This is a genomic window from Pseudanabaena sp. SR411 (assembly GCF_002251945.1).
Lineage (GTDB): Bacteria > Cyanobacteriota > Cyanobacteriia > Pseudanabaenales > Pseudanabaenaceae > Pseudanabaena.
The window spans coordinates 1-57,671 of the sequence record NZ_NDHW01000037.1; the positions used below are offsets into that span (position 1 = coordinate 1).

The following is a 57,671-nucleotide window of genomic DNA, read 5'->3' on the forward strand; positions in this document are numbered from 1 at the left end:
GCCCACATTCCGCTCGTAATGGAAGCCTAAAAATATTTACAACGAGACAATGAGGGTTTCAGCGATTTCCTGAGAAATTAATGATAGTAATTCCTATTAGTGAATCATTATTTAAATTGTTAAAATAGTGATTCTTTTGGGATTAAAGCCCAAAATACTTGCTGTATAAGGATTTGCTTTCTAAATATTTTTTTCAGTAAAATAAGAGCGGAATGTGGGATCAGGACTAGCGGCAGCTTGTTGGAGTTTGGACTGAACAAGTCCTAAAACATCTGGAAGTTGATTAGCTCCAAAGATAGAAGTGTTGCCCCCATAATTGCCAAAACCAAAGGTTAAGCCTGCATTCTGGCTATCAGACATAATATTTTCCCTGCTGGTGTAATTGTTTAGCCCCGTACTTCTTAGCTAACAAAATCCAGATTAGCGCTCTCCCCCAGAGCATAACGGCATAACGGCAATTTCGTTATTGCTATGCGATCGCTTACCTTTAAAGTTGTAACTAGACCAAGAATATACTAAAAATTCATTATGTAAACAGGGAAAAGTTATTCAAAAGTTATACAACCTTCATTTAGCGGACAAATTTAAGTTTTTCAGTATTTGTGACAAAGAAATCTGTGAATAAACTCATGACCGTGCGATCGCGGATTTTGATATTTGCCGTTAGAGACATGCCTGACTGCAAATTAATTTTGCGTCCATTAGTCTCTAGGGCTTGTTTGTCAAGCTTCACTTTCGCAGGAAATCGATAGGTAGGATTCACTTGATCAGGGGGTAAGGCATCGGAACCGATCCAAGTTAATTTGCCCTTGACATCCCCAAACTCAGTAAAAGGAAAGGAATCAATACGAACATCCACATCTTTACCCTCAGTCACAAAGCCGATATCTTGATTACTGATAAACACTTTGGCAACCAGCAAATCATCAGGCACAATTTTTAGCACCACTTCACTCGCATTGTTATTCGCCACGTAGCCCAGCCCTGCTTTCAGTTCAAATACTGTGCCAGATGCAGGAGCGCGGAGTTCTTGGTTTTTGAGGATCACTTCTGCTTGCTGGATCTGACCTTCAACTTCCGTAAGTCTCTTGGTATTGTCCACTAGGGCTTTGGTAAATTGACTATCAATTTCGGCAATACGTTTTGTATTGTCGGCAATTTGGCTAGTCAACTCTTTGCGGGTAATGTCAAAGGTATTATTCAGTCGCGCTTGTCCTTCAGCGATCGCCGACTGAATTCGCTGCTCCTCCCGCGCCAACTGCCGAATTTCTGACTCCGTAGCGATTACCTGTTGTTGTTGTTTGAGGTATTGGACACGGGAAATCGCTCCTTCTTTAACAGCAATTTCTAGATCATCAAGAATTTTGGCATCGATCGCCAAGGCGTTTGCTTTGCTAGCACGGTTAATCCGAGTTTGATTTAATTGTTCCAGCGACTGGGCAATATTCGCTTCGGCAGCTTGAGATCGCGAGTCTAGTTCTGCTCTTGAAGCGTTGAGCCGATCCTGTTGATCGCCTGTCAAATTTGCACCACTGCCATTAACCTGCATCCGATATAGTTGCATTTCTGTCATTAATGCTTCGCGATTTCGAGCTAGGGCAAAAAATTCCACAGGGACAGCACTCACTTTTGCGCCATCAATTTCTGAGGCTTTGCCATTAAGGACTTCTCGATAAAACTGATTTTCTTGCTGGAGATTTTTGCGTAGTTTTTGCAATGATTCAAGCTGAGACTTTGCCACAGTTTCATCAATCCGCAATAACACTTCGCCTTCTTTGACTTTCTGTCCATCTTTGATCAAAACTTCCTTGAGTACACCATTGGCAGGAATACGGACTTCCTTAACTGCTCCCTGTGGTTCTAATTTGCCCTGAGCAGGAATTGATTCTTCAATCTTGGCGACTGAAGCCCAAATGATTGCCACCGTAACCGAACCAACTAATGTCCATAAAATTGCAGGAATCCATTTAGGTGACTGGCTCAAGGCTAAGGGCTGATCGAAATTGCTTTTTTTGGCGATCGCACTAGCAGGTTGCTCCAATCCATGACTAGAGGCTAAATCTTCAGAGGCGATCGCTGTTAATTTTGAGGTTGGTTGATTACCGTTATCACTTGTCATACTTTTTCCATCTTGTTTTTAGGACTTCTATCTTTATAAAATCAAACTCTAAGAATCACCTGCCGCCTCCTGTTGACGATATAAGCAGAAATAGCGATCCTGCAAAGCCATAAGTTCTGAATGAGTTCCCTGCTCGGCAATCCTTCCTTTATCCATTAGCAAAATTAAGTCAGCAGTGCGAATTGTAGCAAGGCGATGGGTGATAAAGAAAACCGTGCGTCCGCGAAATTCTTCAGCAAGATTTAAACAGACCTGACGCTCGGTATTGTAGTCAAGAGCGCTAGTCGCCTCGTCAAGAATCAGTAATTGCGGTTTTTGTAAAATAGTCCGCGCGATCGCAATTCTTTGTCTTTGTCCACCAGATAAAGAAGCGCCGCGTTCACCTACCCGTGACTCGTATCCCTGAGGCAGTTGCATAATGAAATCATGGGCGCAAGCAGTTCGCGCTGCTGCCACAATTTCATCGGGCGTAGCATCAGGATTGGTCAAAGCAATATTTTGCTGCACCGTGCCATCAAATAGCAATGTATCTTGCAAAACGACACCTATCTGTCGCCGCAACGAATAAAGCTCTACTTTGCCAATGTCATAATCATCGATAAAAATTCTGCCTGCCTCAGGTTCATAGAGCCGCGACATTAACTTTGTTAGCGTACTTTTGCCCGCACCACTAGTTCCGACAACGCCGACAAATTGACCATTAGGAACATCTAAATTTACATTATTTAGCTGCAAAGGTCCATTGGGATTAAAACGGAAATTGACATTCTCATAGCGGACTGCTCCGCTAATTGCTGGCATAGGGATATTGCGGCGACCTGCTTCCTCTTGTTCTTGAGGATGATTAATAATATCGCTGAGCCGTTCTAATGAGAGGGCTGTTTCTTGAAAATTTTGCCAAAGCTGAATCAGCCGTAAAAGTGGCGATGTCGTATAACCCGCAATAATCCGAAACGCGATTAGCTGTCCTAGAGATAGCTTGCCATCCAGCACCAAGAAAGCGCCAACCCATAGCAGCAATAGGTTAGAGAACTGATTTAAAAACTGACTCATGGAACCCGCAGTTGTGGAAGTTACTACGGTCTTAAATCCATCGGAAACATAGCGAGCATAACGACGTTGCCATTCCCAACGTGACTGCAACTCAATACTTTGCGCCTTAACGGTCTGAATACCTGAAACAACTTCCACTAAATAGGACTGAGTTGCGGCATTGCGTTCGGCTTTACTGCGAAGCTGCGTCCTGACAATCGGGGCAACGATAAAGGTCAGCAATCCAAACAATGGCACGGTTCCCAAGGCGACAAGAGTCAGCAGCCAGCTATAGCAGATCATCACCACGATATAGACGACTGAAAATACTGCATCAAGGACAACCGTGAGAGCTGTACCTGTCAAAAATTGGCGAATATTTTCTAGTTCACCGATACGGCTGGATAGTTCTCCAACCGATCGCTTCTCAAAATAGCGCAGGGGCAATCTGACCAGATGATCAATTGTTTCTGAACCGAGGGTTAAGTCAATGCGATTAGTGGTGTTTACAAATAAATAGGTTCGCAGTGCTGTAATTAAGGCTTCAAAAAAGGAGATCGTTAGTAAGAGTATGCCCAAGATATTTAAGGTCGAGGGTGAATTTTGAATAATTACTTTGTCAATAATTACCTGCGTAATCAGGGGATTTGCCAAGCCCAATAACTGCACAAAGAAAGAGGCTACCAAAACTGTTATTAAGGGATTGCGGTAGCGCTTGAGGGATGGTAGAAACCAAGACAGACCAAATTTTTGTTGGGGAGTGTCTTTCGTTGGTTGAATTAGTAAAATCTGTCCTGATTCGCCCCAAAGGTCGGCAAATTGAGCAGTCTTCTTAATTACTATTCCCTGTTCAGGAATACCTAACACCTGTTCGCGATCGCTAGTTTTGTAAAGCACCGCAAAAGTATCTTGCCAAGGTAATAAAGCAGGAGTAGGAACCTGACCAATGGCACTAGCAGGAATCGTTACCAACTGCCCATTTAGCCCCATCAGTTCGGAGATCGTGCCGCATAGCTGCAAAGAGATACTTTGAGAGCGATCATATTGATTGGCGATCGCCCGTTTGATCACATGGCGATTAAAGGGCATACTCCAATATTTAGCCAGCATCTCAAAACACGCCACTGATGCATCAAGGGGGCCACGCCCATAGATATAAGGATAGTCTTGAGATTTGCGATCGCTGCGATCGCTAACATTCGGCAAATCAGGCGCATAGGGAATATCGAAGGCGGTGGGATGGGGTGCTAATTCAGTCACTACTTCAGTAGCCACCGCAAAATCATCGCGCAAGCCAATCAAACGGAGATAACTGACTTCTGGAATTTCAAAGACAGTGCGATTTGGCTCAACTCTTGTACCAAAGGGAATCTGTATATTTTGTCCACCACTAACTAGCCAGACAAAATCAGGATCAAGAGGCGCGATCACATTTTTTCCCGCAGGTAAAGTCAAAACCCGTGCATCTTGACAAGCATTGCGAACCAGTTGCATAAAATTTTGAGGAGATTGAGCGCGGCGATCCATCTCGATCGCAAATAAATCAAACACTTCTGCTGGTGAGATTTGATTTATAAAAGCATTCTTAAAAGTGGGATAGAGATCGCAAAGTTGTAAAAAATCTGTTGCTTCTAAGGATAAAAAAGTACTTTCAACAGAAGCGATCGCAGTTTCGCAGGGTTGATCACGAATCAAACTTACCCATCCAATTACTGCACCCGACTTGAGAATTTCTAAGGTCGTAGGGGTGATCATTTTTGGTATTTGCGCTAAGAGTCTTGCTTGACCTTCCCATAAAAACAATACTTGAGATGGCATTGTTTCCCGACGCAAAATTACTTGCCCCATCCGATAACGCAATGGCTTCAGGCGATCGCTCACTTCTTGCAAAATTGAGCGATCGAGCGTTTGAAATACGGGAATGCGCTCAAGAAGGTCTTGAGTAGCATGGGTGTGGGTGAGCATGAAAATTAACGCTATAAAAACGCTACAAATAGGAAATCAAATCAGGAATCAAGAGAATCAGTAAGTAGCTGAGCATAATTAAAAATAAGCTCCAAAACCTGTAGCGCACGCACAGCGTTTCCTAGAGGTTTGAGCGCAAAGCTTTGTACATTTAATTGTGCCTAACTACTTATTATCTTATTATCAGTTTAAACGCACTAATACCATATATTTGGTAATCGGAAACACCTTAGGAATCGACTTTGGCTGTCACATTCTGCTCTTGTAAAAACTCCTCAAATAGTTGACTTAATAAAACTTGAGTAGTCGTATCGTCAAACTGAGCAGGCATAAATTTTTCTAACCGCAAAAGTACAAACCAATCCTCTAACAGAAAAGGGGGATGCATCTGTTGGGGCAAACTATGACGCAATTTGTCCGCGATCGCAGGAGGAAGCCTAATAAGAGGCACAGGACCAATCATGCCGCCAGTTTGTGATTCGGCTCCTTGAGAATATTGGGTAGCTAGCTCGGCAAAGGTCTGTTCACCCTCATCTATCCGAAAGAATAGTTCTTGTAAAAGCTCAAGATTTTTATGACGAATCACAGAATAAATAGCACGATCTAAACTAGCTCTACGATTTAAAAATGCTGATTCGAGACGATTTCCCCAAGTTTGCCGCTTAAATTTTTCGATTTTGAACTCGCGTAGAGCGATCATCTGTAGTTGTTCATTAGTAAGACTATAAACTTGGCAATAATTCTGGAGCGCTTCTTGGGTAGTTAACTTGTAACGTTGCTGAAATTCTTGTAATGCTAGATTAATTTCTTCTGAAGTAATCGTAACGTCGGCGATCGCGCGATCGATAGCCAGTTCACGTTTAAAATTTGGCAACAAGCGATAGATCGCTAATAGTGACTCCACAGATGCTTCTTCAGTTCTAATACTATCTATTGTCAAGTGACTCACCATAGATTTTGTAGAGCAAATTATAACAATCCTAAGCAGTTAGGGCTTCGTCGTAAAATAAGAATTAGATTTTTGATGGCGCAGCAAAGCTGCGCCATCAAAAATCTAATTCTTAAATCGCAGACCTCAAACCATTTTTGAAGCTTAACTAATATGACTACTCCCTTCCCAGTAAATAATTGGTGGTGCGCGGTGAAGCCTCGCACCACCAATTATTTGCTTTATAGCACCTATTCTTATAGTAGGAAAGGAGTATATAAGCAGAAAAAATCTCTGTTAAATTTGGAGAACTTAAGGTAATCTATTCAACCAATCATCAATTTTGGTTAGCTAGTGATTTTATACATGAACTGCCATTAGCATAGTTTATACATAAAATCTTTAGCCCCTTTTTACAGTGATTCGATAGTGATAGGTGTTATTGAATGAGATTTCCAGAGACTGCAAAATCTAGTGTAAGTTTAGCGTTTAGTCTGGGACTAATTGCTTCAATAGTGACGGTTGGCTGGTATTACATCATTTTACCCTATAGAAAAAGTCCGCAAAGACCTGTTTTTACTAATGATCTTAAAGCTGTACCTGCACCAAAATCACCGATCGCTGCTATTAAGGTGCAGCCAATAATACCTAAGCCAACGGTTAAAGCCAAGCCCAAAGAGAATGATGCAAAATATCAAGGTAAAGTCAATGCTAGTATTGGTCTAGTATTTCGTTCTGATCCCAATCAGTCTGCGCGTAATGTTGGTGGTGCAGACTTTAATACCAAAGTTGCTGTAATTAAAGAAACCCCAGATCGTGAATGGATATATGTCAGAAATGAAAACACCAAGGAAGAGGGATGGGTAAGAACTGGCAACATCAACAAAGAATAAAGAAAAGCCTCGCAATGCGAGGCTTTTTTTTGGCTAGAAGATTAAAGTAAGCGATCGCAGTAAACCTTAGGGATGCAGAGAAAGCTCAAAATGGTTGATTTATATGGATCTCATAATGAGACAGGGAAGGGTTTGTCTAGCGACTTAGTACGAATAGACTTGGCACAATTAAGTATTATGGTAATCGCGCATTCTTGATATGACATCAGATCCATGACACAAACAATTTCTTTCAAACTCTCCGAACTCGCAGCCGAGTTTGTCGCCTTACTACCCGATTGTCGATTTGAATCCGATGGTGACGATCCCATCATTACGGGAGTCGCTGCGATCGATAAGGCGCAGACTGGAGAAATTACCTTTGTGTCATCAGCAAAATTTGTCGCTCGGCTTAAGGATACCCAAGCCAGCGCTGTCATCCTCGATCTAAAAACTCCATCACCTTTGCCCTGTATCCGCACTGCCCATCCCCGCATTCTTTTTGCGAAGGTTCTCGAAAAGTTTTATCAACCACCCACGCCGCCACAGGGTATTCATCCCACCGCAATTTTGGGTGAAGGCGTGCAGCTAGGGGTAAATGTGTCGATCGCACCCTATGTCGTCATTAGCGATCGCGTCAAAATAGGCGATAATGTCACGATTTATCCCCATGTCACCATTTACAACGATGTCGAGATTGGTGCAAATACAACCATTCATGCAAATTGTGTAATCAGCGATCGCACTCAAATCGGTGCCAATTGTTTGTTCCATCCCAGCACAGTTTTAGGTGGCGACGGCTTTGGCTTCGAGATATCACCCAATGGCACATGGTACAAAGTCCCTCAAACGGGTCATGTGATCATCGAAGATAATGTCGAACTGGGCTGTTCCTGTGCCGTTGATCGTCCTGCCGTCGGTGTCACTGTCATTCATAAAGGTGCAAAACTGGATAACTTTGTCCAGATTGGTCATGGTGTTGAAGTCGGGGCACATTCCGTTCTCGCTTCACAGGTAGGCTTAGCAGGTGGTGTCACTCTCGGTCATCATGTAGTCTTGGCAGGACAAGTGGGCGCAGCTAATCACATTCACATTGGCGATGGGGCAATCATCGGTGCAAAGTCGGGCATTCCCAGTGATGTTCCCGCAGGTGTGACGATGATGGGCTATCCCGTCGTTCCTGAAAAGGACTGGAAGCGTATCGTTATTTCGGAACGTCAACTTCCAGATTTATTGCATACAGTTCGCAAACTAGAAAAGAGAATTGCGGAACTAGAAGCAAAGACTGCGGAATAGCAGTAGCCAAACCCAAAAGAGAGTTGCGGCGCTTCGCGCCGCAACTCTCTTTTGGGTTTGGCTATAGAATATATTAATCACGCACAGGTCTATGCGAGGGCAAATCCATGACTCTGCAACCATTAACTCAGGAAGCGATCGCCCCAGAGATCGACTATCCAGATAGTGACGGTAATCCTATGTCTGACAATACCGAGCAGTTTCGCTGGATTGTGATCATCAAAGAAAATCTAGAGATTATGTATGCTAACGATCCCAATGTATTTGTGGGAGGGGACTTGGCTTGGTATCCTGTGCGCTATACCCTAAGACGTATGGCTCCAGATGTGATGGTTGTATTTGGCAGACCTAAAGGTAGGCGAGGCTCTTACAAGCAATGGCTAGAGGATAATATTCCTCCACAGGTTGCTTTTGAAATTTTGTCACCCAGCAATAAAGATAGTCGCGGTATTGATGCTCTAGATGAGAAGTTTACATTTTATGAAACCTATGGCATTCAGGAATATTATATTTACGATCCTGATGATTTAACCTTAGCAGGCTGGCAGAGACAAGGTGATCGCCTAACTCCAATTCTCTCAATGAGCAACTGGGTGAGTCCACTGTTAGGAATCCGTTTTGATTGGGTAGCAGGACAAGAATTAGTATTATTTCGCCCCGATGGGCAAAAATTTCTATCCCCTGTAGAGTTAGATCAACTATTGCAGCAATCTAAGATTCAAGTTTGGCAGGAGCAGCAACGAGTCATACAGGAAGGTCAACGCGCTGATCAAGAACGTCAACGGGCTGATCGCCTTGCAGAGCGTTTACGTGCTTTGGGTATCGATCCAGATGAGGAGTAAAATATTTATTGATTTCCATACACATCACGATCGCCAATCATCAGATCTCATCAATCTGCAAACTCTGCATGTCACCCCAGAATTGCAAGCCGAATCATTACCGAATACTTGTAGTCTTGGCTTGCATCCTTGGTTTGTCCAGTTGGAAACATGGGAAGCAGCATTGGCAAATCTTGTAGATTTAGCAAAATTATCACAGGTGGTAGCGATCGGTGAATGTGGATTAGATCGGAATATTGATTTATCTTTAGAGACCCAAATTGCTGTTTTTAAAAGACATATAGAACTCGCTGAAGAGTTACAGAAACCGCTTGTGATTCATTGTGTTAGAGCATTTGCGGAATTAATTGCGTTAAAGAAAAATACTAAATCCTCGATGCCTTGGATTATTCATGGATTTAATAAGAAAGAAGAAGTATTTCAACAACTCCTGAAGCATGATTTTTATTTCTCTTTTGGAGCAGCCATTTTAAGCGATCGCTCTCCTGTGACTCAGGCGATCGCTACTATGCCGCAAGGTAGATTCCTTTTAGAAACCGATGATCGCAATGACATTAACATTGAGCAAATTTACGATCGCGCCGCTAGCCTGCGCCATATTTCACTGGAAACACTGCAAACACAATTAGTTGAAACTTATCGTCAATTGACTAGACTGGGCTGAATCTTCAATAGAATCAAGTTCATCCATTCCTAAACCAATCTCACTGAGTAATTCTTGCGCCGCAGTTAGCATTTCAGGCTCCATATTTTTGAGATCTTCGCGTGTGCTGAGATAGGTCTTAAGTGCAGTCATTGGATCGAGAGCCTCGGCTGTACTTAGCTCAGGTAATCGAGTGCGCGGATTTTGGCTGACGACTTCAGGAATGAGGGAATAATTATGGGCGATCGCCATTGCTTCATGTAAGAGGCGATCGTCAATTTGGGCTAACTGCTCGGCTTTGACTTTGTAGATCAGTCTGGCGATCGCCTGATCAATCTGTCCTTTCTGAATAGCTTTCAACAATTTCCCTTGTGGATCTTCCGATTGCGTCACATCTACTTCCATTGTCCGAAATGCACGAGTCGGAATTGCACAAAACTCAAACTTCACATTTCCTTTCTCCACCTCTAGCCAGCAATAGCCCTTCGCTTCATTCTCTTCACCAAAATCTACTCGCTCAATACTTCCAGGGTAGACTACAAGCGGTTGTGTCGCTAGAATTTGATGACGATGAACATGACCAAGCGCTACATAATCAAAGGCTTCACGGGTCAGCATGGATAATGGAATTGTGAAACCTTTCCCCGCTGCTAAAAATCTCTCTGCGCCGTAGGTAGCCGTATCCACCATCACATGAGCCAATAAAATAGTAGGCAACTGGGGATCAAGTTGCCGAATTTCGCCTTCGAGAACTACATCCAATCGATTAGTCAGAAATTGACTTACTTCACTCATCGAAAAGCCTTCTGTTTCTGACTTCGTGAGTAAAGTCGATCGCGTAATCCAAGGTAACGTAATAATCTGAATATCTCCAGCCTCTGTAGCAATCCGATGTGTGGCGATCGTGTCTCCCACCGTGAAGTTCGGCACAGCAAGACTACGATAAATCGCTAGACTCGCACCGCCCACACCCTGAGAATGTTGATCGTGATTTCCCACTAATAACACCGTGGGAATACCAGCATCGGCAAGGCGACGAAATTGTTTTGCAAAAGCTTGCTGTACTAGCGGTGGTGGTGTGGCATCTGGAAAGGCATCACCGCCAAATAGAACTATATCGGCTGGTTCATTAATGGCGCGATCGATACAGATCGTCAATGCGGCTAAAAAATCTTCTAGGCGCGTATTCAATCCTGTTTGCGGATTAACTTTGCCATGGGTAGTGCTACCAAGATGTATATCGGAAAGATGGAGAACCTTAATAGTCATCATCTGCCTCGCATATGTACAAAAAAAGGGGACGCAAAGCGTCCCCTTTTAGCTTATGTCATTACACGCCAACGGGTGCAGGAATATTGCTGAAAGCTCCAACAGATGGCTTGTTGAATACTTGAGCAAGCTGACGAGGAGCGCGATCACACCAGTTCTTCTTACCGTAGACATAGCCTGCAATTAGAGGCAGTGCCACAGTGGCTTCGGAGTAAACCATTTGCTCTTGGACAATATCAACCTTGCCCCAAGAATGTGCTTCCTTTAAAGTGGAACCAGATAGAGCGCCGTCGCGCTCATCAGCTACGGTGATTTGGACAGCATACTTGTGCATTGCTGCTTCAAAACCAAGCAACTCAGCCGCAACAACAGTGTCTTGAGCGAAGTTCTTTGGTACACCACCACCGATCATAAATAGCCCAGTGTGAGGGCTTGCCAACTTGCACTGAGTCAACTCGCGGAAGTCGCGCACAGAGTCGATGCTGACATGCTCTTCAGGAGAGAACCACTGATGATGGACTAAGCCGAAACCTGCGGAACAGTCACTGAAGGCAGGAACGAAGATGGGAACTTGATGCTCGTAAGCTGCCAAAACAACGGAATGACGGTTTTTGGCATTCTTATCGAGGTACGCACCCATTTCATGGATGAACTCGCGAGAAGAATAGGGGCGAGGAGGAAGAGAGTTGGCAATTTCGGCAATCGTCATGTCGCAAACGCGCAATTCGTCTTCGTCGATGTAGGTGTCATAGATGCGATCGATCGCGTTTTCGCGAAGTACTTTATCGTCAGCAAAGGTGTCACCGACGTAGTGGCGAAATCCGAGGGCTTCAAAGAAGTCTTGATCGACGATGTTTGCGCCTGTAGAGACAATCATGTCTACCATGTTGTTGGCGATCAGATCGTAGATAACTCCCTTCAGACCCGCACTAAATAAAGAACCTGCCAAACACAGGATGATCGCGCAATCTTTGTCCTTAATCATATCGTCATAGATATGAGCAGCACGGCCAAGGTTTCTACCTTGAAAAGCGGTGTTTGCCATTGCGTCAACCAATCCGACGACATCAAAAGCTTTGATATCAATGTGTTCAACAGTCTGTTTAAGTAGTTCGCGTTTCATGATTCTGTTTGTCCTAGATGCTATGTGTCGTGAATATGTGCAAGAAAGAGTATGCAAGAAAAAAGTTTGAGTGGAATTGCATAACAGAACAAGCAGAATCGCATAACCCAATGACCTAGGAAATTTGCTTTACGATGTCATGTGTTTTCATGTGGCAAGTAACATCATTCAAAAGACATACTATTGCCGAATAGAAACACTACACGCAAAGAAACTCTCCATCACCAAAGGATTTCTACTGCTTATTCAATTGTGAAAAATATTTAATCTTCTCCATGGTGAGAAGCGATCGACCTAGGTTGTTAACAGTGGTTACAACCCTTATAGTTAGAAGGTCGATCGGAACATACTCGGTCCTTCACAGGCATCATCCCAAGAAAGAGTGGGATCAGACTCGCGTCTTTCATCCAACTTTAGGTTGAGGAGCCAATCACATCCAAGCAATAAAACCAGTTTTTTCAATTTCTATTTAGCTGAGTGCAACAAATCCTTAGCTATCATAACACTTTTTTTGGTAAACACAAGCAAAATGGCGCTAGAGAATTTACATATAAATGCGTTTAATTATGTATCAGGAGACTTGTAGCGATTTAAAGCCTCCTTCTTGAAACAAAGACGTATTTTCATACAGGGGCGATCATGATGACAGCGCAGTATCAGGCGGCTCTACACTCCTATGCAGAGGGTCGGTATGAAGAGGCGATGCAGCAGTTCTCAGAATTGTTGTATGAAGATCCTCGCAATCCCAAACTGCATATTTGGTTAGGCGCAACCTTCCGTAAGGCAGGTAAAATTGAGTATGCTAAGGTGCAATACCAACAGGTATTGACTCTCACGGATGATCCAGATTTGCTTGATCTTGCAAGTACTTCGCTTGCTCAAATCCAAAACAAGTTAGCTAGTATTTCTCAAAATAATACCCTATCAAAAGATATAGGTTCCATTAATAATCCTAATCGCAAAGAGACTAGTTATGCTGATAAGGCTCAGGAAGCGAACTATAGGGCTTTGCAGTTAGAGACCGCCAATCTCGGCTCAAAATTAAAGAACACATTTGGCGATGGGAGTATTTCCTATATTCTCGACCATGATGAATCGACGACTAGTGACCTGACCGTACTAGCGACTGCTTCTAATACTCCTGTTAAACCGAAAGTTTCTGGAAAGATTCAGGTTAACGGTAATGCGCTAATTCCACCACCACCTGCGATCGCGGCTCTATTTAAGAATAATCAGCAGGAACAGGGAGAAACAACTATTCCTCAAGAGCAACTGCTAGACGAGCCGACTCTGATGGTTGGAGATGTCGAAAATATAATGATTAGAGATCAGGATCTAGAAGAAGATGTAACGGAAAAGGTTGTTGCATCTTCAATATTGAATGAGACGATCTCTAATATTCAGGAAGTAAGCCAACAGAATAAACAAAAAGTCGAATTTCCACCTGTAGAATCAGCATTTTTGGGTTGGGGGATGGATGCTCAAAATACTGCTGAGCGGAGCAAGGTTAGTGCAAGAAATACGACTTCAGCGATCGCCTTGGAGGACATGTTTAAATTCTCTAGTGTCAGCCAAAAAATTACTTTATGGGGTGCTTTAGTCGCGACAGTTCCTGCGATCGCCTTGGGTGTGGTGGCATACCAAGTGGGTGATGGTTTGTTATTAAATAAGGTCAAACAAGCGCAGCAATCGGAAGCGATCGCTTTAGCAAATGTGACCAGAAATTTTTTAAAGCAGCAGACTAATGGTGTGGAAGTGTTGCAAAAATTGCTGGTTTCGACCGAGGTAGGACAGAATACTTTATTAAAGTCCGCAGATCCCAAAGTAAATAATCCTCTTGCATCGATGCCAATTGCTCAGCAACGTCAATATAAGCAGCAATTGACTAATCGGTTGAATCTCTATGGTCAAGCTTATCCTGATTACACCAGTATTGCACTGTTTAGCACTAATGGAGAGTTAATCGCTCAGTCAAGCCAATCGAAAACCCTCCAAACTCTTAACCCCAATATTCTTAGCAAGGTCAGTTCTGTAGATAATGTATCTTTTAGTAATCCTGTGGCAGGGAAAGATGGGGTTTATTTCTATGTAGCTAGATCAATCAAGAGTTCTGTTTCCCAAAAAGTCACCATGATTTTGCAGGTTGAAATTCCCGTAAAAAAATTAGTGAATGATTTAAACAATGGACGTAACGATGGTAATGAGAATAGAGATTTTTACATAGTTGATAGCGCTAACAAATATATTGCTAGTTCCCAACCTGTCACGGTTGGCGAAGATGCGTTAACCAATTTTGCCATGCTCCCTGATCTGCGAACTTCTCAGTCATCGGGTTCCCAAGATACGGTCAAGAGCGATCGCAATGGGCTACTGCTTGCCTATGCTCCTGTGCCGAATATGCAGACCTATGATCTTTTGACTTGGGATGTCTTAACGACTATAGACAAAACTAAGGCGATCGCAGGTAATCAAAATTTACTGTTGGTGATTGGTATTGGTATTGCGGCTACGCCTTTGCTCGTCGCCGCGATCGCCTATGCTTTATCGAGAAAACTTAGTACTAGACTTAAGGATATTCGGGCTGCTTTACGAGATCTTAGACAAGGAAAGGCTGGGGTTAGCTTTGGAACCTTGAGTGTGGAAGGAAATGACGAGCTGTCAGATATTTCCTTAAGCATTAATAAAATGTCTGAACAATTCCAAACGATGATGCAGAAGCAAGAGCAAGAAAACCAAAACTTACAGTTACAGGTAGTGAAGTTGTTTAAAGTTTTGGCAAAACTTGCAAGGGAAGAAAAACGTGAAGTTCAAGATGTCGATTTATCCGATGAGAATATCTTGTATTTAGGCAAAAAAGTTCGCGCAGAAATAGTACAACGACATGCTGAAGTTGAGAGTTATCGCCAACAAAATCAAGCCCTTCGGGAGCATTTGGCGCAAATGCTTAAAGACATCCAATCTTTAGCTGATGGTGATCTTACGGTTTCTACTCGGTCGGTTGACGGCAGTTTGGCGAATGTTGCCATATTTTTTGATGATGTCATCCGTGGGTTGCAAAATATTGTCGGTCAAGTTAAATCCTCAGCAAACCAAGTTAATTTCTCCCTTGGTCAAAATGAACAGGCGATCGCCAATCTTGCTAGTGTCTCTCAGAGACAGGTCGATACAGTGACGCGATCGCTAACCACAATGCAGATGTCTAAGCTATCAGCAACAAGAATTGTCAATAATAGCCAACAAGTATTGCAATCATCACAACTAGTATCAGAAAAATTGTCTGACAGCGATCGCTCTATTGATGCGGTGATGTCCAAGGTGGGAGAATTGCAAAACACAGTCTCCACAACGGCTAAGAGAGTTAAGCATCTGGGTGTCGTCTCCCAAAAAATTGCTAAAGCGATTTCTGCAATTAATGAAATTGCCATTAAAACCAACTTTTTAGCCATTAATGCCACGCTTGAAGCATCTCGATCAAATGATACTAATCATGGATTTGTATTAGTTGCAGAAGAGGTGGGAGAACTAGCTGCGCGTTCAGTTGCGGCAACCAAAGAAGTGGAAAGTCTACTCAGTAATATTCAAAGTGAAACTAATGCGGTGATGGCGGCCGTTGAGTCTGGTAGTACGCAACTATCAGAGAGCAATAACTTGGCGATCAATGCTAAGGACAGCTTGCAACAAGTTGCCCAAATCTCCCAGCAAATTGATGGATTAATGGTGGCGATCGCTGAGGCAACGACTTCACAAGCTCAGACATCGGAAGGGGTTGCCAACTTGATGAATGATATTTCGCATATGGCTAAAAGAACGCTCGCCTCTTCTTCAGAAGTATCCAAGTTTATCAAAACCACCCGAGGGTATTCTGGAGAACTCCAACAATCCTTGTCTCATTTCAAAACTCGCTAGAGTTTAATTGACCATCAGCAATGCTTTTGGCGATGTGAAGTATTACTGATTTGAAGATAGAAGTTGATCAGAGATAGATGTAATGGACTTTCCCATGATTGAAATAGTGCCACAAACCAAGACAATTTTTTCTAAGGAAGCTCAAGCTTATACGCATGATTTAAAAAACAAAGTCTTAGAATTAGATGTAAGTCTGCCAAATTTCCAGCAACAACTTGACAGCTTAATTTCTACGATTAAGTTGATGCGAGATGCGGCGATTAAAGCTGATTTTTATGTTCCTAACTCATCTTTTGCAGAAATAATGCATAATCTTGAGTCGTTAATCAACCAATTACGCGATCGCCGTGTGGAGATTGATTGGATTACCAAAGAGTTGATGATTGAAATAGTCAATATGTCCAATCAAGTAATCAATGAATATTGTTTAGGCGTAGATTTAGCTAGGGATTGGCTCGAATTACAACGTGACTTATTTGCTCAAATAACTGAACATCTACAATCGGAAGCAGATGAGATTACTTCACTAAGTATTTTAAAATCCTATGTTCGGGACAATGAACCTTTTAACTTAGAAGATACTCCAGAAGCTTTACATCTGTTTGATCTAGATTTTGATGGAGATTCTAATCAGGAAGAATTGGATACAATACCAATCAATAATATAGATAATTCAGATAGTTTTCTAATGATTCAAATAGATCAAGAAGATCATTATTTGGCTACCGATAAGTCGTTTCAAGATACTTTAGGAAGTTCTGTTGATGAATTGACGACTTTATTCCCCAATTTATCAGGAAACTCTTTTACGGGCAATTTAGATGAATTGACTGAAGACTTGCAGGAATCTCATGAAACTAGGATTACCGAAAGATTGCCAATGCCAGAATTGTTTGCGGATATATTTTCAGCAACATCTACCGCTCAACTATTAGGTAATAATGTCGGAAATGATGATGAAACTGAAATTCAAGGTGTTAAGTGGAATAATCCTGATGTAGATGGCGAGGATCTGCAAGAGCTTGAAGATAATCTGGATCATGTTTGGAATAAATTTACAGCAATGGAGTCTTGGTCGCAGCCAAATGATGAAGATCTAGTCCCTGCGTTTGACTTGTCTGACTTTGCCCTGTCTGAATTATCTAATGATATTGTTGAAAACATGACTCCTAGCAGTGCTTTTGAGTCAAGCGATCGCACTATATCTAGCCTAGATGCAGCGCAAAATCTCCAATTCAAGGAAAATCCTAGTTCTCATCCTTCAGATTTAGACAGTAGCTTAATGTTAGCGGAAATGCTCAAAGAAGATTTTCCTGCTTCAGACATTGATACGGCGATAGAAGAATCACCGATCTATCAGAATATTCCTGTTGACACCAATTCTTCTTGGTCTGACTTATCACAGATGAATTTTGGGGACAAAGAAATTTCTTATGCAGATTTTTCGGCTTTAGCCTTAGATAGGAAATCTGAAATGGATATGGATATGGGTACTACTGATAGTAGTCAGTTGGATGTTCAGTTTACAAAAGTCAATGATGCGACGATTCGACTTCCTTTAAATCATTTAGAAATGTTGGGGGATTTATCGGAAGAATTATTAGTGCGTAAGGGAAGTTTAGATATTTATTTAGGTGAAATCAAAATTCTGTCTGGGGATGCTCAAAAACATTTGCAGTTGTTAGAGTCTAACTCAGATAGCCAGCAGCAACTAGCGATCGCAGGGTTACAAAATACCGTTGAACAGATCGTCAATGTACTAGCGCTCACTGAACAGCAAACCTATGCGATGAGTCAGGATGTTTATCATTTAAGAAAAAATCTGCGCCAAGTCCTCAAACATCCGATCTCTAGTCTTGTCACAAAATTTCCGCGTATTTTGCGAGATCTATCACTCCAGTACGGTAAACAGGTGGAGTTAGTTGTTCAAGGTGCTGAGATTGAAGTTGAGCGATTAATCTCCGAAATCATCACTGAACCACTGGAGCTATTGCTGCGGAATGCCTTTCAACATGGTATTGAATCTCCCCATGAGCGTCAAGAGCAGGGAAAAGTATCCCAAGGCAAAATTGAATTTATGGCAACTCAAACCGATGAAAGTACGATCATCAAGGTTAGTGATGATGGTTGTGGGCTTGATATAGAAAAAATCCGTCATCAAGTTGAACAATCGGCAGCGATCGCAGGCATGTCAGGTTTTTCAACGATGGACATGAGTGATGAACAGTTAATGGGATTAATTTTTGAGCCAAGTTTTAATCTCGTGCATAGTAACTCCTCGGCGGACACAGGAACTAAATTGTGCGGTGTGAAAAAGAAGTTGAGAGAGTTAGGCGGTACTATTTCGGTGCAGTCTCAGAGAGGAAAAGGTACTCAATTCACCTTGGTTTTGCCGAATATCCTCTCCCTAATTCGGGTGCTACTCATTGATATCAATCAAATGTGCCTAGCAGTTCCTAGTAAAATGATCTTGGAAGTAATTCCGAGTAATCTCGATGATCATGATGCTGATAAGGTAGAGACTTTACCATGGCGCGATCGCGTGCTTCCAGTTGTGCGACTCAATTCTTCCTTAAAACTCAATTGTCGGTATAGCTTGAGTCAAGAGATTCTCCAATCAAGCCAATCTCCACAGTCAAATCTAGCCGAAAGTCAGAAACCTGCTCAGGCTGTACCTTCATTTTTAGTAATCAGTTATGAAAATCATCTATTTGCATTGCAAACTGATGGTTGCTGGCATGATCAAGAAGCAACATTTCATCAAGTTGAAGGGGATATAAGCCTTCCCCAAATTTTTCTGGGTACAGTGATCTTGGGCAGTAATCAGGCTGTTGCTTTGCTCAATCCTGCTGAATTAGTCAATCAATTTCTGCATCCTCATGCTGATTTGGTTTTAACGTCTCAGTCTGATCACTCAAATATGGATAACCTGAGTAGTCTTTCTGACTTTTTTAATGCAGGAGATTCATCATCAGCGTCACCGATTGCCAATCTGTTAGAACCAGTCTCTGATATTAATTTAGAGCGATCGCCTGAGCCTGAAAACCTCGAAAGTTCTGGGCTGTTTACCAGTGAGCTAGGGAACCATCAAGTCAGGCGATCGCATCAACCAAGAGTATTAATTGTGGAGTCTTCAGCCAATGTTCGGCGTTATCTGGCGATGACACTCACCAAGTCAGGATTTTTGACTGAACAGGTTCAAGATGGCAAAGAGGCGATCGCCTTTCTCAAAGACTGTTTAGAGATGAGATTAAATGTTGACGTAGTGATCACTGATTTGGAAATGCCGCACATGGATGGATTTAAGCTTTTATCGAGTATTCGTGCTGATACCGATCTCCAAAACTTACCAATCATTGTCCTCACTAACAAGAACAATGAAAATGATCAAAAGTTAGCGTTAGATCTTGGTGCAAAAGCCTACTTCAGTAAGCCATATCGAGAGCAAGAACTAGTTAAAAAATTACATCAAATTATTTCAGGATAGTGAATTGAGTTTGTTGATTCCCAAATAAGAGAGAGCGTGCAAAGCGCCACCTCTCTTATTTGAGAATTTAGTTATAACAAGGCAAGTTTCAAAAGAGTAATGGCGGCGCGAATCGCGCCGCCATTACTCTTTTGAAATATTATGTAGCGTAAGCTACAACATAGCGCTACATATTTTAATTATGGTTGTTTAAATTACAGCAATTACCGATCAAATAAACTACAAAAATCCTTAAAAGCATTGCTAAGCAACACTTTCAAGAATCCTCCTAGTTTGGGTTTGAGTGCAAAGCGCTATAAATGATCAAAATTTATAGTTCGAGACATATATTTTAAGTATTTATACTGGGGGATTCAGGTTCCATTTAATGGAACTGTAAGTTCAGACTGGTAATTCAGTTAAATTTAGTACTCCAATTCCATGCAAGGTAGTCTCAACAATCCCTATAAGTTATTGCAGGTTATTGCTCAAAGAGAGCTAACAGGATGTCTATCGATATCCATCCCGCAAGACGAATCAATTGGTTGGCAGTTATATGTTGGAGGTTCTCGGTTATATTTTGCCACAACCATTGGTTATAGACCTGAGCGCTTTGGGTTACTTTGGCAACAAATAAACCCAGATCTGCCATTACCAAGACTTAGTGCCGACAAATCAGAATACGAAAGTCTTTATGAATGGCAACTGGAGCATAATCTTTCCCTTACTGATTTTCGTCGATTGCTGCTCAGTTTATCTAGAGAAGCGCTAATCCATGCTATTTCGCATACTAACGCCTATGTGAAATTTGAATCTAATCTCTGTATCAAACCTGTCCTAATTGCCGCACCATTATCGGATTTAATTAAACCGATTGTTAGTCATGTGCGCTTTTGGCAAAAACTCCACACCCACATTTCCTCTCCTTTTTCGCGAATCTATCTCGATCGCAGTAAAGTTAAAGACTTTAGTCATTTCTGGGAAAATGCTAATCACATTCCCTCAAATGCTCAAGGGGCGATTGGAGCATCTCCAAATGTTAGCTTACAAAATGTGAGCTTGACAGTTTGGTTGGATATCTTAGAGCAGAAGCTCAGCATCTACGAAATTTGTCACCAGATCGGCAAAGAACCTCATGTGTTATCAACTTGGTTGAGTCCATTGATTATTAATAAAACTTTGGAGGTTTTTCCCTCGGCAACAGGTGAGGCGATCGCCTTTCAAGCCCCCACAGGTCCATTGATAGCCTGTATCGATGATAGCCATACAGTCCAGCGTCAGGTCAAAATGGTACTAGAAATGTCTGGATTTCAGGTACTGGGGATGACTGATCCTACTACTTGTCTTACTTCATTGGTAAGGCAAAAACCTGCATTGATTTTAATGGATATTACGATGCCAGAAATCGACGGATATGAACTCTGTACAATGTTACGTCAATCACGACATATGCGAAATGTACCAATTGTCATGTTTACAGGGAGAGATGGACTCATTGATCGGATGAGAGCGCAACTCGCGGGAGCTACTGACTATGTTACCAAGCCTGTAAATGCGGATAAATTGATTACTAAAGTTCAGCGACTCCTTCAGAATAGTCAAGGTTCAAGTAATCAATTAATTAATGGGAATATAGATGTGAAGATGGGCGGCTCTTAGAGTCGTTTAACCTAATTCAAGAATTCTCAAAGTTACGTCAAAATCAATCAATCAAAATCTAAAAACACTGACAACTCTATGAAAACTGTACTTGTTGTGGAAGATGGACATGCCGAACAGCAACTTATTTCCAGCTTATTATCGCGTTCTGGATTTGATGTTATTTTACAAGGAAATGCTGAAGATGCTTGGCAATGGCTATCAAGTCATACGCCACCAAATTTGATTGTTTTAGATGTGATCATGCCAGGTCAAAGCGGACTTGATTTATGCCGCACCATTCGCAATCAAGATCAGTTGAAACAAATTCCGATTATCTTTTGTACATCTAAGGATCAAGAATTTGATAAGTTTTGGGCTTTGAGACAGGGAGGGAATGCTTATTTGACCAAGCCCTTTGCTCCAAAACAACTGCTAGACACAGTTTATCAGCATGTTAATTAGAAATTGCAGATTTACTTGTTAAATCGATTTGGTCAGTTATTTAAGAATAATTCTATGATTCAAGAATATTGCCGACTTAGGGTTTCATCATTACTGCGGATTGCTATCCCTGTAGACTATGTTGATGAGGTTTTACAGTTGCAATCTCAAGATATTAGTCCGATCCCAGCAGTCCATCCTTGTCTGCTGGGGGTCACTAATCAACGGGGTAGTTTGCTATGGGTTCTGCACTTGGAAAAGTTCTTTGGGATTCAGCCGATGCCTTTGGCAAAACCAATTATGGCGATCGCCCTACGTCTTGCCATGCCAGATGGAGAGATCCGTCGCCTTGCCTGTGTCGTGATGGGGCTGGAAGAAATCATTACCCTTGATCCACAAAAGCTCTTTCCTGTGCCAGATAAGTTACCGCCACGCTCGAAATCTTTATTGTTAGGGTTAGCGAAGATTGATGGCAATACCTATGGAATTGTCAATATCAATGAGATTTTTCGGATTTTAAATCCTGATGTGGGTATTAGTGAAGAGAGCGCTAAATTAGTTGGTATTTCCACAGCATAGGGACTTTTAGGTGAACAATGCGTTGCATTGTTCACCTAACTTCAATTTATCTATTCAATTCAATAAATCCTAATAACTTCTATGACACCCAATAACGATACTTTAGTCTCAACAGTGATGTCTGCTAATGGCAATGGCTCAGGACATGCTAATGGCAACGGTAATTCTCCGCAGGGAAGTGATCCGATGGCTCGGATTCTCTATGCCTATGACTTAGAAAGTCAGGGAGATGTGAATGCAGCTAGAGCGATTTATCAGCAAATTATTGATGAAGATCAAGATGGTACATATGCCGCGATCGCGATTAAGGCGATCGAAGCTATGGGTGAAGAGCAAAGTACTGTCGATACATTGCCAATTAAAGAAGATCCGCAAGCGATCGCGATCGCTGCTCACCCAAAATCACAGACTGCTGCACCAGCACCAGTATCGAAGTCATCACCTAAAGGCAAAGAGATTCAGAAACCTAAGAAGGTGGTGACCAAATCCTCAAAGTCTTTGTCTCAGACCCAATCTTCACCACTCAGATGGTTCTATGATCTACCTGTCGGACGCAAGCAGTTTACGGCTCTATTAGTTTCTGAATTTCTTTCGCTTTCATTGGTCGGTTTTGGGGCATTCTTAATTGGACGTTCTTTGCAGGATCAGTTATTCAAACAGGCGCAGTCAGAAGTGTCGGTTATGGAGATTAACTACAACATCAAAATCAACCAGATGGGATTTGGCTTTCGAGGGCAGTCGGATAACGCGGCGGTAATCAATGCGGCGAGTCTATACTCTAGCAAGCAGCCGATTCCAGCACCATTAAAAGAACAGGTGAAAAAGATTCTGGAGAACGAAATCAAGGCAAGAAAGATTGAATATGCGACGCTGGTGGGTGCTGATGCGAAGGTGATTATTAGTGCTAATAGCGATCGCTCAGGGCAAGACTTCGATCCGAATAATCTAGTCAGTGATATTCTCAAAGATCCCAATCAAATCAAAGCGACCGCCATTGTCAGTGCTGATGATCTCCAAAAAGAAGCACCACCTCTACCTAATGGATTTACGCCGACGGATTCTCTTATTCGCTATACAGCCACAGCCGTTAAAGATCCTACTACCCAGAAAATTATTGGTGTACTAATTTCAGGGGATATTGTCAATAAAAAAGCGCCAATTGTGGAGAATACCCTCAAGGCTCTCGCCGCAACCTCACAAGCTACGGGTAAAAAAGGTTTAGGGGGCTATGGTGCTGTCTACTATCGCAACTCATCGGGCGAATTTGCGATCGCTACTTCAGTCGAGCAACCTAACTTTGAGACTAGTAATCCTAATTTGCCCATTTCAGGAGCAGCCGCAGATGATTTACTCAATCGTGCAGTAACAGCCGCCAATGGACAAACCGTGACAGGTCGGGTTTTAGTTGGGAATACTTACTACACGATGGCGGCGAGAGCCGTTCCCAATCGCATTGTCGAAACAGATACAGGTAGTGTACCGATGTATAGCAATACTCCTGTTGGTATCTTGGTGCGCGGTACACCTGAAACCGAAATGAATGATTTATTGAAAAACACATGGATTTCTCTGAGTATTTCGGCGGCGATCGTCATTCTATTGGATATTTTGTTGGCAAGATTTTTGGATCGGGTGGTTGCCAAGCCTGTGCAGTCGCTCACCCCGATCGCTAAGCAATTTACGTCAGGCGATCGCAAGGCAAGAGCAGCGATCTTTGCCAATGATGAAATTGGAGAGCTAGCTCAATCCTTTAATAGCATGGCCGATAGTATCGAGATGTCTGAGAGAACGCTCGCGCAACAGTCATCATCCAAAGAACAGGAAGCCGAAATTCAACGTAAAGAAAAGGAATTGCTGCAAAGGGAAGTTATTAATCTGCTCTTGGAAATTGAAGGCGCACAAAAAGGTGACTTAACTGCTGAAGCTAAGGTAACTGACGGCGTAGTGGGATCGATTGCCGATGCCTTTAATGCCACGATTCGCAAATTAAGGAAATTGGTGGAGGAAGTCAAATCTACGGCTATCCACGCGGGATCTCTGGCAAAGGAAAGCGAAAACTCGGTGCAGAAATTTTCCAGTGCATCGTTAGCACAGTCTGATGGGATCGCCCAAGCCCTCGAAGCTGTAGAGCAGAACTCTCAATCGATCGCCCAAGTTGCTAAATCCGCTCAGGATGCAGCAGGTGTGGCAAGACGAGCCGCGATCGCCGCCCGTGAAGGTGACGTAAGAATGGATCGCACTGTTGGCAGTATTAAAGCAATTCGGTCTACGGTTGCTGCTACTGCCAAAAAGATGAAGCAACTAGCCGAGTCATCGCAAGAGGTTTCGCAAATTGTATCGATTATTTCTAGCATTTCTGAAAAAACCAACTTACTTGCCTTCAATGCATCGATTGAAGCGGCAAGGGCTGGTGAAAATGGACAGGGATTCCGTGTAGTTGCCGATGAGGTGCGGCGCTTAGCTGACCGAGTGACTGATGCAACCAGAGAAATTCAATTGCTGGTTACCAATATTCAGCATGAGACTACAGAAGTTTTAAAGGCGATGGAAGTAGGGACAGCGGAAGTTGTTGCGGGTACACAGTCGGTTGAAGAAACTAAGGACACATTGAAGGACTTGGCTGAGTTGAGCCAGACTATCGATAACTACTTACAGACGATTTCTAGTAGTACGATTTCGCAAACCCAAGTCTCTCAAAAGGTGAATAGTATTATGGAAAACGCCAATGCGATCGCCCAATCCACAGCAACGGACACCCAGACAGTTGTTTCCTCGCTGCAAGTTTTGGTGGGAGTAGTTGATGAGCTACAGACATCTGTGCGTCAGTTCCGTCTAGAAAAATCTGCGTAATCACAACTTGCAATATTATGCCAATGAGAACTTTAAATCCAGAGGTTTTACATGAGATTGCGATTGAAACTCGTCAATGCTTTCTCAACGAGGATGCACCTGTCTATTTAGCAAATTTCCAGAAAGGGCTAGCCCAAATCCAAGCGGGACAACCTAACTATATTTTCTTGATGCACGCGGCGCATTCTCTCAAAGGCGGCTCAGCGATCGCGGAATTGAGTAGTCTTAGTGAACTTGCCCATAAATTAGAAGATATGTTGGAGATTTTGCAACATCACGAATTTTGCGATCGCACCACGATTGCTGAGGTTTTGAGTAATGGTGTTGATGAAGTGGCGGCAGTACTGGCTCAGGCGAGTAGCTTACCTGCTAATACTTTAGTTGATATTCAGATTGATCGAGAACTTTTACAGAGGTTAGATGCGTTATTAGCGATCGTTACGGATCAGCAAAAAGAACCATTAAGGATTCTGGAAAGTAACTATGGAGAATCTGAAAACTTACCTTCTAAAAACCTAATAAATAAACCTCAAAGTTTATTGCAAGTCACATCTCAAATTGCCGCATCTCACAATAAATCAGTTACGAATAATCTCAATATTCCAAATGAAGATATAAATAACAATATAAATAATCCCAAGCCAACGATTAGTTCTATTGTTATATCTTCTTTAGAAAAAGATTTGGAATCCTGTATTCAGCAAGTAGAAACTCAATTATTATCTAGTTCTACCTTATCCGAAACGACAATTAGAGAGGAGCTACAATATTTTTGTGAAGAATGTCTTCTCCTTGGCGATACCTTGAGACTGGATTGGCTTGTTAAGATTGTGGAACCATTTGAAGCGCATCTTCAGCAAGAACCAGCGATCGCCAGTCTCTTGTCCGAAGTGCAAGTCGTGATCAGTAGCTTGCGATCGCAACGTCTGCAATATCTATATCCAGAACCACTATCTATAGAGCAAGCCTCAGAACCAGTCTCAGAATTAGCACCTCAGCCAATTTCTTTACCATTAGAAGCAAAAGCGATCGCCACGCCTCAAACTGGAACTGAAGGGTCAGCGATCTCGGCTACCTCTACCGAAGCAATTTCCTATTTGCGGATTCCCTCCTCGCAAATTGAGAGTATGACCAACACAGTCGCAGAAATGATTTTGCGTCATGAGCGGTTACTGCGACAACAGCAACAATTAGGGCAAACCAATAAAAACTTACAGGCTCTGGTGTTGCAGATGATTCCGTTACAGGAACAAGTGCAAACTGTTTATGATCAACTGGCGATCGCTACGCCAATAGTCAATCAAACTGATGCTAAATCAGAATATCAAGTAACTAATCAAGCAGAAATAAATATCATAGATGATGATTTTGATCAATTAGAACTTGACCAATATTCTGCTTCTCATAGTACTCTCCAAAATCTACAAGAAGTTTTACTCAGAGTTCGAGAAAGTCGTTCTGACATTGATCTTAGCTATCGAGATTTAGGTGAAGAAATTGAATACTTACGACAAGATTTGGATCGCCTTTATGCTCAACTTACGCAGTCACGACTTGTCCCTTTTAAAACCATTGCTAGTCGGTTTATTCCACAACTGAAACGTCTCTGTCAACGCTATAACAAACAAGTTGAATTAGTCATTCGCGGCGAAGATGTTCTTATTGACCAAGTTATTTTAGAGCAGTTACAAACACCACTTAATCATCTATTAATCAATGCTTTTGATCATGGGGTAGAACCACCTGAAATTAGATTATCATTAGGTAAACTAGAAGTAGCTGTGCTTACTTTGAGTGCAACTATTACTGGAAACCAAGTTGTAATTTCTCTGCAAGATGATGGTGATGGCATTAATCTTCATAGCGTCTATAAAAAAGCAGTTGAAAAAAATATTTGTCCATCCGAAATCCCGATCGGTAAAATCCCTCGTCAGGAAATTCTCAATTTTATATTTCAGCCTCACTTTTCTACACGTAATATTGTGAGTGATATCTCTGGGCGCGGGATGGGATTAGACATTGTGCGATCGCAGATCAATCGGTTGCGCGGCAATATCCAAGTTGAAACATTACAAGGTCAAGGTACAACTTTTACGATTCGGTTGCCGCTTGGGTTGAGTCTGATTACCTTACTAATCTGTGCGATTGGTGAAAATCTGATCGCTATTCCTGCAAATGATGTATTAGATATTTTCCCCTATGCTGAAGCTCAAGTTTCTAATGCGAGTAATTCCATAGAAATTGCTTGGCGGAAAAAGTTTATCCCATTAATTCATCTCAAGCAAGCTCTACCCTATAGCTATCAAAATAGTGAATCATTAAATTCTAAAGTTTGTTTAGTCCTCAATCGTAATGATCTGCCGATCGCCGTGGCGATCGATACGCTTATTGAAGAGCGACAATTAATTCTGAAACCCTTTGATCGCAGTGTGGTAACTCCTAATTATCTAGCTGGTTGCACCATTTTAGGTACAGGACAAGTTGTACCTGTTTTAATTCCTGATAATTTGAATGTGCTGATCCAAGAGAACAGTATCAAACATAGCCAAAAAGCCAAAAATCAATTATCTAATCAGGGTTCCAATCAAGGCAAAAAAAATATTCGTCAAGAGGTATCTCCAACAGCAAGCAAAACAATTTTGATTGCCGAAGATTCGATCGCTACTCGCAATATGTTGGAGCGGGTATTAAAACAATTAGATTTTGAAGTGATCGCCTGTCGCGATGGGCAAGAAGCGATCGATGTCCTGAATCGCGTTGAAGGCAAAGTGACAATGGTGATTTCTGATGTGGAAATGCCAAGAGTGAATGGATTTAATCTGCTCCAAACTATTCGTACCCATGACCTTTGGTATACGATCCCTGTGGTGATGCTGACTTCGCGCACAGGCGATCGCCATCGTCAGAAAGCGATCAGCCTTGGCGCAAATGGATATCTCAGTAAACCAATTGTCGTCGGTGAATTGATTGATTGTTTAGGTGAATTGGTGCAGTAAACACTTAAAAGCCCTGCTTTGCAGGGCTTTTAAATGTTTAGATCGTTCCTTTAAATAATCCTTGCGGTTTGAAGAGCAATACTAAAATCATAATTACTAAACCTACGCCTAGTTTATATTCTGTACCAATGCAGTATTTCTGTAATTCTCCCAAAGCCGCAGGACAAGTGGTCGCAACTTCTTGAGAAATACCGACAATTAAGGCTCCAGCGATCGCGCCATAGGGGTTACCAATCCCCCCCAAAATCACTGCCGCAAACATGGGCAAGATCAAGAACCAGCCCATATTTGGGCGCAAATTGGTAATCAGTCCGTACATGCTGCCACCAAAGGCAGTCATGCCTCCTGCAATTACCCATGTCCAGATAATCACCGCATTGACATTGATCCCCGCTACTTTTGCTAGTTCGGGATTGTCGGCAACTGCTCGCATCGCCTTACCAATCTTGGTGTTTTGCAATAAATAGTAAAGCCCTGCAATGATCGCGATCGCGGCGACAATCACCACCATTTTATTGCGGGTGATGGCTAAACCAAACACATCGATCGCAGGGAAAGTTGGCAAATTGTATTTCTGTGGTTTTGCACCCCACACGAGGACGATCACATTACGAATCACCAGTGCCAGACCAATCGAGACGATCATCATCGTGGTTGAGGTGGCGCGTTTGGCGCGTAATGGTTGCCAGAGGATTTTTTCGCAGATTAGGACGAGAACGATGGAGATAGCACTGCCAAAGGCGATCGATACCCAAATATTGAGGTTAAGGGTGGTATTGGCAAGAAAAGCTAGATATGCACCGAGGGTGAGAATATCCCCATGAGCAAAATTGGCAAGGCGTAGGATGCCATAGGTAAGCGTTAAACCGACTGCGGCAAGCGCAATAATACTTCCGACCGCAATCCCATCAACGGTTGATTGCAGGACTGATTGCAGAACTTCAGGCATTGAAAGAATTTAATAGAACTTTATTGTTACTCATAGTAACGTTTTCCAGTTCGTGTAAGTAGCTAGGCGCAATTAAATATAAAACCCTAAGCCCTATGACGAACGCGCAGCTTTCACCATAGGGCTTTGCTCTGGTTTTTAATTATGCCCCCCGACTTAAAGGAAAGTGTGTTATTAAATTTATTTTGTAGTTTGGATGGATGAAATCACTCAAACTTCACGCGCTTATACAAATCTTTTAACCTGATCTCTAAATTCATTGATGTCAATTTAATCACAGATTCTTCTCCCTTATGGGTCATCAATACCCATCTATCCTCTGACTCTTTGACGTAGTGATCAACTTCATAGCCATTTTGATAAACTAAAATATATTCCTGAAAAGTAGGAATAGAGCGATATTGACGAAATTTACTATCATGATCATAGGTTTGGGTGGAGTTGGATAGAATTTCCACAATCAAACAGGGATTGGTAACTTCCATCTGTTTTTGATCAACAAAGACTGGTTCACCTGCAACAACCATCACATCAGGATAGGTATAACGATTATATTCAGGCATCCATAGCCGCATATCGCTCATGAAGACAGAATATTCTAGATCTTCCAAAGCTAACAAAAGCAGAGCGTGAAACTTACCTGTCAGAATATTGTGATTTGCAGAAGCACCTGCCATAGGAATAATTTCTCCATTAATAAATTCACTCTTAAATTCCGCTTTTTCTTCTAAGGCTAAATATTCCGATGCGGTATATCGCTTTGTAGCTGCTAAAACCATATGCGATCGCCTCCTAAAAATTGACCATTGGCAAGATTATAACTAATCGCGATCTCCCGCAATGTAAAATAGACCTAGCTCAAAACTTGATGAAAGTCTAGGTCTGTAAACGTTCAACAGTTACTTAACTCCGAAATCTTGAAAACTGCGCGTTATCGGGGTAACAAGTTTGATGTGGTGCATAAACTTTGAGATTAGGCGATCGCTATTAAAATCAACAGATATTCTTGTCATTTACTCTTATTTTTAAGTATTTTCAAGTTATAGTCATAAATAATTCTCAAAATATCAACATACGAGGGGGCAATTTATGTCTAATGATGCTCTAAAGCCCGATCTCCATGCAATCCAAAAATCTGTGGTTGATGTTTTGACTCAAGTTCGAGATTTGATGAACTATGCGAGTCAAAAGTTAGAGTCATCAAATGGCAAAGAGCTTCGCTATGCAGAACACGCTAAAAGCATTGAAAATGAGATTACTAAGGTCAAAAACTTAGAGCTCCGCATGGCGATCTCTGCTCCCATGAAAGCGGGTAAGTCAACAATTATTAATGCGATCGTGGGGAAAGATATTTTGCCAAGTCGTTATTCTAAATATCACTAATATAGAATTACAATAGAAAACAATTAATAAAAAGGAATATAGTTCTTATGGCAATTACTATAGCTGCGATTAAGCATATGGGCTTTGAGGAAATCCCAAATGGAATGATAATTGAAGCTACGTTTAGTTTAGTTAAAGTCTATCAAGTTGAAGGAATTCTTATAAAAGAATCTGAATCCAATGCTTTTGCAGATTTATGTTATAAGAGTACCGAGTTTTCCTTTGTATTTGGAAACAGCCTAAATGAAATATATCAATATCTATTTAAAGAAGATCTGGTTGAAGATGAAAATAAATGGTTGGAAGAGAATAAAACAAAGCCACCTTTTCTAATTCTTGATGTCAGTTTAAACAAGTTTTTTACTTGTAAATCAGGCTATTGGAAAAAAGATAAGGATAAGAATCTGACTTTAACTTGGAACTGTTTTCCAGAAGCCAAGGAGTCTTTGATAATGAAAAGCTCGGAGATTACACCTCAAATAATCTCATCTCTATCAGTTCATTTGTCTTTGCTCCATCAACCCATTCGATTCAAATCAATACTTACTGATATCTGTGGAAAAACAAAGTCAGGAGAAAATATTTGTGATGTCCTAATAGAAACATCAATAACATTCTTTAGTTCCAAAATGATTAGTCCAGCCGAGATAAAAACGAAAATACAGGATTCACTAAATCTTTATGGTAAATTAGATCATAAAGTAAGCTCATTTCTGCATTCAGCTCTTAATGAAAATGATAGGCTTAAAAAGTTTTTAAATTTTTTCTTTGTAATTGAAATTTATACACATCAGGCATTTAAAAAAATTGACTTTCGGAACTATGTTAAGTGCGTAAACCAAATTCCAGATAGAGTTATGATCTCGGGGGAAAAGTTTTTCCTAGAACGTCAGGCAGAAAGTAAAACACTTTCACAACGCTTTCATTGGTGTGCAATATTGATTTGGGATAATATTGATGACAATGATATTGAAAATTTTAAATCAATTAAAAAAGTTCGCGATAAAATTGCTCATGGAGATGATATTCCTGAAAATTCATTACCTATAGATATGATAGAAACACTCTGCCTAAAGATTCTTTATTGTCATTGCTAGAGAGTGAGAGTATATCATTACATATTATTCGTTATAGAAGACAATTATGCGTAAATAAGGAAAAGAGATAATGCACTATAAAATACTTATATATTGGAATTCAGAAGATGAAGCCTATATTGCCAAAGTGCCAGAACTAGAAGGATGTATGGCTGACGGTGCAACCTATTTTGAAGCCCTTAGCAATGTCCAGATCATTATGGAAGAATGGATTCAAACAGCAACAGAACTAGGTAGACCAATTCCTAAACCTCAAAGCAAATTAGTTGCTGCTTAAAAATTAAATTGTCAATCAAACTCTAAAACTATGACAAAACTAACCCTTGATTTGCAAACCTCAGCCGAAGTATTAGGCACAACCCCAGATCATTTTCTAGCATGGCTACAAAGCGAACAGCCTAGCGGCATCATTACCTTAGACACTCAGCCCCAAGTATCTATCTTCACCCTTGCCCGTATCCTTGACACAACAGCCCAAGAGTTACTTGATTTACTATCAATTTCTAAGAATAGAGATTTGTTAGAACCACAAGTTAACTCATCAACACAAGAGATAGACTCCGAAATTCCCATTTGGGAAAGTTTTACAACTTTTGCTCAATCTCTCCCTCCAGAAGTTCTCGATCGCTTACCCACCGATGGAGCCGCTAATCATGATCATTATCTGTACGGTTCACCCAAGCAATCGACATAAATATGAAACAAATTTTTGTCGATACTTTTTACTGGATTGCACTATGCAATCAGCGCGATCAATGGCATCAGCAAGTTGTCAACTTCAGTCAGCAACTCAAAGGAGTAAAACTGGTAACTTCTGACGCAGTACTCAATGAGTTGCTCAACTACTACGCACAATTTGGCTCAGAAATGCGCTTAGGAGTTTCTCAAAGAACTAGAGAAATTCTCAGAAACAAAAATATTCAAGTCATAACCCATACCAGAGAAGTCTTTATTGAGGGACTAGATCTTTATGCCAATCGTCTTGACAAGGGCTATAGCCTTACTGATTGTATGTCAATGATCATCATGGATCGTCTCAAAATCACAGAGATTTTGACCCACGATAAGCACTTTACCCAAGAAGGTTTTCTGATCTTATTTCAAGGAGAGAGAAATGTCTAAACCTGTAGACTATTCAGAAATTCTCAAGAGAGTAGTATATGATGCAACCATTCATCAACCAAGCATACAGGCGATCAAGCTTTATCCAGTTTGTGATCTTGAGTCGGGTCACTTCGTCGTTCTTGCAACAGGATTTGACAAACAAAAATGGATGGACTTTGTACTATTTCATGCACGACTAATCGAAAAAGATAACAGCGATCGCCAAATCATCATCGAAGAAGATAACTTTGAGGAAGGATTAGTTAATACACTCATCGAAGCAGGTATTAAAAAAGAAGATATCGTTACCAGTTGGCAATCTAATAATTACTCTATAGGTTTACAAAAATGAGTAACAAAAAACTTGATAGCTTTCAATTTAATCATCATGTCTTTAGCGTTACAAGCCTAACCGAAGAAGATACAGAAGATAAAACCTATTGGCTTCATAAAAGTCCACGCGATCGCCTAATAGCCTTGGAATATTTACGACAGATAATGTATAGCTATGATCCAAATACCACAAGACTTCAGAGAGTTTTTGAGATTGCTCAATTACCACCACGTTGAGTATTTGCTCATTGGTGGATATGCAGTTGGCTACTATGGCTTTGTTAGAGCAACTGGAGATATGGATATTTGGGTAAAAATTGCTCCAAGTAATGCTATCCAAATCGTTAAAGCTTTACAAGAGTTTGGTTTCGCAGTACCAGAGCTTTCCTATGAACTGTTTATGCAGGAAGAGAAAATTATTCGGATGGGAGTTCCACCACTAAGACTCGAAATTCTCACTACTATCTCAGGCGTTGACTTTGCAAAATGTTTTCAAAATCGTTTGACCGATCAAATTGATGGAATTGATGTAAATCTTATAACTCTTGAAGATTTAAAGATCAATAAAAAAGCTAGTGGAAGACTGAAGGATCTGTTAGATCTTGAGAACCTCCCCTAAAATACACAGTAATCCTAGATAGTGCGCCTTTTTGAGACGCACTATCTAGGATTTATTAACGATCGCTAATCGGCTTATAAGTTACATCATGCAGCCCTGTATAAACCTGCGTTGGACGGAAAAGACGATTATCGGAAAGTTGCTCCTTCCAATGCGCTAGCCAACCAGGGACACGGGCGATCGCAAAAATAGTCGTAAACAAATTACTAGGAATACCAAGCTTTTTGTAAACCAATCCTGAATAGAAATCCACATTCGGATGAATTCCTTTACTAGATAGCTTCTCAAAGGCTTGCTTTTCTAGTTCTAGGGCAATGTCATAGTAAGGATCATGACCAAACTCGTCGAACATTTTATGTACTAAGTCCTGTAAAACGATCGCACGAGGATCTTTGACTTTATAAATACGATGTCCAAAGCCCATTAGCTTCTCTTTGCGCTCAATCTTGCGCTCAAGATAAGGTGTCACATTATCAACTGAGCCAATTTCTTCGAGCATCATCATTACTTGCTCATTTGCGCCGCCATGCAAGGGCCCTGCCAAAGTCCCGATCGCCGAAGTCATCACCGCATAGGGATCAGTCAGCGTCGAAGCAGTTACCAACGCCGCAAAGGTCGAGGCATTAACTGTATGTTCGGCATGAAGAGTGAGACACACATCGAAAATACGAGCTGCGAGAGGATCAGGAACCTGCTCATTTAACATGTAGAGAAAATTAGAAGCATAGTCCAAATCATCACGGGGCATCACAGGATCATTACCCTGACGCATCATATGAAAAGCCGCCACCATCGTTGGCACTTTTGCTAGCAGTCTTACTGTCGCTTGATAAATGTAGTCTGCATCATGGAAATTACCCAAAGGATAGAACATCCCTAATGCCGCAACACTTGTTTGCAGTGCATCCATCGGATGAGCATTATCGGGAAATGACTTAATCATGTCGCGAATGCGATACTTAATTCTTCTTCTATGGGTGAGATCATGCTCAAATTCTTCTAGTTCCGTAGCTTTTGGCAATTCACCGAAGATTAGTAAGTAGCTGGTTTCTAGAAAATGACTATGCTTGCAAAGATCCTCAATGCGGATACCTCGATATTCAAGCAAACCTGCTTTCCCATCAACATAACTTATATTTGACTGGGTTGCAGGAACCCCTTCTAAACCAGGCTTATATTCTCCGATCGCCATATTTCAGCTACCTTACAAGATTAGTTTTGTTTATTTCTTAGCTTATTTTATCGCTATGTATGCTTATGACTGTGCATACCTAACAATAACCCTCAAATATTAAGAGAGGACGCAATGCGTCCTCTCTTAATATTTGGGTTTTACGCCGAAATTATTGAAAAGGGTTGTTGCCTTGCTTGCCAAATAGAGAAGCTTCACCCTTGATTACGGCTTTGCCGAGGTTAAAAGCTGCCCAAAAAGCCACTAAGACAATAGGACCTAATACGACTAATACTCTCCAATCCATATATTTATACCAGTTTAAATAGAAATTGCTTTTAGACTTTATTATGACAGCAAAGCTGAAAATTGAAACCTCAAAAGTAGATGTGTCAGCAATTCTCATTATGAAAACAATTATGGTTATTGCAGCGCCTACGGCGCTGCAATAACCATAATTGTTTTTTTGAGGTTTTGCCAGTTCGTGATATATGTCGTTGGTCTAAATTTTAATTTTTATGGAATACTGGCAAGCTTTTATATTGGGAATCGTGCAGGGACTAACTGAGTTTCTACCGATTAGTAGTACGGCTCATCTGAAGGTAGTTCCTGCAATTTTTGGTTGGCAAGATTCGGGTATATCCTTTGATGCGGTAATTCAGCTTGGTAGTATTGCGGCGGTGGTTGGCTATTTCTGGAAAGATCTCAGTAATATTACGTTAGGTAGTATCAAGGCTGTTCGATCGCAAAATTACAAGTCCCAAGAATTTAAATTAGCCGTAGCGATCGCCTTAGGGACAATCCCGATATTGCTAGTCGGATTGCTGATTAAAATTTTTGTCCCAGATTATGACAAATCGCCTTTGCGGAGTTTGACAGCGATCGCGATCGCCTCAATTGTGATGTCGAGTTTACTGGCTCTCGCGGAAATCTTGGGACAACGCCAAACCAAAGAAAAGCGTCATTTTCAAAGAGTGCGGGTAATTGATGGGATTTTAATGGGTTTAGCGCAGGCTATGGCGATTATCCCTGGGGTATCGCGATCTGGTTCAACCTTAACCGCAGGTTTGTTTTTGGGATTAGATCGCGTTGCTGCAACGCGATTTTCGTTTTTGCTGGGTATTCCTGCGATTACGATTGGCGGAGTAGTCGAATTTATTAGTATTGTCAAAAAAGGTTTTGGTGATATTGGTGTGGGACAACTGGCGATCGGGCTATTCTCATCGGTAATTTTTTCGTACTTAGCGATCGCATGGTTGCTTAAGTTTTTCCAAACCCATACGACTTGGGTGTTTGTAGGCTATCGCTTGGTTTTTGGAGCTTTATTACTCACTGCTATAGGCGTGGGTTGGCTCAAATAAAACCCAAATAATTGATAAGTGACACTTCGTGTCACTTATCAATTATAAATAAATTTTCAGCAATGCTTTTGATAAAAATCGGTTTCATACATGAAAGAACCAAATAAATTTTCGCTGTGCGAAAATTTATTTGGTTCTTTCATGTATAGTTATAGATCGCACGATCTTTCATGCTCGGATCGGGTTATTTAGAAAATTGGTAAAACTAGTTCCAACTAATTTCCCAATACCTGTACGGCATCTACTGAATACTTAAAAACCATGAGTTACGCAATCATTGAAACAGGCGGTAAGCAATATCGCGTCGAAGTCGGCAGATTTTATGACGTTGAGCTACTAGAAGCCGAAGAAGACAGTAAATTGACCATTGATAAAGTTTTGTTTGTCAATATGGATGGCGATATTTCCATTGGTCAGCCCATCGTTGATAGCGCTAGCGTAGAAGTTACCGTAATGCGCCATCACAAGGCGAAAAAAGTAATCGTTTACAAAATGCGTCCTAAAAAGAAAACCCGCAGAAAGAATGGTCACCGTCAGCCATTGACTAGAATTATGGTTGAAGCAATCAATCTTAGTGGTACAGCCGCTTAAACACAAATAAACGGAGCTTTACTCCGTTTATTTGTGCATCTTTTAAATATTAAGAGGATACAAAACAAATGGCACATAAGAAGGGTACAGGTAGTACAAGAAACGGTCGTGACTCTAATGCTAAGCGCCTCGGTGTAAAGCGTTACGGTGGTCAAGTCGTTAAGGCTGGTAGCATCCTAGTCCGTCAACGCGGTACTAAGTTTCACCCAGGTAACAACGTTGGTCGTGGTAGCGATGACACATTGTACGCAACCGTTGACGGTGTTGTAACTTTTGAGCGCTTTGGCAAAACCCGCAAGAAAATTAGCGTTTATGCACCTGTAGCTGTAGAAGTTGCAGAAGCAGAAGTTGCTTAATAACCTAAAAAAGTAGCGCGACGCGCTAACTTTTTTAGAAAAATGGAGCCTGTGCTTTGCACAGGCTCTATTTTTGTGTTTTTAAGGATTCGTATTGCAGCAAAAGGCTTTTGAGCTTTTCGATTTGAATTGGTTTGCTAATGTAGCCACTCATCCCTGCATCACGACAGAGATGTTGATCATCATCGGTAGCATTTGCAGTCATCGCCACGATCGCCACTGGGGGGAGTTGACGTTCGGATTCCTGCTTACGAATATACTTAGTTGCCTCTAATCCGTCCATTTCAGGCATTTGAATATCCATCAAGATCAGATCGTAGGATTTATCAGCGATCGCCCTAATTGCTTCTTCACCGTTATTAACTATGTCCGCTTGGTAGCCTAAGTGAGTTAGTACCCGTTTAGCAACTTTCTGATTGACAGGGTTATCTTCGGCTAACAATATGTTGAAACTAGATAAAGATGAGTCGAGATTTCCTGAAGTATCCATAGTTGTATGGTGTTAATATTTCCTGTCTGAAATCGTCGGTGCGATCGCTAGATTTGTTTAACCCATAATCTGCGGTACGCGGAAAAAGTCTTCTTCGCGATCGGGAGCGCAATTGAGTAATGTCTCGCGATCTTCAAAGGGTTTTAATATATCAGGACGGGTAATATTGACCGTATTAACGGCTCTAGTTGTTGGTTCCACTCCTTCTAGCAAGGGATCGAGTTCATTTAGCTGCTGAAAATAGTCCAGAATGCTATCTAGTTGCTTAGTAAAAGAAATTTCTTCAGCTTCAGTTAATTGCAAACGTCCTAAATGGGCTACGTGACGAACTTGCTCTCTATCGATCATGATTTTTATATATATTTAAGCAAATAATAATATCAAAACAAGGGGCTTAAGCCCCTTGTTTTAAGACTTTGGTAAAAGAACTATGCAAATCTTCTATGACTGTCTTCTGAGTGAATAAGTTAGTGATGCGTGGCAGAGCCGCGCATCACTAACTTATTCACTCTATTGGATGACAAGGAATAACTCTAGAAAAATAAGTTAATGTCGGCTCTACCAGTAGTTTTTAGCCAGTTTTGGGCTTCGATATAGTTGTTAGGGGCAAGACGAATCGCTCTTACCCAATGATCAGCAGCAGTGTTGAAATATTCTTCGGCTTGTTCTTCGTCTTGAGCATTTTCGCCTTTATGGTGATAAATCACGGCTACGTTGTTGAGAGCTTGGGGCATTCGCGGATTGAGGTCGATCGCCTGTTCATAAAACTCTAGAGCCTTGTCATGATCACCATTGCTGGCATGAATCAAGCCCATGTTGTAATACACGTAGCTGCGATCGTAGGAATTTTCTTCAAGCTTGAGCGCTTCTTCATAGTTAGCTAATGCTTCGGCATATTCGCCATCACCTTGAGCCGACATACCATCACGGTAGTAAGCAAATGCTTCTTTTTCTTTCTGACTAGCAGGAAAGAGTTTTAAAATCGTGTCGGCAATAACGGTAAAGGTTTGATCGACGAAGTTGTCATTACGTTGCGATCTAGGCATAGTTCTTTATAAATTTGCAGTCAGTGTTAATTAGCATATCAAAAGCTTGATAAATTAAAACTCATAAAGATTAGGAGGAAGCTATTCTCATTATAAAAATCGGTTTTTTGAAAGTCCGCCGTTGGCGGACTTTCAAAAAACCGATTTTGGTGTTTCCAGCGCCTTCGGCGCTGGAAACACCAAAATCGGTTTCATAATGAGAATTGCTGATTAGGAGGCTCGCTTCGCGAGCCTCCTAATCCTAGCTAGATGCGCTAGTGTAAAAACGTAGGGCAAAGCGCCAAAAACGATTTGAAATAAAGAGTAAGCCGATCGCTAAGAACATAGAACCCATAATCCACATTGGTTCTCCTCGTCCTAAAAGGGTTTCAGAGGGAACAGTAGTCAAAAAGGCGATCGGTACAACAAAAGTAAAAAAGAAGCGATAGGAAGCGGGATAGGCTGCCATCGGATATCGACCAGCCTCCATTAAGCCGCGTAAAACTTCGGTAACGTTATAAATTTTTACAAACCAGATGCTAGTCGCGCCGAGGATGAACCAAATACTGTAGAGACTAAGGAAACCAAAAGTTAGCGGAATTAAGCCCAAAAGATAATTGCTCAGACTTAATCCTAGTTTGTTACCTGCGTAAAGCAAGATGCCACAACCAAAGATTAAATTCGGAAATCCCCAAGGTGATATGGCTCTTGCCGACAGCCAGAACTGACTGCTAATCGGTTTTAAAAGAACAAAATCTAATGTCCCACTCTGAACATGATCAACAATTTTGCTTAAATTCGGCGCAAGAAAAGTACTCGAAAACCCTTCTAAGATTGTGAATATACCCAGCACCACGATCGCTTCTTCCCATCGCCATCCTGCAAAAGTATAACCAGTGCGATAAAACAAAAACAGCCCAAACAAACTTCCCGCCAAATTGCCAATACTGCTCAAAGCCGCGATCGCAAAGTTAATCCGATATTCGAGCTCGGCGGCGATCGCCGTTGACCAGAATAGTTTTAATGCGTGGAGATATTTACCCATAATTATCTTCAACACAAATTACAAACATTGATTAGAGCCTAGCAGTTTTATGAGATCGGCTAAGCCGATCTCATAAAACTGCTTTTATCTCCAAGTCCAATGTTTGCAATTTGCTATTTTTGCAATTAATTTAGGCTTAGGCGTAACCACGACCTCTAGGGCGATCGTTACTACGCTCAGCACGAGGCTTAGCCTTATTAACGCGAAGGGTTCGTCCCATCCATTCAGCTTCGTTTAGCGCCGCGATCGCCGCTTCTTCCTGAGCATCGTCCTCCATGTCCACGAAGGCGAAGCCCCGAACCCGACCTGTTTCTTGGTCGGTGGGCAATTGCACGCGCTTTACAGTGCCGTAGTCTGAAAAGACGCTTGTTAAGTCGTCCTTAGCAGCTTGATAAGACAAATTTCCAACGTAAATAGTCACAGTCAGTTCGCTCCAAAAAGAGATCGATACAATAATTTAGCCAGTCTTCGGAAAAGACTCGCTCGATCCGAGATCTCACAAATCCAACCTAAATTTCAGCTTTGATATAGTTTACCTTTTACCCGCAACAATTTGCGTAGGCTGTATTACAAAGCTTTGTACAACTAATGGTAAAGAGATCTCAAAATATTTAAAAAGATTTATAACTTTCTTGCTGGAAGCGGTATTTATGATGAGTGAAGATTGCTTTGAACCCAATCTTTTAAAACTGCGGTCAAAATTTCATTCTAAAGAAATAGGTGCAATTACTTAGACTAGCAATTGCTTTTTTATACCAAAACACAAAATGGCTACGCCATTTTGTATTTTAAAAACCAAACCCAAGAAGAGGAGAGCGGCACTCTCCTCTTCTTGGGTTTTCGCTTGTGGCAGCTATATATGTTTTACAAGACAGTTTTCCCTCTCTTAGAATCACAACTCCAGTGGGGTATGATGGCAGATGTCTTAAATATGTCTTCTGTCCATTCTGGCTCTAAGTAAAGCTTGACATAAGAGCTAATCATAATGAAAACCCAAAGCCAGATCCTGCCCCGCCCACTATGCGGGTGGGACAGGATTATCGGTTTTAAGATTATTTATGCCTAGTTACTTAGCTTTATAAAAAGCGATCGCAAAAGTTATAAAAAATATGGGTAAACAAAGTCGCCTGCTTGCCTTTGTAATGGCAATTTTGATAGGGGCTGTGTATCTAATCATCAGCAATCCGCCGAAGTTAGGTTTGGATTTACGCGGTGGTGCACAGCTTACACTCCAAGCCAAAATTAATCCTGAACAGGGGATTAATGAAATTACACCGCGCATCATGGAAACTGCCAAGTTTGTGGTGGAACAGCGCATTAACGGCTTAGGAGTTTCTGAAGCAACGATTTTGCTGTCAGGTAATAATCAACTGGTGGTGCAACTTCCAGGGGTGAATAATCCTGCTCAAGCCGAGCGCGTCATTGGTACAACAGCTCAACTTGATTTTCGTAAGCAAAAGAAAGGTACGGAAAGTGAGCTGGGTGTAAGATTGCAATTGCAGCGCGCGGAATCAATTCAGCGTGAAATCCTGAAAAATTCTAACGATCAAAAGGCGATCGCTGAAAACGAAGCAGCCTATAAAAAAAGTATTGAAGACTTGAAGGGAATTTTTGAACGCACAGGCTTAACGGGCAATATGCTCAAGGATGCCGTTGCAGCGCCAACAGGAAATGGTCCCGATTCTTGGCAAGTAGCTCTAACCTTTGACGATAAAGGCGGTGATCTATTTGCCAAAACCACTAGCGAAATCGGTGGTACTGGTCGCGCTTTAGGAATTTTCCTAGACGATAAATTAATTAGCTCTCCATCCGTTGGTCCCGAATTTCAAGGTAAAGGTATTACAGGTGGTCGAGCAGTTATTACAGGCAACTTCACTTTAGATACCGCCAATGAACTTGCACTGCAATTACGTGCAGGAGCCTTGCCAGTGCCTGTGGAAATTGTGGAAAATCGCACAGTCGGGGCAACATTAGGTGCAGATAGCATTCTTAGCAGTATTTATGCAGGCGTTGCAGGGCTATTGCTAGTTTTGGTATTTATGGTGGTTTATTACCGCATTTTGGGTGTAGTTGCTGATATTGCGCTAATTACCTATGCGGTGATTACGTTTGCATCATTTAGCTTGCTGGGTGTGGTACTGACCTTACCAGGTATTGCAGGTTTTATCCTTAGTATCGGTATGGCTGTAGATGCGAACGTACTGATCTTTGAGCGAACTAGAGAAGAACTAAAAGCGGGACGTACACTTTATAAGTCCGTTGAAGCAGGTTTTTATCGCGCTTGGTCAAGCATTCTTGATAGTAATGTGACCACTTTGATTGCTTGTGGGACTTTGTTTTGGCTGGGTTCGGGCTTTGTAAAGGGATTTGCGGTAACTCTTGGTGTTGGCGTGCTGACTAGTATGTTTACCGCAGTTACTTTAAGCCGATCACTAATGCTAGCAATGATTAGTAATCCTAATTTCCGTAAGCCTGAATACTATGGTATGAAAGCTTTTGGCAAAATCTCCACAAATGCTGATATAGATGCGATCGCTGAAGAGAAAGCAAGCGACAAGAAAAACGACAATACTACAGGTGCGGTGTTATGAGATTAGACGTAATTAAGAATGCTCGCCTCTATGTTTCCATTTCCTCAGCCGTAATTTTGGCAGGGCTAGTGGCGATGGTGATTTCTTTTCAACAGCTAGGCTCACCTTTAAGACTGGGAATCGACTTTACTGGTGGTTCGAGCCTTACCCTTGGCTTAGCCTGTGGTGCGCCCAATACTTGCGGGAAGAAAATAGATATTGCCGTAGTGCGACAAGCGATCGAGAGTAAAGGCTTTGCTAATAGTGTCATCCAATCGGTTGAAGGCAAAGATCTTCAAGGTGTATCGGTACGAACAGCAAGACTATCAACGGAACAACGTGACAAGTTGCTGTCATCTATGACTGAGGCGCTGAAACAATATGGTGAAGTTGATGCTAAAAAGTCACAAATTGATGAAGTCGGACCCGCGATCGGTCAGCAAGCTCTGAATAATGGATTGTTAGCTTTAGCTCTCTCCTTCGCGGGTATTGGAATTTACCTAACATTTCGTTTCCAATCTGATTATGCTAGTTTCGCTCTCATTGCGCTGCTCCATGATGTGTTGGTCACCGCAGGTATATTTTCGATTCTTGGGTTAACGCTAGGCGTGGAAATCGACAGCCTATTTATTGTGGCTCTGTTAACTATTTGTGGGTTCTCAGTTAATGACACTGTCGTAATTTACGATCGCATTCGCGAAAATGTGAAGATCGATGCAGGTGCAACTAAGTTTAACGATCTAGTCAATGCCTCGGTTAATCAAACTTTAGGGCGATCGATGAATACCACCCTAACTTCTACGTTGCCCTTGATTGCTATCTTCTTATTTGGTGGGGCAACCCTGAGATTTTTCTCTCTAGCTTTGATTATTGGATTTTTATCTGGAGTTTATTCCAGCATTTTCAATGCCAGTATTTTTCTAGCATGGTGGCGTAGTCGCCAGACTCCAAAAATTAGTCAACAGCCACTAGAGTCAAACTAAATGACAAGGGCGGTGCAAAGCACCGCCTTTGTCATTAGAGCTATTATGTGAGTAAGTCTCTGGTATAAAACTATGACTATAACTACAAGTCGTAAGCTGACATTTGACGAATATCTAACCTATGACGATGGTACTAATGCGGATCTCCAGATTACAGTTGATGATGTTTTGAATGCAGATATATGAATTCTGATAATAGTGATTCTCTGGCGGAATCTAGCTCTGAGGTATTGATAGATCCGTTGCTAGAGCGTCAAGTTCAACGTCTAATCGAAGTACAAACCTATTTGCGATGGATATTTGATGGTTTTCTCTGGCTCACTGTCGGGACTGCAAGTATTTGGGCTTTGCGATCGGATATTGAGTTGTGGATTGCAGCTTTTACATGGGCGGCTGTACGCATTACCCTAGCTTATAATCGCTTGCCAATGATGGGCTTAGGAATATGTGTAGCGATGACTCTAGCTACTTTAGTTTGGCAGAGTTCGATTATTTTGTGGGGAGTTAATCAACGCGAGAAGCGATCGCTTGTCGATCAAGTAAAAAGGATTAAGGAAAAAGGAAAAAGGCATCCGTTGTGGCATTGGGTCTGTGAGGAAAAAATCTAATGGAAATCGCAAAGCGATTCCCATTTGAGGGAGTTCGCCCTGAAGGGGCGAACTCCCTCAAGATTTTTTATTTTTGTTTGAGAACTAGCAATGTAATGTCGTCGTAAATTTTTTGATTGCCAATATGCGATCGCAAATCATCTATAACTGCATGACGAATCTCCAGTGCTGATGCATCAACATTTTGGCAAACTACTTCACATAAACGATCTACACCATAGAGTTGTCGCTCTTCATTCTCGGCCTCAGTGATCCCATCTGTATATAGGACAACGACATCGCCCGCATGTAAATGAATATGTTTTTGATCCAGAAATCCAAAAATCTCTTCTTCTAATCCAATTGGAAATCCTAAATCAATCGTATCAAATCGTTCTAAAGTTCCATTTTTGCGTACCAAAATCATTTCTTCATGTTGACCACTCAAAATTAATTTGCCATGTTCATAGTCAATCAAAGATAGAGTTAAGTTCTTGTCAGATGACATTCTCTGCACATTACCGTAAATTGTGCGATTAAGGATATCGAGAAAGCGGACAGGATCATTTTCTTCACTTTGTAATAAGGTGCGTACCGCAGTCTGCACCATGATCATTAACATTCCGCTTTCCAGTCCATGTCCAGTTACGTCGCCTATCCCAATTTTAATCCGCCCGTTTTGTTGTAAAACATCATAATAATCCCCACCAACTTCCGCAGCAGGCTCCATAAATCCTGCAATATCTAATCCCGCAATTAGCTCTAGTTCTTGCTCCTTTGGTAAGATCATCTGCTGGAGTTTACGGGTTACATCCAGTTCACTACTCATTCGCAGATTTTCTAATTTAAGAAGATTGTTCAAAGCTAGAATTTGTTTGTTAGCTCCATCCAGTGCAATTTCCGCAATCTTCCGCTGGGTAATATCTTCGACAGTTCCTTCGTAATAAAGTACTTGACCATGTTCATCTCTTAAAGCTCTGACATTTTCACTAATCCAGATAGTCGTGCGATCTCGTTTATATATCTGTGACTCAAAATTAGTAATGGTATCATTTGCGTCCATTAGTACCTGAAACTGTTGCCGCCGATCGCGATCAACATAGAGTTGAGTCTTCACATCAACAATTTCTGCCAACATCTGCTCAACTGAATCAAAGCCGTAAATTCTTGCTAATGCAGGATTAACACTCAGATATCTACCATCGACGGTCGTTTGGAAAATTCCATCAACCGAGTTCTCAAAAATACTGCGATATTTTTCTTCGGACTCTCTGAGGGCGATCGCCACATTATTAAATGATCGCACAACCATCGATAGCTCATCTTTACTGTCAAGCTTAATAGAAATTGCCCCCCCTGATGTCATCTGTTTAGAAGCAATGTCTAACTGATGGACTGTTCGCATTACCGAAAGATAAAACCCCACAAATAGATAGATAATACTAACCATTACTATTGCCACAAACGTCAAAATAAATTGTTTGCGATCCTGAAATCCTTGAATGCGAGCCTTTAGTAAATCATCTAGATGTTCAATAATTTTCTGCCAGAGAGTAAAACTATCCTCTAAAGTTCTTTCCATCTCTTGATAATAAAAATTTTCAATTACAGAAATCTTATTGTCTTGACTTGAAAATTGACTAATATAAGTATTCACCTCACTGACACTGACAACAAAATTGCGGAGATGCACGGCCAAAGCATCGCGAAGATTACCACGAGGATTATTTTGAAAAGCCCGTTCTAGATTAGCTGCAAGTTCGCTGTTGTAATCACCCAGTAAACTAATTAGGGAAATTAGTCCCGCTTTTTTTTCGCTGGTCAGTTCTTGCTTAAATACAATTTCTGCTTCTGCGTACATCATTTTGTACAGTAGCTTTTGCATCTCAGGTAGTTTAACGGCGATCGCATCCATTAAGTAATAAGTGTCTAAGTCTGGGTCAAGAATTAGATTGGAAAAGTCAACTACATGTCTGCGAAACAGATTAATTTCTTCGAGCAGCGCATCGTGATTCCGAAATCCTAAAAATTCTTGTCCATCCAGCAAGCCCTGCCACTTAAACTTGATATCTCTGAGCCTCTCACTGGCTTGCATACCTTGCCCAAATTGGCGATCAATATCTGCAAGCTTAATGAATTCTTCCTCAATTTTCTTTTGTAATTTTGGTAAATCCTGAGATGAGGATGCTGTCTTTAAATCCTGAGAATTTTTATAAAACTGACGTTGTAAGATTAACTGCCTTTGGGGGATATATTGCCATAACTGATTGAGAGGACGCAGGTAAGCAGTGCCATAGATCTCTTTTTGCGTAAACTCTATGCGGCTATCTAGTTCCGATATTAGTAAAGTCATTACTAATGCTAATGGCAGCACAAATAATAGACTGATCAGAAAAAATTTCCGAGGATATTTCAGGCGATTCATAAGAGCGATCGCTGGTTTAAATAGAGTCATATTTTGCCTTGAAGTCAAGATGGTTAGCCCTTTGCACTGTTAATCGAGCCATGATTTTATAGGGAGCGCCAAGTTTCGGCAGGCATGATTAATCTCAGATTTACTATCCATTTTATAGCTGTTATCAGTCTTGATTATTACCATAAAACCAAAAAGATGAGATGTGGCGCGGCGCGCCACATCTCATCTTTTTGGTTTTATGGATAATGCGGGTGCGAAGCTCTGTATGTATCGATTTTTGATAGGAAGGCTGTAGAGATCTAGATCACAAATATATGGGGAACTTATCACAAAGCAGACAGTCATATTAGATTAAATCTAGGTTAAGATTAGGTTAATCAAAGTTAAATCATGCTTAGTTGCTTAGACCAGTAGTGATAAAAATATGTTTCTCATATCAAGGTGATGTGTTTTACAAATCTGTATACATTGCTTTGGCAGGATATTCCTAGACTATCTGGAGTCGCTCTTATTTGTAATCTTAAAGAGGGAAAATTATGTCTACAAACACCCAATGTCTGTTTCCACAGTCTCGTTACTACGGTAAATTTACGCCAGAGAACTTAGTGTTCAATGCTAATCTGCAAGAGTTTTCCCATCGTGTCGGTATCATTTGCGGTCTAGAAACAGGCGGTAAAATCTCATCACAGGAAGCGTACTTACAAGTCGCGGAGCTTTGGCAGCAGCTAGAACAATCGAAACAGAACCTCTTCACATGAAAGGAAAAAGCGGTGCATTACACCGCTTTTTCCTTTTTTGGGCGATCGCCCAAAGGTGATTGTGTGGATTTGCCAACAATTGGCTTAACTACTGGTGTAACGTTCCCCCTTAGTGCTAATCTTGTAAATGGCTCGGATCTATGCGATCGCAACGCCCGAATCGTGTCAGGGTCGGAAGACAGCAGCACTAAGGGATGCTTGAGATAGGCGTAGTACCCGGGCTACTTTTTTAGGTTTAGCAATGGGTTCAGGAGAGATTCATGGGTCGGGCGAAAAAAGTCGTACTTGCGTATTCGGGCGGCGTTGATACATCTGTTTGCATTCCTTATCTCAAGCAAGAATGGGGTGTTGAAGAAGTCATTACCCTTGCAGCAGACCTAGGACAAGGCGATGAGTTAGATCCCATCAAGCAAAAGGCTCTTGATTCAGGAGCATCGGTCTCTCTGGTCAGAGATGTAACTAAAGAATTTGTCACAGACTATGCTTTCCCATCGATTAAAGCTAACGCGCTTTATGAAAATCGTTATCCTCTAACTACGGCTCTAGCGCGTCCTCTGATTGCTAAGATTTTGGTGGAAGCAGCCGAAGAATATGGTGCTGATGCTGTAGCACATGGATGCACAGGCAAAGGCAATGACCAAGTAAGGTTTGATGTATCGATTGCCGCACTTAATCCTGATATTAAAGTGCTTGCTCCTGCTCGTGAGTGGGGTATGAGCCGCGAAGAAACGATCGCCTATGGTGAAAAATTCGGGATCGCTTCACCAGTCAAGAAGTCTTCACCCTTCAGTATTGATCGCAACTTGCTCGGTCGTAGCATCGAAGCTGGTCCTCTCGAAAATGCGTGGAATGAGCCACCTGAAGAAATTTATGCGATGACTAAGGCGATCGCCGATACCCCTGACGAGCCTACCTATACCGAAATTGGTTTCGAGAAAGGGCTTCCTGTTTCCATTGATGGTAAAGCCCTTGAGCCTGTGGAGTTGATTACTGCGCTTAATGCGATCGCAGGTAACAATGGATATGGGCGCATTGACATGGTTGAGAACCGCTTAGTGGGGATCAAGTCTCGTGAAATCTACGAAGCTCCCGCGATGTTGGTATTGATCCACGCTCACCGTGATCTTGAAAGCCTAGCTCTGCCTTCTGACCTCGCTCAATACAAGCGGGGTATCGAGGATACCTACGGCAAGATGATTTACAACGGGCTTTGGTATAGTCCGCTCAAAACTGCCCTTGATGCTTTCATTGATAGTAGCCAAGAGCGTGTATGTGGAACCGTGCGCGTCAAGTTCCATAAAGGCAGTGCGATTATTGTCGGTCGTCAGTCGGTGAACTCCCTCTATGACGAAGACTTGGCAACTTACACCAGTGCTGACCAGTTCGATCATAAAGCGGCTGAAGGCTTTATTTATGTCTGGGGTATGCCCATCCGTGTATGGGCGCAGAAAAATAGATAGTTTTGAGCTTTTGGCTTTTAACTTTCTTCTCGAGGCGGCGCTAAGCGCCGCCTTTTCTTTTTGGGTTGGATCAGGCTCAAGGCACTGTAAAATATCATAAAATTAGCAACTAACTGGCAAATTTTTCTATGACAAAAGTACCTCTACCCGATGAGCGCATTCTCTTTAAAGGTCATCCTGCGGTTATTGGGAGTGTGACAAGAGTGCTGGTTTCGATTTTTACCTTAGGTATTGGTGCGCTCTGGTATTGGTTGCAGTCGATCAATACGCAATATCTGATTACATCACAAAGAATTGTTATAGAACGGGGAGTTTTCTCAAAAGATATCGAAACTCTAGAAATTTACCAAGTTGATGATATTCAGTTAGAGAAGCCTCTAAATCAGCGCATCATGGGTACTGGAAATATGCTGTTGCTGACCCGTGATATCTCTGCTCCTAAAATACTATTAGAGCGCTTACCGATTGATGTAAGGGAGCTATACGAGCAGATGCGTCCTTGTATTCAGCAAGCAAGATTTCGCTTTCATGTCCGTGATGAAGAAAACCCTAGAGAATTTCCTTAAGCTAATAGCAAAGGCGGCGCTTCGCGCCGCCTTTGCTATTAGCGTCTTAATTTATTTGGCGATCGCCATAAAACTCAAGCTAAACTAGTTAAAGCGTCTTAACTAGTGCCAAGTTTCGTAACAATGACTTCATCATCGATTTCAGTTCGTGAATTGCCGCTGTTCCCTTTACCTGAGTTGGTACTATTTCCGGGACAGTCTCTACCGCTTCATATTTTTGAGTATCGCTATCGTATGATGATCAATACGGTGCTGGAAAGCGATCGCATGTTTGGGGTATTAATGTGGGACTCAGAGACGGGCAAACCTGCAAATATTGGCTGTGTCGCCCAAATCGTGCAGTATCATCGTTTGCCAGATGATCGCTTTAAACTTTTGACCATGGGACAACAGCGTTTTCGAGTGTTGGAATATGTGCGCGAAACTCCCTATCGAGTAGGTTTAGTGGAATGGATTGAAGATGAGCCTAGTAATGATGCACCATTTTTATTAGCAACAGAAGTGCGTGAGTTGCTTAATGATGTGATCCGTCTATCGCAAAAGCTTACCGATCAAGAAATAGAGTTACCGAAAATCCCCCGTAGTCCAATCGAATTGTCCTATTGGGTAGCCAGCAATTTTCAGGGTGCAAGTCTAGAGCAGCAATCATTATTGGAAACCCTTGATACGGCTGCAAGGTTGCGACGTGAGGCTGAGATTTTATCTTCCACTAGAAGTCAATTAGCGGCTCGGACAGTTTTGAAAGACACCTTCAAGGAAATTTAACGCTAGTACAGTTAAGACATAAAGATTGCAGCGCTTTGCGCTCAAACCCAAACCAAGAAATTTTTGAAAGGATTGCTTCGCAATCCTTTCAAAAATTTCTTGTGATTCATTGGATTGATAATTGCTGTAAAAAGAGGTGGCAGTGCAAAGTGCTGCTGCTATTTTATGAATGGCGATACATTATGGCGATGTTAATGGCGATCGCTATAACGCATAGGAGATAATAGGCTTGAATTCTTAGGAGAAATAACCGTGAAGATCGGCGTACCGAACGAAATTAAAGATCGTGAGTTTCGGGTGGGAATGACACCTGCGGGCGTAGCGACATTAACTGCGCGATCGCACCAAGTTTTTATAGAGACAAATGCTGGACTTGGTTCTGGTTTTAGTGATGATGAATATATCCAAGCAGGCGCAAAAATTGTTGCAACTCCTCAAGAGGTTTACGCTCAAGAAATGGTGGTCAAAGTCAAGGAGCCTTTGCCTAGTGAATATGCATTGCTCCACAAAGAATTAATTCTGTTTACCTATCTGCATCTCGCAGCCGATCGCCGATTAACGGAAGCTTTAATCAAGTCAGGTGCAACCTGTATCGCTTACGAAACGGTGCAATTAGATAATGGACAATTACCTTTACTTGTGCCGATGAGCATTATCGCTGGTCGCTTATCAGTGCAATTTGGAGCGCATTATTTAACGATTCAACAAGGTGGTAGCGGTGTCTTGTTGGGAGGCATCCCTGGGGTGAAATCTGGTCATGTGGTGGTTCTGGGTGGTGGTGTAGTTGGCACTGAAGCGGCAAGAATGGCGATCGGTTTGGGAGCAAGGGTAACGATTTTAGATGTCAATCTCAATCGTCTTGGTGAATTGGAAGCTCTCTTTGGTTCACGGGTGCAGTTGTTGTATAGCAATGCTAGTAATATCGCCGAGTCAGTAATATCTTCTGATCTCGTCATTGGCGCGGTGTTAATTACTGGAAAACGCGCACCGACTTTAGTAAAACGAGAACTTGTTCAAAAAATGCGATCGCATTCTGTAATTGTTGATGTGGCAGTCGATCAAGGTGGTTGTATTGAAACGGTAAGAACTACCTCCCATACATCTCCTGTCTATGAAGAAGAAGGAGTCCTGCATTATGGCGTGCCGAATATGCCGGGGGCTGTACCTTGGACTGCCACGCAAGCTTTGGTTAATGCCACGCTTCCCTATACTTGTGCTTTAGCGGATTTTGGTTTGGAGGCAATTAAACGCGATCGCACTTTGGCAAAAGGTGTCAATGTTCAGAATGGTCAAATCGTTTATGCTGCTGTTGCAGAAGCATTTCCCGATCTGCCAAAAGTTTAGATCCTTTAGCCTAAAAGTGGCGCTTTGTGCCGCTTTTAGGTATAGAGTAACCATGCAAATTTGCCAATACCTAACCCAAAATATAAAGCGATCGCCGTTACAAATAACAAACTAGAACCAATCATTAAAAGGTAATCAGGAATGGTTAAAGCGGACTCATGCAAATAGGTGCGATTGGAACTACCTGAAAAAGCTTTTGATTGCAGGACAATTTCTAACTTTTGTGACTTTGAGAGCGAATTTAAAATCAAAGGTACGGCAACTTTGGCATAGACCTGCGCTTTTTTTAGCCATCCCATTTTCTCAAAGTTTAGACCACGTAAGCGCTGTGACTCAATGATTGATTGCACTTCCTCCAATAAAAGAGGTACAAACCGCAAGGTTGATGAAAAGATAAACACTACTTTGTAAGGGATTTTGGCACGTACCATGCCCACCGTCATTTGATTAACATCTGTCGTAAAAATTGCTAACGGAATCACTAAAATCATCGTCAGGGTCTTAAAGACAATATTCAATCCGTAGAGCGTTCCCTCTAAACTCATTTTCGCCCCACCAATTAGCCACCATGTTTGTGGCAAAATCAATAGAGGCGTTAGTTCTGATTTACTCGTAAGTAATTTAACCTGCTCCACATTAAAAAATCCCATACTTAAAATCAGAAAAATGTAAAAAGGAATCATCACCTTTAAAATAGTTCCTAAATAATTGAGCCTAACTCCAGCTAGAACACAGGAAGCAATTACACTCAGCATCAAAATCCCACCTGCGATCGGGCTTTCCCAAAGAAAGGCAAGGATAGTAACTGAGAGCATCACTACTAACTTAGAACGAAAATCTAAGTGGGTAAATAGAGAGTCATATTTAACGGTTTGGAGTTTCATTCTTTCTCTAGTAATGCAGTTAAATTTAAGCTATTTAAGATGCTTGATTTAATTGGACGCTTATCGTCCCCAAAAATTTGAGATGAGTAGAAAGAGATAGCTTGCTCTGAGGTTAGCAGTTCAAAGGTCTTATGGGCAAGTTGTTCATCATTAAATCCTAACTCAGATCTTGCACCATTCCCAAAAGTGTTAAGTGGGAATAGGTTTGAGAACAATTACAAAGCCATGACGAGCAGCAATATCAGCACTAATTTGGATATATTTGAGAAGTTTCTACCAAAGAACAGAAGGGAATAAAACCGAAATGGTTAAATCAGAGGCATATTCCCAGTCCAAGACAGGAGGAAGCGACCATTGAGTGCTCCAGTGAGCCAAAAGATAAGCAATCAGAGATAGAATCAGCCAACGAAAAACGCCAAGTTTTGTAGACTGCCCAAAACAATGCAAACCAAAACGATGATTGATGGTTTCTTCAAAACCATCAATCGCCCAACACTTACGTCTAACATCACCAGATAAGCGCCAGAATAAGGATGAGAAGAGACCACAAAGCGTAACTCCCTTTTACTATCAGCTCTTTTGAGCCAGAACCAAGAGATTGTCAAAGGCTTAGTTAGCCCTTCCAGTAAAATTTGTTGTCCGCGTTTGCCATGGCGATAAAGCTGTTTGACGGTACGTCCATCTTGAAGTTTACGATTGTTGCGTACCAACAACGATACCCCAAGACTTGGCGCGGACAGCATTGAAAAACTTCACCGTACTAAATTCTGTACCAGAGAAAAATCCAACTTGTTCATGAAAAATTTGACGGATTTCTAGGTGTATGGGTGCAATTAATAGTTCTGATCTAGCTTTTTCGGTATTGATGGCATTGGCAATGGAGAGATCACGTTTGAGGGTTTGTTGCAGATAGTCACTGGCTGAATATCCACAAATAGATTTTCCGATTCTTTCACCATCAAGCTAAATTTTTCCTGTACTTTTGTGATCGTTTTAAATTCGCTGTATGACATCGGTATTAAGTCTCACTTTACTAGAGCGATCGCGCTACTAATCTTTAGTTTAACGTACTGAAACAAGCTGTAATGATAACTATCACCAGTTTGCAATATATTGATTTGGAAAATATTCGTTTAATGATCTATTTTTAGATAATGGCTTAAAAGCCTTATGCCTCAAAAAGTACAGTGAATTTTTTGCCAACTAAAAAACTTTCCACAAAATTTACCCAAAAAGCCAAATTAGTGTGTTAGGATGAATCCAAGCAGTCAAATTAGTGTGTTTGGGTATATGAGGATCGTTAACAGACAACCCATAAATGTTGAGCTACTAACGCTCGATGATGGTACTCAAAAGATCGCTTGGGATATCAAGCAACTCCAGTCTTTATTGGGTATCAGTGATTTGCTCCATCAGGAAGAATTATCTTCCGCAGAAAATACAGGAGTTAATTCTTCTGGCATACCAACGATTGAGACGGTAATTGCGATATTAGATGAACTTGGTTTAAAGGATTTATACGAAGTTAGATATCGTAAACAGTACGCAACGATTATTCCTAAGACTGATTCTAAGCGTCCAAAAGTTGCTATGTACGTTGTGCAGCAACAATCAGAACTTGCCTTATCTATTCATGAAAGAATATGGAGTGGTCATCAAGTTAAAATTTATTGGTATGAGTGGCAAGACTATGGTCACCATGATGGAGAGAATGAAGAAATTAGCAGAGAATTATATATTCCAGTCTCTGAGAAGCCCGATTTTGTTGGTAGATTGACTGAAGTAATGAAAGACAAAGAACCACGTGTATCCATTTTTGAAGAAAATTTATATTCAACCGACAACTCTTTTTCCTTTGAGTTGCCTTATTCTGGATATGCTCCAGTATTTAAAGATATGCTCGAACAGAATATTTGCTATGAGTTGACTACAGATCAACGCTTTCCATCAACTTCTAGAATTTCTCTGTCTGATATTTCACCACTTACAAGCTTTCTGTCTGAAATAAAGGCTAATATTGAAACTTTCTTCCGTTCAAATGGAGAAAAACCTGAAAACTCATTTAAGGAGGTTAAGATCATCAAACCTGAGCCAAAATCCTATGAAGATTTTGAATTTTAAACAACAACTATAGCCATTACAAATCGAGAATATAGTATGTACACAAGCCAAGTTCAAGAAGGAAAATCTTTTCTTCATCAGGGACAAATTTGCTTAATGGAATTGATTGAAGGGGTTTTGCAAGATAAAACTCAATACCGTTTATTTCCTGAAGTTTCCCTTGCGCGTATAGTTCAGAAAAATGGACTAGAAGCAAGTCTCCATTATGAATTACAGAGATTTATCAAGAGCTGTAGCTCTCTCGATATTTTGATTTGTCGCCATGAAGCTATGTTTTCTTTACCTGTAATCGCGATAGAACGCCAAAGCCCTTATCATGACTTACCTGATAGACAAGAGGCAGATCGCAAAAAAGCAGCAATTCTCAGAAAAGCAGAACTTCCATTAATTTATGCCGACGAACCATCTAAAGGTATTGTCCGCTTTGCCAAAGCTGAGCAACCTCAAAATATTTGCTGTGAAGTGAATGTTTATCGAGGTCTAGGACGTGATAAATTGCGCGATTTCTTGCTGTCAGTGATGGAAGAAAATCATGAAAAAATTTCTTAATTTAGATCTTTAGAAGTGATTTCCTGACGTGCCATAGCAGCCAGATTATCCCATTGATCATCCGTTGTCTTAGAAAAACGAGCCTTCCAAGATTTTTCGTCTTCTATTTCCGCAAGAAAACGGGCAGCGATCGCATCTTGCTCATCAGCAGGAAGTATTTTTAATTGCTCAATCACACGTTCAAGTAATTCAGTCATGGCTCAGACCTCTTGTTATTGAAGAGTTACGATACATCTATTATTTATTACCTTGATTTAGAATTTTTTACCTAGTTCTTATTCATTAGAGTAAAACAATCATCTTGAGTTAATTTACTTCAAATCTCACATCCATACCCGCACGCACCAACATCATCACCAACTTATCAATACTAAACCTCTCAATATCACCATTCATCAAATCACTAATCCGAGGCTGAGTTTCACCAAAAAACAAAGCAGCTTGCTTTTGCGTCCATCCTTGAGACTGAATGAATCGCTTAATATTCAACATCAAGTCAGCCCGAATTTTGAGATTGAGAGCCTCTTCAGGAGCAAACCCCAAATCTTCAAACACATTCGTCCCACCTTGAATAACTTCAGAAATTTGATTCTGGGTCATTTATTTTTTTGATTTGTTACCATGCTAATATACCTTATTTGGCATACTAGCATGGTAATATTTAAGCAGCAAACAGGAGGCGATCGCTTGTGTGTTAGAGGTATTGATGATTGAGGCGATCGCTTGAAGTTTTTAGGGATTTAAGATTTTGCAGTTGTGACATAAGACTTGTGAGCTTCTGCATAAATCTTTAATGCGACTGACATTTGCTGAGATGCATTTTCGCCTTGTGATTGGAACCATGCAAAGGTTTCGGGATCGATTTGAACTGATGTTGTAATTTGTTTAGGCGTTCTTAATTTTGCTTTAGCCCAAAAATCTGCTGATAGTGGCGGAATATCTATAGAATGCTATCCGCAAAAAGGTAATCCCACATTTGGTAAGCCTTAGCATTATTCAAGATGCTCACACAGCCTAATCTAGTTTTATTACTACCGCAATCACTGCATAATAGAGATAAAACCAGTGAAGATAATCCTGCAAGTTAAGTGGATTGTCTTGGTTACACAGAGCAAGCAATTGAGTTAGTAATGCATTTTATTGATCGAGTTACGATACATGTCAAGTCTGGTGATGGTGGCGATGGGCTAGTTGCATTTCGCCGCGAGAAATATGTGCCTGCAGGTGGCCCTGCGGGTGGTAATGGTGGCAATGGTGGCTCGGTGATCTTACAAGCAACAACCGATCTGCAAACCCTTCTAGACTTTCGCTTCGAGAATATTTTTAAAGCTGAAGATGGCGAACGTGGTGGTCCCAGCAATATGACGGGTCGCAAGGGTAGCGATCGCGTGATCAAAGTCCCTGTCGGTACAGTGGTGATGAATGAAGAAACAGGCGAGGTTTTAGGCGATCTGACTGAGGTTGATCAAACTTTGTTTGTGGCGAAAGGTGGTAAAGGCGGCTTGGGCAATAAATACTTTTTGAGCAATCAAAATCGCGCCCCTGACTACGCTTTACCTGGATTACCAGGGGAAGAACTTAATCTTTATTTAGAACTAAAGCTAATTGCCGAAGTCGGGATCATTGGTTTACCGAATGCGGGTAAATCGACGTTGATTTCTGTTGTATCGGCAGCCCGTCCCAAGATTGCTGATTATCCTTTCACTACGCTCGTGCCAAACTTGGGTGTCGTCTCTAAACCGTCAGGTGATGGGATCGTATTTGCGGATATTCCAGGATTAATCGAAGGTGCATCTGAGGGGATTGGCTTGGGGCATGACTTTTTGCGCCATGTGGAACGCACAAAACTATTAATTCATTTGATCGATGTCACTCAAGATGATCCCCTAGCGGCTTATCACACCATTCAAGAAGAGCTAGATGCTTATGGGCATGGCTTAGCTGATAAACCACAAATTCTGGCTCTGAATAAGATTGATGCCATGTTGCCTGAAGATGTGGAGGCGATCGCCGCGCAGTTTGATCTACCGATTCTCGCCATTTCGGCGGCTTCCAAAAAGGGGCTAGATAAGCTTTTGCAATCAGTCTGGAAAACCTTGGAAAAATTCGATCAGCAAAATCCATAAAAAAGGCGGTGCAATGCACCGCCTTTTTTATTTGAACATGAAGAAATTGCCAAAGGCTCCTACTGTGGTTACTTTTTTGTTAGGCATATCAGTTTCATAAAGACTGAGTACTACAAAACTTTGCTGCTTAGTCGAGTTTTCAACCAATAACTTGATCGCACCTTTCCCCTGAGAGATCACAAATTTGCATGATTGCTGAGCCGCGATCGGGATATTATCTCCAGCACAAATGGAGGTTTTACCCGTTTCCGAGAATTGCTCAGTTGCGTACTCGATGTAACGCTCTTTACTAGGATTGCTAACAGCCATTACGCCAACGACTACAGCAGCACCAATCAAAATTACTTGTAATTTCATAATCAAATCAGACAATGGGCTTAAGCCCATTGTTCCTTAAATTTCTAAGTGTGTTAACTTTACCGAATAATTTCTACAAAAAGTAGCATGTATAGCAAAGCAAGTTTTGCCGAGGACATAAAACCCAAGAATCGAGTGGCGGCGCGAAGCGCCGCCACTCGATTCTTGGGTTTTGGTTTGTACTAGCTAACTCTTTTTTTGCTATACAAGGTCTATCCTACTTTTTGATCGGCGCGATCGCATCTTGGCTAATTTGACATATTTCACGATGACAATGACCGTTGCTTGCCACGATCGTTCCCCACTGACGCAATTCGAGATTGTTATAGGACAGCAATGACAAATCAGAATGAGTAAGTTGTCCGCCAGCCTCCGTCAAGATAATTTCAGGAGCGCAATAGTCCCAATCCTTAGGCGCAGATTTGCCTGAAACAGAGATATAGACATCAGCATTACCTGAGGCGATCGCCGCAAATTTACCGCCAATGCTACCAACCGCAATTTCGGCAGCCTTGGGCAATTGCTGAAGAATACTTTCGAGTTGATAATTGCGATGGCTACGACTTGCCACTACCACCATTTGATTGAGTTCGACTTTATTAGAAACTTGGATACGTTGCTGCAAACCATCTCTAGTCTCGATATATGCCCCATTGCCTAACATGCCCTGAAATAGGCGATCTTGGGCAGGAG

The 57,671-nt window shown here is 41.5% G+C and carries 56 protein-coding genes, 1 other RNA gene and 1 pseudogene (1 of these 58 running past the window's edge); 34 read left to right on the forward strand and 24 right to left on the reverse strand.

Features of this window, described 5'->3' with window-relative positions:
* Nucleotides 1-180: 180 nt before the first annotated feature.
* The 4 genes from B9G53_RS01755 to B9G53_RS01770 form a co-directional block, all read right to left on the reverse strand.
* Entirely contained in the window at nucleotides 181-360 is a 180-nt protein-coding gene (locus tag B9G53_RS01755; RefSeq protein WP_094528603.1) for a hypothetical protein, read from the reverse strand.
* Nucleotides 361-571: 211 nt separating this feature from the next.
* Complete coding sequence (locus tag B9G53_RS01760) at nucleotides 572-2,119, reverse strand: HlyD family efflux transporter periplasmic adaptor subunit (protein WP_094528604.1); 1,548 nt, start codon at nucleotides 2,117-2,119, stop codon at nucleotides 572-574.
* A 48-nt stretch (nucleotides 2,120-2,167) separates the two neighbouring features.
* Complete coding sequence (locus tag B9G53_RS01765; RefSeq protein ID WP_094528605.1) at nucleotides 2,168-5,116, reverse strand: peptidase domain-containing ABC transporter; 2,949 nt, start codon at nucleotides 5,114-5,116, stop codon at nucleotides 2,168-2,170.
* A gap of 229 nt (nucleotides 5,117-5,345) precedes the next feature.
* On the reverse strand, nucleotides 5,346-6,068 hold the full coding sequence (locus B9G53_RS01770) for a peptidylprolyl isomerase (protein ID WP_094528606.1): 723 nt from the start codon (nucleotides 6,066-6,068) through the stop codon (nucleotides 5,346-5,348).
* Between the two features lie 422 nt (nucleotides 6,069-6,490).
* On the opposite strand from B9G53_RS01770, the gene B9G53_RS01775 reads away from it, so the two are divergent.
* From B9G53_RS01775 to B9G53_RS01790, 4 genes are all read left to right on the forward strand, one after another.
* Nucleotides 6,491-6,937, forward strand: coding sequence for an SH3 domain-containing protein (locus B9G53_RS01775; protein WP_094528607.1), 447 nt, complete (start codon nucleotides 6,491-6,493; stop codon nucleotides 6,935-6,937).
* A gap of 213 nt (nucleotides 6,938-7,150) precedes the next feature.
* Nucleotides 7,151-8,212 (forward strand): UDP-3-O-(3-hydroxymyristoyl)glucosamine N-acyltransferase, encoded by a 1,062-nt coding sequence (gene lpxD / locus B9G53_RS01780; protein WP_094528608.1) that lies wholly within the window; start codon nucleotides 7,151-7,153, stop codon nucleotides 8,210-8,212.
* Between the two features lie 107 nt (nucleotides 8,213-8,319).
* The gene (locus B9G53_RS01785; RefSeq protein ID WP_094528609.1) at nucleotides 8,320-9,054 is read left to right on the forward strand and encodes a Uma2 family endonuclease; all 735 of its coding nucleotides are present in this window, start codon (nucleotides 8,320-8,322) and stop codon (nucleotides 9,052-9,054) included.
* Nucleotides 9,044-9,718, forward strand: a complete 675-nt coding sequence (locus B9G53_RS01790; RefSeq protein WP_094528610.1) for a TatD family hydrolase — start codon at nucleotides 9,044-9,046, stop codon at nucleotides 9,716-9,718. The genes B9G53_RS01785 and B9G53_RS01790 overlap by 11 nt, the downstream gene beginning before the upstream one ends.
* Here B9G53_RS01790 and sbcD read toward each other — a convergent pair.
* Both sbcD and B9G53_RS01800 read right to left on the reverse strand, forming a co-directional pair.
* Nucleotides 9,680-10,966 carry an exonuclease subunit SbcD gene (sbcD, locus tag B9G53_RS01795; protein WP_094528611.1) on the reverse strand — a complete coding sequence of 429 codons (1,287 nt, stop codon included), beginning with the start codon at nucleotides 10,964-10,966 and terminating at the stop codon, nucleotides 9,680-9,682. The genes B9G53_RS01790 and sbcD overlap by 39 nt on opposite strands.
* Before the next feature lie 61 nt (nucleotides 10,967-11,027).
* Complete coding sequence (locus B9G53_RS01800) at nucleotides 11,028-12,089, reverse strand: deoxyhypusine synthase (protein ID WP_094528612.1); 1,062 nt, start codon at nucleotides 12,087-12,089, stop codon at nucleotides 11,028-11,030.
* A gap of 639 nt (nucleotides 12,090-12,728) precedes the next feature.
* Between B9G53_RS01800 and B9G53_RS01805 the strand changes: the two genes are divergently transcribed.
* From B9G53_RS01805 to B9G53_RS01835, 7 genes are all read left to right on the forward strand, one after another.
* Nucleotides 12,729-15,995, forward strand: a complete 3,267-nt coding sequence (locus B9G53_RS01805; RefSeq protein ID WP_094528613.1) for a methyl-accepting chemotaxis protein — start codon at nucleotides 12,729-12,731, stop codon at nucleotides 15,993-15,995.
* A gap of 82 nt (nucleotides 15,996-16,077) precedes the next feature.
* Nucleotides 16,078-19,482, forward strand: coding sequence for a response regulator (locus tag B9G53_RS01810; RefSeq protein WP_094528614.1), 3,405 nt, complete (start codon nucleotides 16,078-16,080; stop codon nucleotides 19,480-19,482).
* A 420-nt stretch (nucleotides 19,483-19,902) separates the two neighbouring features.
* Entirely contained in the window at nucleotides 19,903-21,120 is a 1,218-nt protein-coding gene (locus B9G53_RS01815; RefSeq protein WP_094528615.1) for a response regulator, read from the forward strand.
* A gap of 78 nt (nucleotides 21,121-21,198) precedes the next feature.
* Nucleotides 21,199-21,564 (forward strand): response regulator transcription factor, encoded by a 366-nt coding sequence (locus tag B9G53_RS01820; RefSeq protein WP_094528616.1) that lies wholly within the window; start codon nucleotides 21,199-21,201, stop codon nucleotides 21,562-21,564.
* Nucleotides 21,565-21,618: 54 nt separating this feature from the next.
* A complete protein-coding gene (locus tag B9G53_RS01825; protein WP_141211675.1) occupies nucleotides 21,619-22,122 on the forward strand; it encodes a chemotaxis protein CheW in 504 nt (167 codons plus the stop codon).
* 81 nt (nucleotides 22,123-22,203) lie between these two features.
* Complete coding sequence (locus B9G53_RS01830; RefSeq protein WP_094528618.1) at nucleotides 22,204-24,972, forward strand: methyl-accepting chemotaxis protein; 2,769 nt, start codon at nucleotides 22,204-22,206, stop codon at nucleotides 24,970-24,972.
* A 23-nt stretch (nucleotides 24,973-24,995) separates the two neighbouring features.
* A complete protein-coding gene (locus tag B9G53_RS01835) occupies nucleotides 24,996-27,968 on the forward strand; it encodes a response regulator (RefSeq protein ID WP_176453052.1) in 2,973 nt (990 codons plus the stop codon).
* A gap of 37 nt (nucleotides 27,969-28,005) precedes the next feature.
* On the opposite strand, the gene B9G53_RS01840 is transcribed toward B9G53_RS01835, so the two are convergent.
* Both B9G53_RS01840 and B9G53_RS01845 read right to left on the reverse strand, forming a co-directional pair.
* Entirely contained in the window at nucleotides 28,006-28,917 is a 912-nt protein-coding gene (locus B9G53_RS01840) for a branched-chain amino acid ABC transporter permease (RefSeq protein ID WP_094528620.1), read from the reverse strand.
* Nucleotides 28,918-29,123: 206 nt separating this feature from the next.
* Nucleotides 29,124-29,696, reverse strand: a complete 573-nt coding sequence (locus B9G53_RS01845) for a Uma2 family endonuclease (protein WP_094528621.1) — start codon at nucleotides 29,694-29,696, stop codon at nucleotides 29,124-29,126.
* 310 nt (nucleotides 29,697-30,006) lie between these two features.
* Here B9G53_RS01845 and B9G53_RS01850 point away from each other — a divergent pair, with 310 nt between their 5' ends.
* The 8 genes from B9G53_RS01850 (at nucleotide 30,007) to B9G53_RS01885 (ending at nucleotide 33,453) form a co-directional block, all read left to right on the forward strand.
* Entirely contained in the window at nucleotides 30,007-30,300 is a 294-nt protein-coding gene (locus B9G53_RS01850; protein ID WP_094528622.1) for a hypothetical protein, read from the forward strand.
* A 47-nt stretch (nucleotides 30,301-30,347) separates the two neighbouring features.
* Complete coding sequence (locus tag B9G53_RS01855; RefSeq protein ID WP_094528623.1) at nucleotides 30,348-31,397, forward strand: hypothetical protein; 1,050 nt, start codon at nucleotides 30,348-30,350, stop codon at nucleotides 31,395-31,397.
* A 70-nt stretch (nucleotides 31,398-31,467) separates the two neighbouring features.
* On the forward strand, nucleotides 31,468-31,674 hold the full coding sequence (locus B9G53_RS01860; protein ID WP_094528624.1) for a type II toxin-antitoxin system HicB family antitoxin: 207 nt from the start codon (nucleotides 31,468-31,470) through the stop codon (nucleotides 31,672-31,674).
* A 30-nt stretch (nucleotides 31,675-31,704) separates the two neighbouring features.
* On the forward strand, nucleotides 31,705-32,091 hold the full coding sequence (locus B9G53_RS01865) for a hypothetical protein (RefSeq protein ID WP_217901489.1): 387 nt from the start codon (nucleotides 31,705-31,707) through the stop codon (nucleotides 32,089-32,091).
* A 2-nt stretch (nucleotides 32,092-32,093) separates the two neighbouring features.
* The gene (locus tag B9G53_RS01870) at nucleotides 32,094-32,519 is read left to right on the forward strand and encodes a type II toxin-antitoxin system VapC family toxin (RefSeq protein WP_094528625.1); all 426 of its coding nucleotides are present in this window, start codon (nucleotides 32,094-32,096) and stop codon (nucleotides 32,517-32,519) included.
* Nucleotides 32,512-32,853 carry an element excision factor XisI family protein gene (locus B9G53_RS01875; protein ID WP_094528626.1) on the forward strand — a complete coding sequence of 114 codons (342 nt, stop codon included), beginning with the start codon at nucleotides 32,512-32,514 and terminating at the stop codon, nucleotides 32,851-32,853. Before B9G53_RS01870 ends, B9G53_RS01875 begins: the two co-directional genes overlap by 8 nt.
* Nucleotides 32,850-33,071: a hypothetical protein gene (locus B9G53_RS01880; protein ID WP_094528627.1), complete on the forward strand. Its 222-nt coding sequence runs from the start codon at nucleotides 32,850-32,852 to the stop codon at nucleotides 33,069-33,071. The genes B9G53_RS01875 and B9G53_RS01880 overlap by 4 nt, the downstream gene beginning before the upstream one ends.
* Entirely contained in the window at nucleotides 33,010-33,453 is a 444-nt protein-coding gene (locus tag B9G53_RS01885; RefSeq protein WP_094528628.1) for a DUF6036 family nucleotidyltransferase, read from the forward strand. The genes B9G53_RS01880 and B9G53_RS01885 overlap by 62 nt, the downstream gene beginning before the upstream one ends.
* Nucleotides 33,454-33,508: 55 nt before the next feature.
* On the opposite strand, the gene B9G53_RS01890 is transcribed toward B9G53_RS01885, so the two are convergent.
* Both B9G53_RS01890 and B9G53_RS01895 read right to left on the reverse strand, forming a co-directional pair.
* Nucleotides 33,509-34,645, reverse strand: coding sequence for a citrate synthase (locus B9G53_RS01890; protein ID WP_094528629.1), 1,137 nt, complete (start codon nucleotides 34,643-34,645; stop codon nucleotides 33,509-33,511).
* Nucleotides 34,646-34,796: 151 nt separating this feature from the next.
* On the reverse strand, nucleotides 34,797-34,931 hold the full coding sequence (locus tag B9G53_RS01895; protein WP_094528630.1) for a photosystem II protein Y: 135 nt from the start codon (nucleotides 34,929-34,931) through the stop codon (nucleotides 34,797-34,799).
* 211 nt (nucleotides 34,932-35,142) lie between these two features.
* On the opposite strand from B9G53_RS01895, the gene B9G53_RS01900 reads away from it, so the two are divergent.
* The 3 genes from B9G53_RS01900 to rpmA all read left to right on the forward strand — a co-directional run bounded on the left by B9G53_RS01900 (nucleotide 35,143) and on the right by rpmA (nucleotide 36,932).
* Entirely contained in the window at nucleotides 35,143-35,985 is an 843-nt protein-coding gene (locus tag B9G53_RS01900; RefSeq protein ID WP_094528631.1) for an undecaprenyl-diphosphate phosphatase, read from the forward strand.
* A gap of 261 nt (nucleotides 35,986-36,246) precedes the next feature.
* A complete protein-coding gene (gene rplU / locus B9G53_RS01905) occupies nucleotides 36,247-36,576 on the forward strand; it encodes a 50S ribosomal protein L21 (protein WP_094528632.1) in 330 nt (109 codons plus the stop codon).
* 68 nt (nucleotides 36,577-36,644) lie between these two features.
* The gene (rpmA, locus tag B9G53_RS01910) at nucleotides 36,645-36,932 is read left to right on the forward strand and encodes a 50S ribosomal protein L27 (RefSeq protein WP_009629204.1); all 288 of its coding nucleotides are present in this window, start codon (nucleotides 36,645-36,647) and stop codon (nucleotides 36,930-36,932) included.
* A gap of 67 nt (nucleotides 36,933-36,999) precedes the next feature.
* Here the strand turns inward: rpmA and B9G53_RS01915 are convergent, their stop codons facing one another.
* The 5 genes from B9G53_RS01915 to B9G53_RS01935 form a co-directional block, all read right to left on the reverse strand.
* A complete protein-coding gene (locus tag B9G53_RS01915) occupies nucleotides 37,000-37,422 on the reverse strand; it encodes a response regulator (protein ID WP_094528633.1) in 423 nt (140 codons plus the stop codon).
* Nucleotides 37,423-37,479: 57 nt separating this feature from the next.
* A complete protein-coding gene (gatC, locus tag B9G53_RS01920) occupies nucleotides 37,480-37,770 on the reverse strand; it encodes an Asp-tRNA(Asn)/Glu-tRNA(Gln) amidotransferase subunit GatC (RefSeq protein WP_094528634.1) in 291 nt (96 codons plus the stop codon).
* A 185-nt stretch (nucleotides 37,771-37,955) separates the two neighbouring features.
* Complete coding sequence (locus tag B9G53_RS01925; protein ID WP_094528635.1) at nucleotides 37,956-38,468, reverse strand: photosystem I assembly protein Ycf3; 513 nt, start codon at nucleotides 38,466-38,468, stop codon at nucleotides 37,956-37,958.
* A gap of 241 nt (nucleotides 38,469-38,709) precedes the next feature.
* Entirely contained in the window at nucleotides 38,710-39,492 is a 783-nt protein-coding gene (locus B9G53_RS01930; protein WP_094528636.1) for an ABC transporter permease, read from the reverse strand.
* 136 nt (nucleotides 39,493-39,628) lie between these two features.
* Nucleotides 39,629-39,913, reverse strand: a complete 285-nt coding sequence (locus B9G53_RS01935) for an RNA-binding protein (RefSeq protein ID WP_094528637.1) — start codon at nucleotides 39,911-39,913, stop codon at nucleotides 39,629-39,631.
* Nucleotides 39,914-40,601: 688 nt separating this feature from the next.
* Between B9G53_RS01935 and secD the strand changes: the two genes are divergently transcribed.
* The 3 genes from secD to B9G53_RS01950 all read left to right on the forward strand — a co-directional run bounded on the left by secD (nucleotide 40,602) and on the right by B9G53_RS01950 (nucleotide 43,653).
* Entirely contained in the window at nucleotides 40,602-42,083 is a 1,482-nt protein-coding gene (gene secD / locus B9G53_RS01940) for a protein translocase subunit SecD (protein ID WP_094528638.1), read from the forward strand.
* On the forward strand, nucleotides 42,080-43,045 hold the full coding sequence (gene secF / locus B9G53_RS01945; RefSeq protein WP_094528639.1) for a protein translocase subunit SecF: 966 nt from the start codon (nucleotides 42,080-42,082) through the stop codon (nucleotides 43,043-43,045). The genes secD and secF overlap by 4 nt, the downstream gene beginning before the upstream one ends.
* 182 nt (nucleotides 43,046-43,227) lie before the next feature.
* Nucleotides 43,228-43,653: a hypothetical protein gene (locus B9G53_RS01950; protein WP_094528640.1), complete on the forward strand. Its 426-nt coding sequence runs from the start codon at nucleotides 43,228-43,230 to the stop codon at nucleotides 43,651-43,653.
* A 67-nt stretch (nucleotides 43,654-43,720) separates the two neighbouring features.
* On the opposite strand, the gene B9G53_RS01955 is transcribed toward B9G53_RS01950, so the two are convergent.
* Nucleotides 43,721-46,087, reverse strand: a complete 2,367-nt coding sequence (locus tag B9G53_RS01955; protein WP_094528641.1) for a SpoIIE family protein phosphatase — start codon at nucleotides 46,085-46,087, stop codon at nucleotides 43,721-43,723.
* Nucleotides 46,088-46,584: 497 nt separating this feature from the next.
* Here B9G53_RS01955 and B9G53_RS01960 point away from each other — a divergent pair, with 497 nt between their 5' ends.
* From B9G53_RS01960 to ald, 6 genes are all read left to right on the forward strand, one after another.
* A complete protein-coding gene (locus tag B9G53_RS01960) occupies nucleotides 46,585-46,806 on the forward strand; it encodes a hypothetical protein (RefSeq protein WP_176453053.1) in 222 nt (73 codons plus the stop codon).
* Between the two features lie 129 nt (nucleotides 46,807-46,935).
* Nucleotides 46,936-47,032: signal recognition particle sRNA small type (ffs, locus tag B9G53_RS01965), an RNA gene on the forward strand.
* A 34-nt stretch (nucleotides 47,033-47,066) separates the two neighbouring features.
* Complete coding sequence (locus B9G53_RS01970) at nucleotides 47,067-48,266, forward strand: argininosuccinate synthase (protein WP_094528643.1); 1,200 nt, start codon at nucleotides 47,067-47,069, stop codon at nucleotides 48,264-48,266.
* Nucleotides 48,267-48,394: 128 nt separating this feature from the next.
* Entirely contained in the window at nucleotides 48,395-48,832 is a 438-nt protein-coding gene (locus B9G53_RS01975; RefSeq protein WP_094528644.1) for a PH domain-containing protein, read from the forward strand.
* Between the two features lie 123 nt (nucleotides 48,833-48,955).
* Nucleotides 48,956-49,597, forward strand: a complete 642-nt coding sequence (locus B9G53_RS01980) for an LON peptidase substrate-binding domain-containing protein (protein ID WP_094528645.1) — start codon at nucleotides 48,956-48,958, stop codon at nucleotides 49,595-49,597.
* 252 nt (nucleotides 49,598-49,849) lie between these two features.
* The gene (ald, locus tag B9G53_RS01985; protein WP_094528646.1) at nucleotides 49,850-50,941 is read left to right on the forward strand and encodes an alanine dehydrogenase; all 1,092 of its coding nucleotides are present in this window, start codon (nucleotides 49,850-49,852) and stop codon (nucleotides 50,939-50,941) included.
* A gap of 35 nt (nucleotides 50,942-50,976) precedes the next feature.
* Here the strand turns inward: ald and B9G53_RS01990 are convergent, their stop codons facing one another.
* The 4 genes and pseudogenes from B9G53_RS01990 to B9G53_RS02005 form a co-directional block, all read right to left on the reverse strand.
* Nucleotides 50,977-51,825: an energy-coupling factor transporter transmembrane protein EcfT gene (locus tag B9G53_RS01990; protein WP_094528647.1), complete on the reverse strand. Its 849-nt coding sequence runs from the start codon at nucleotides 51,823-51,825 to the stop codon at nucleotides 50,977-50,979.
* Nucleotides 51,822-51,986 (reverse strand): annotated as a pseudogene (locus B9G53_RS28905) (SAM-dependent methyltransferase); the annotation flags it as partial. The pseudogene B9G53_RS28905 and the gene B9G53_RS01990, both read right to left, overlap by 4 nt.
* A 237-nt stretch (nucleotides 51,987-52,223) precedes the next feature.
* Nucleotides 52,224-52,568: a hypothetical protein gene (locus B9G53_RS02000; protein WP_176453054.1), complete on the reverse strand. Its 345-nt coding sequence runs from the start codon at nucleotides 52,566-52,568 to the stop codon at nucleotides 52,224-52,226.
* A gap of 90 nt (nucleotides 52,569-52,658) precedes the next feature.
* Entirely contained in the window at nucleotides 52,659-52,838 is a 180-nt protein-coding gene (locus B9G53_RS02005; protein WP_217901490.1) for a hypothetical protein, read from the reverse strand.
* Nucleotides 52,839-53,115: 277 nt separating this feature from the next.
* Between B9G53_RS02005 and B9G53_RS02010 the strand changes: the two genes are divergently transcribed.
* Both B9G53_RS02010 and B9G53_RS02015 read left to right on the forward strand, forming a co-directional pair.
* Nucleotides 53,116-53,946 (forward strand): hypothetical protein, encoded by an 831-nt coding sequence (locus B9G53_RS02010; protein WP_141211676.1) that lies wholly within the window; start codon nucleotides 53,116-53,118, stop codon nucleotides 53,944-53,946.
* Between the two features lie 36 nt (nucleotides 53,947-53,982).
* Nucleotides 53,983-54,495 carry a DUF2726 domain-containing protein gene (locus B9G53_RS02015; protein WP_094528650.1) on the forward strand — a complete coding sequence of 171 codons (513 nt, stop codon included), beginning with the start codon at nucleotides 53,983-53,985 and terminating at the stop codon, nucleotides 54,493-54,495.
* Here the strand turns inward: B9G53_RS02015 and B9G53_RS02020 are convergent.
* Both B9G53_RS02020 and B9G53_RS02025 read right to left on the reverse strand, forming a co-directional pair.
* Nucleotides 54,492-54,692, reverse strand: a complete 201-nt coding sequence (locus tag B9G53_RS02020; protein ID WP_094528651.1) for a hypothetical protein — start codon at nucleotides 54,690-54,692, stop codon at nucleotides 54,492-54,494. The genes B9G53_RS02015 and B9G53_RS02020 overlap by 4 nt on opposite strands.
* A gap of 109 nt (nucleotides 54,693-54,801) precedes the next feature.
* Entirely contained in the window at nucleotides 54,802-55,095 is a 294-nt protein-coding gene (locus tag B9G53_RS02025; RefSeq protein WP_094528652.1) for a helix-turn-helix domain-containing protein, read from the reverse strand.
* A gap of 530 nt (nucleotides 55,096-55,625) precedes the next feature.
* Between B9G53_RS02025 and obgE the strand changes: the two genes are divergently transcribed.
* On the forward strand, nucleotides 55,626-56,621 hold the full coding sequence (gene obgE / locus B9G53_RS02035) for a GTPase ObgE (RefSeq protein ID WP_094528750.1): 996 nt from the start codon (nucleotides 55,626-55,628) through the stop codon (nucleotides 56,619-56,621).
* Nucleotides 56,622-56,648: 27 nt separating this feature from the next.
* On the opposite strand, the gene B9G53_RS02040 is transcribed toward obgE, so the two are convergent.
* Both B9G53_RS02040 and B9G53_RS02045 read right to left on the reverse strand, forming a co-directional pair.
* Nucleotides 56,649-56,978, reverse strand: coding sequence for a DUF4359 domain-containing protein (locus B9G53_RS02040; RefSeq protein WP_176453055.1), 330 nt, complete (start codon nucleotides 56,976-56,978; stop codon nucleotides 56,649-56,651).
* Nucleotides 56,979-57,195: 217 nt separating this feature from the next.
* On the reverse strand, nucleotides 57,196-57,671 hold the 3' portion of the coding sequence (locus B9G53_RS02045) for a 3'(2'),5'-bisphosphate nucleotidase CysQ (protein ID WP_254923510.1). It continues 352 nt past the right edge of the window; 476 of the gene's 828 nt are visible here — the last part of the coding sequence; its start codon lies beyond the right edge, outside the window; it ends in the stop codon at nucleotides 57,196-57,198.

Bases quoted from the DNA above. Each gene is read 5' to 3' on its own strand.
- B9G53_RS01755 (WP_094528603.1), bottom strand. From the start codon at position 360: ATGTCTGATAGCCAGAATGCAGGCTTAACCTTTGGTTTTGGCAATTAT.
- B9G53_RS01760 (WP_094528604.1), bottom strand. From the start codon at position 2,119: ATGACAAGTGATAACGGTAATCAACCAACCTCAAAATTAACAGCGATC.
- B9G53_RS01765 (WP_094528605.1), bottom strand. From the start codon at position 5,116: ATGCTCACCCACACCCATGCTACTCAAGACCTTCTTGAGCGCATTCCC.
- B9G53_RS01770 (WP_094528606.1), bottom strand. From the start codon at position 6,068: ATGGTGAGTCACTTGACAATAGATAGTATTAGAACTGAAGAAGCATCT.
- B9G53_RS01775 (WP_094528607.1), top strand. From the start codon at position 6,491: ATGAGATTTCCAGAGACTGCAAAATCTAGTGTAAGTTTAGCGTTTAGT.
- lpxD (WP_094528608.1), top strand. From the start codon at position 7,151: ATGACACAAACAATTTCTTTCAAACTCTCCGAACTCGCAGCCGAGTTT.
- B9G53_RS01785 (WP_094528609.1), top strand. From the start codon at position 8,320: ATGACTCTGCAACCATTAACTCAGGAAGCGATCGCCCCAGAGATCGAC.
- B9G53_RS01790 (WP_094528610.1), top strand. From the start codon at position 9,044: ATGAGGAGTAAAATATTTATTGATTTCCATACACATCACGATCGCCAA.
- sbcD (WP_094528611.1), bottom strand. From the start codon at position 10,966: ATGACTATTAAGGTTCTCCATCTTTCCGATATACATCTTGGTAGCACT.
- B9G53_RS01800 (WP_094528612.1), bottom strand. From the start codon at position 12,089: ATGAAACGCGAACTACTTAAACAGACTGTTGAACACATTGATATCAAA.
- B9G53_RS01805 (WP_094528613.1), top strand. From the start codon at position 12,729: ATGATGACAGCGCAGTATCAGGCGGCTCTACACTCCTATGCAGAGGGT.
- B9G53_RS01810 (WP_094528614.1), top strand. From the start codon at position 16,078: ATGGACTTTCCCATGATTGAAATAGTGCCACAAACCAAGACAATTTTT.
- B9G53_RS01815 (WP_094528615.1), top strand. From the start codon at position 19,903: ATGCAAGGTAGTCTCAACAATCCCTATAAGTTATTGCAGGTTATTGCT.
- B9G53_RS01820 (WP_094528616.1), top strand. From the start codon at position 21,199: ATGAAAACTGTACTTGTTGTGGAAGATGGACATGCCGAACAGCAACTT.
- B9G53_RS01825 (WP_141211675.1), top strand. From the start codon at position 21,619: ATGATTCAAGAATATTGCCGACTTAGGGTTTCATCATTACTGCGGATT.
- B9G53_RS01830 (WP_094528618.1), top strand. From the start codon at position 22,204: ATGACACCCAATAACGATACTTTAGTCTCAACAGTGATGTCTGCTAAT.
- B9G53_RS01835 (WP_176453052.1), top strand. From the start codon at position 24,996: ATGAGAACTTTAAATCCAGAGGTTTTACATGAGATTGCGATTGAAACT.
- B9G53_RS01840 (WP_094528620.1), bottom strand. From the start codon at position 28,917: ATGCCTGAAGTTCTGCAATCAGTCCTGCAATCAACCGTTGATGGGATT.
- B9G53_RS01845 (WP_094528621.1), bottom strand. From the start codon at position 29,696: ATGGTTTTAGCAGCTACAAAGCGATATACCGCATCGGAATATTTAGCC.
- B9G53_RS01850 (WP_094528622.1), top strand. From the start codon at position 30,007: ATGTCTAATGATGCTCTAAAGCCCGATCTCCATGCAATCCAAAAATCT.
- B9G53_RS01855 (WP_094528623.1), top strand. From the start codon at position 30,348: ATGGCAATTACTATAGCTGCGATTAAGCATATGGGCTTTGAGGAAATC.
- B9G53_RS01860 (WP_094528624.1), top strand. From the start codon at position 31,468: ATGCACTATAAAATACTTATATATTGGAATTCAGAAGATGAAGCCTAT.
- B9G53_RS01865 (WP_217901489.1), top strand. From the start codon at position 31,705: ATGACAAAACTAACCCTTGATTTGCAAACCTCAGCCGAAGTATTAGGC.
- B9G53_RS01870 (WP_094528625.1), top strand. From the start codon at position 32,094: ATGAAACAAATTTTTGTCGATACTTTTTACTGGATTGCACTATGCAAT.
- B9G53_RS01875 (WP_094528626.1), top strand. From the start codon at position 32,512: ATGTCTAAACCTGTAGACTATTCAGAAATTCTCAAGAGAGTAGTATAT.
- B9G53_RS01880 (WP_094528627.1), top strand. From the start codon at position 32,850: ATGAGTAACAAAAAACTTGATAGCTTTCAATTTAATCATCATGTCTTT.
- B9G53_RS01885 (WP_094528628.1), top strand. From the start codon at position 33,010: ATGATCCAAATACCACAAGACTTCAGAGAGTTTTTGAGATTGCTCAAT.
- B9G53_RS01890 (WP_094528629.1), bottom strand. From the start codon at position 34,645: ATGGCGATCGGAGAATATAAGCCTGGTTTAGAAGGGGTTCCTGCAACC.
- B9G53_RS01895 (WP_094528630.1), bottom strand. From the start codon at position 34,931: ATGGATTGGAGAGTATTAGTCGTATTAGGTCCTATTGTCTTAGTGGCT.
- B9G53_RS01900 (WP_094528631.1), top strand. From the start codon at position 35,143: ATGGAATACTGGCAAGCTTTTATATTGGGAATCGTGCAGGGACTAACT.
- rplU (WP_094528632.1), top strand. From the start codon at position 36,247: ATGAGTTACGCAATCATTGAAACAGGCGGTAAGCAATATCGCGTCGAA.
- rpmA (WP_009629204.1), top strand. From the start codon at position 36,645: ATGGCACATAAGAAGGGTACAGGTAGTACAAGAAACGGTCGTGACTCT.
- B9G53_RS01915 (WP_094528633.1), bottom strand. From the start codon at position 37,422: ATGGATACTTCAGGAAATCTCGACTCATCTTTATCTAGTTTCAACATA.
- gatC (WP_094528634.1), bottom strand. From the start codon at position 37,770: ATGATCGATAGAGAGCAAGTTCGTCACGTAGCCCATTTAGGACGTTTG.
- B9G53_RS01925 (WP_094528635.1), bottom strand. From the start codon at position 38,468: ATGCCTAGATCGCAACGTAATGACAACTTCGTCGATCAAACCTTTACC.
- B9G53_RS01930 (WP_094528636.1), bottom strand. From the start codon at position 39,492: ATGGGTAAATATCTCCACGCATTAAAACTATTCTGGTCAACGGCGATC.
- secD (WP_094528638.1), top strand. From the start codon at position 40,602: ATGGGTAAACAAAGTCGCCTGCTTGCCTTTGTAATGGCAATTTTGATA.
- secF (WP_094528639.1), top strand. From the start codon at position 42,080: ATGAGATTAGACGTAATTAAGAATGCTCGCCTCTATGTTTCCATTTCC.
- B9G53_RS01950 (WP_094528640.1), top strand. From the start codon at position 43,228: ATGAATTCTGATAATAGTGATTCTCTGGCGGAATCTAGCTCTGAGGTA.
- B9G53_RS01955 (WP_094528641.1), bottom strand. From the start codon at position 46,087: ATGACTCTATTTAAACCAGCGATCGCTCTTATGAATCGCCTGAAATAT.
- B9G53_RS01960 (WP_176453053.1), top strand. From the start codon at position 46,585: ATGTCTACAAACACCCAATGTCTGTTTCCACAGTCTCGTTACTACGGT.
- B9G53_RS01970 (WP_094528643.1), top strand. From the start codon at position 47,067: ATGGGTCGGGCGAAAAAAGTCGTACTTGCGTATTCGGGCGGCGTTGAT.
- B9G53_RS01975 (WP_094528644.1), top strand. From the start codon at position 48,395: ATGACAAAAGTACCTCTACCCGATGAGCGCATTCTCTTTAAAGGTCAT.
- B9G53_RS01980 (WP_094528645.1), top strand. From the start codon at position 48,956: ATGACTTCATCATCGATTTCAGTTCGTGAATTGCCGCTGTTCCCTTTA.
- B9G53_RS01990 (WP_094528647.1), bottom strand. From the start codon at position 51,825: ATGAAACTCCAAACCGTTAAATATGACTCTCTATTTACCCACTTAGAT.
- B9G53_RS02000 (WP_176453054.1), bottom strand. From the start codon at position 52,568: ATGCTGTCCGCGCCAAGTCTTGGGGTATCGTTGTTGGTACGCAACAAT.
- B9G53_RS02005 (WP_217901490.1), bottom strand. From the start codon at position 52,838: ATGTCATACAGCGAATTTAAAACGATCACAAAAGTACAGGAAAAATTT.
- B9G53_RS02010 (WP_141211676.1), top strand. From the start codon at position 53,116: ATGAGGATCGTTAACAGACAACCCATAAATGTTGAGCTACTAACGCTC.
- B9G53_RS02015 (WP_094528650.1), top strand. From the start codon at position 53,983: ATGTACACAAGCCAAGTTCAAGAAGGAAAATCTTTTCTTCATCAGGGA.
- B9G53_RS02020 (WP_094528651.1), bottom strand. From the start codon at position 54,692: ATGACTGAATTACTTGAACGTGTGATTGAGCAATTAAAAATACTTCCT.
- B9G53_RS02025 (WP_094528652.1), bottom strand. From the start codon at position 55,095: ATGACCCAGAATCAAATTTCTGAAGTTATTCAAGGTGGGACGAATGTG.
- obgE (WP_094528750.1), top strand. From the start codon at position 55,626: ATGCATTTTATTGATCGAGTTACGATACATGTCAAGTCTGGTGATGGT.
- B9G53_RS02040 (WP_176453055.1), bottom strand. From the start codon at position 56,978: ATGAAATTACAAGTAATTTTGATTGGTGCTGCTGTAGTCGTTGGCGTA.